The sequence below is a fragment of the Asinibacterium sp. OR53 genome (assembly GCF_000515315.1).
In the GTDB taxonomy this organism is placed as follows: Bacteria; Bacteroidota; Bacteroidia; order Chitinophagales; family Chitinophagaceae; genus Sediminibacterium.
Map to the genome: position 1 here is coordinate 2401543 of NZ_KI911562.1, position 56166 is coordinate 2457708.

Consider the following 56166-nt stretch of genomic DNA (forward strand, 5'->3'; position numbering starts at 1 on the left):
GCGTATTTTTTGTTCAGCAATTCGATAGCATGAGGGAACGTACAATATTTGCCATTTTCATAAATCTTCAGATACCAAATGATTGCCGCCAGCAGGATAATTGGACTTTCTACAAAGAAATCCCCTTGCTTGGTAATCCACGACTTGTTAAGGTTTAGCATGATGGTATAAGCGGCTTCGTAAGCATCCGATATATCCGTCATAAAAACGGGATTGAGCGGGTTGCATCGGTGGCTCCGGCGTGGGTCGTCAAAGTTGATGACGTAAAATTGCGGCTTTACTTTATACTTATCGGTGTGCTTCAATAAATGGTTATAGGCAATCGTGGAAAGGTCGTCAAACTTGAAATCGTAGATGTACATACTAAAACCTTTCTCAATGTGCTGCTTGATGTAATTATTTACGATGGCATACGATTTTCCACTGCCCGGAGTACCCAGCACGATTGAGGCACGAAAAGGATTGACAACGTTAATCCAACCGTTGTTCCATTTCCCCTTGTAGTAAAATTTTGTGGGAAGGTTTACCGAATATTCATTTTCGATGCACTTTGTTTCCTGCTGGAAACTTTCGTTCTCATTATTGAAAACATCGTCCATCAGGTTGTTGCGCAGCAAACGGCTCATCCATACACCCGCCATCATTAAAGCGATATAGCCCAGCGAGGTGGTGAGGATATAAAATGAAGTAGCCATACCTGCGGACAGTTTTAAAAGCGGTGTGTTCAGGAAGAACAGGACAAAGCCGATAGCTAAGGCAATGTAAATCTTACGCCATGTTATCTTTTCATTCTTTACGCCCTTAGTTCCGAGGCAACTTAACGCTAACAGTATTAAAGCAAAAATCTTGGTGTACAGTGTGTTTGAAAACAGTCCTGCGGTGCGGTTGAAATTGGTGAGTATCTTAGCGATAATTTCGAGTGTCCAGCCACGTTGGGCAAAGAACCCGAAACAGAACCAATAGAAGTGCATCAACACCATAATGATGCTTACTGCCCTCATAAATGCCATTATTTTGGCAAGCCCTCTTAAATCGTCTTCTCCTTGCATAGTTCAAAAATTTGTTTTGATGCAAGTGTAGCCGCTATGGGTATGCGCTTATGGAAAGCGGTGTAAGATGGCTTTTAGTGGCAGTATTTGGCAGAGTAAAACATAAATGTGTCGTAGCGTTTTTAAATGGGTGCATTCAATTTTGCCTTGCTTTATTGGGTAACAAAAGATATGAAAATGGAACTAACACAAAGATGGCAGACGAAATATAAATACTGACATAACTTAAAGGAATGCTTGCTACAAAAATTAATGTAGATGCCCAATTCATTTTGCGATTAGTGTCGTTGTATTTGTGTTGGGATATTTTATAAACCCGCTCTTCCAATAAGGAATAGAAGAATAACACAACAGCTAAAACGCTTCCGAAAAAAACGTGACTTTTTGTATCAAAAAAGTTTTCGTCGATGGTTATAGTTGCAAGCGGGATTAAAGAAGTGCTGAACAGCAGCCAAAAGTTTACCCAAATCGTCTTATTGTCCACCAGTTCAATATGTCGAAACATATTGTGATGGTTGAGCCATAGAATACCGATGTATGTAAAACTCACCACATAGATAACTATTTGTGCAATAAAATGATGAATATTCGATGTTGTCAGTTCACCTATTTTAATTTCCAACACCATTAATGTTGAAATAATAGCCAATATTGCATCTGTGATTGCTTCAAACCTTTCTTTTTTCATTGTATGCTTGTTTTAATAGAAAGCTGGTTTATCTCCGTAAACGCCCGGTTTATTGACCCCAACGCTTGCTTTTATATCTTTGTGCGGATTTTCGATAAGGTCGGTTATGTACGCCGCTACTGCTTTTCTTGCCACTTCCGTACCTCTGAACGGTTCTCCTTTTTGCGTGGTTTCATAATCTGTTTCATCATTGTTTGATAGCCAAGAGGGACGAACAACTGTATAGTCTAAATCTGACTTTTCGATTACATCAGCCGCTTTACGATAAGGAATTAAATCAGAACCAATCATCATTTCGTTCCATTCTCCAAATTTGCCTGCCACCTCTTTGTAAATACCTAATGAGGTTACGAATATCAAACGCGTCACATTATTTGCCTGCATTGTAGATACAATTTTATTTGCCATCTTATCTACAGCACCCGAAAGGTTGGCATAAACAATATCCTGTCCTTTGATGGCTTCGTTCAAATCGTTTGTGTTTAACACATCTCCTTCAATGATTTTTGCGGATGCTTCAAACTGTTTTATATGGTCGGCGTTTCTTGCAAACAATGTCAGTTCGATTTCTTTATTTTCTGATAGGAAATTTATGACGTGTTGTGCAATCGCTCCGTTTGCACCCAATACCAATACTTTTGTTGCTTTCATCTTTTTAAAATTTAAAACACCAATGCCTACTGTTCTCCGGTAAGCATTGGCGTTATTGCATTATTAAAGGTTCTCTTTAAAGAAAGGAATAGCTTTTTCCAATGCCTGTTTCACAGGCTCCGGCTGGTCATACAGATCGTAGTGGGAGAAACCGTTCACCACCAAAAGCTCTTTTTTAGCTGAAGCAGCACGGCGGACAATTTCATATCCGTCCCTGAATGCTCCGAAGCCTCCCGGTTTGTCACCGATGACCACAAGGATAGGCTGTGTCAGTAACGTTTCAGACAGGTAGAACGCATCCCAGCCCATCCCCACAGCCATACGGGAATACACGGCACTTGTCACTCCGCCTTTGGTCTGACCACGGGAAGTCTTGTAATAATCGGTAGCTTCCAGCACATCTATATCTTCAATACCGGCTGCTTTTCCCGCTGCTACGCTATCAGGCAGCATATTGATGGTCAATACATCCCCACCCTTTGCTTCCAAAGAACGTTGGGCTGCCACATTGTTCAATACTTCCATCGGGCTTCCACCTGCAAAACCGTCACGGAGCAAACGACCAAAGTTAACCCCCGTAATGGATACAACGGCCTTGATACGGCGTTCGGTCATCGCAATGTTGAGTGAATAAGCACCACCACCGCATACGCCAAGAATACCGATTTTATCGGCATCTACATAAGGGAGAGTTTCTAAATAATCAATAGCGTATCGAACATCATCGGTACGCTGGTACGGGTTTTCAAGGTATCTCGGCGTTCCGCCACTTTCTCCCTGAAAAGACGCATCAAATGCCAATACCACAAAGCCTGCATCTGCCAGTGCCTTACCATAAACATTACCTGCTGTCTGTTCTTTGCAGCTTCCTATGGGGTGCATGGTTACAATAGCTGCATATTTTTTGTTTGCGTCAAAGTCAGCGGGGAAATGCAAAATCCCTGCATTATCCCAAGCTACATTCTTAAATTTTATTGCTTCTGTACTCATTGTTCTATTCTTTTAAAATTAAAAAAGCCGGAGGGTGCTTTCAAACCCCGCCCGGCTTTTTATTAAAGATTATGCTTGATTAGGCAAGGTTTTTCTTGAAGAAGGGAGCCAATTGTCCAACTGCTTCATTCACTTCTTTTTCACGGTCGTACAGGGTCATGTGATTAGCACCTTCCACTATATATTTTGTTTTGTCTGCCGAAGCTGCACGGCTAATCAGGTCATCACTCATCCATGCGCTACCTGCGCTGCTTCCTACTACTGCCAATAAAGGTTGTGTAAAGAAAGCTTCCGCTTTGTTGTACGCATCATAAGAGATGATTTGCATAAGGCTTCTCAATGTAGTCCATCCCGGAGCCGTTGGATATTGGCAACGGTTGGTATGGTAATACTCCCAAGCCTCTCTTAATTCTTCGTTCGGTGCATCCTCTTCCTTCATCGGGGCAAGCGGCATCGTTGGGTTTTCTCCTTTTGCTTCTGCTGTTCTTGCATTTGACCCAGCCAACAAGTACGGCAAAGCATCTGCATCTTTAACAGTGTTTTCCCAACCGTTACGGAACATTTGGCCAATGTTTACGGCACTCACTATTCCTACGGCTTTAATTCTGTGGTCATTGATGGCTGCATTGGCCGTATAACCTGCTCCTGCACAAATTCCCATTGCGCCAATGTTCTCCTGGTCTACATAAGGTAATGTCGTCAGGTAATCGATTACCGCACTTACATCTTCTGTACGGATATATGGGTTTTCCAATTGACGTGGTTCCCCGGTACTTTCGCCCTGATAAGATGCATCATAAGCAATTGTTAAAAAGCCCTGTTCTGCCAGTTTCTTAGCATACAGTCCTGATGCCTGTTCCTTAACACCACCACCGGGATGTGAAACAACTACAGTTGGATATTTTTGACTTTCATTAAATCCTTCAGGGAAATTGATAACGGCTGCCATTGTAATGTTTCCGTTATTACTGTTTTTGAAATTGACTTTTTGCTGTGACATAATATTTGATTTTTATGTTTACTTATTTTGATAAAGCAAATTTACGATGACAGGGAGGGGGCAAACGAAAACATATCACTCTAAGACTGAAACATTTTACTGATTTTTGAATTGGCATACCCAGCAAAAAAAGAAGCAACCGAAATGGCTGCTTCTAAGTAATCTATGGTGAATGAAAAGTTAGTGTTAATGGAAAACCGTTCCTACCCATTTTTCGACTTCATTCTTTGCACCTTTGATATTGCTGTCCCTAACCGAAAAAGCATCTGCGACCTTTGCATTGGGAGCGAACTCTTTAATCTCGCTGACACTTTTACCTGTACCATAACCTGCGTGGGTATTGAACGGCAATATCGTTTTTCCACTGAAATCATTGTCCCGTAAGAATGTCCTTACCACTGGTGGAAGCCGCATATCCCAAACCGGATAACCAAAGAATATCGTATCGTAGTCCTGAATGTTCACATCTACTTTTTTAAACGGTGGTAATATTTTCCCTTTATTCTGTCTTGACATTTCGTCAATGGTTTCCTGATAACCTGACGGGTAAGGCACTTCCGGCTCTATACGGATAATACCTGCATTGGTTTTGCTCTGTATCCACTCCGCTAATTGTTTGGTATTGTTGGAGTGAGAAAAGTAAATGATAAGCATTTCACTGTTGTTCATGGTCTGTGCGTTGGTATTGAATAGCTGAAGTAGAAACAGGCAGATTAAACTAAGGGACTTCATTATTGGTTCCTGAATACTTTAGGGGATATTCCTGTTTTCTGACGAAAGAACCTTGTGAAGTAAGTAGGATAGTCAAACCCCAAACTGTAAGCAATTTCACTTACAGACAATTTTGTTTGTCGCAGCTTATTTTTAGCTATCTGTATAATTCCTTCATGGATATGGTCAATAGGTGAAGTGCCTGTGAAATGTTTAATCAAATCCCCGAAATAATTGGTGGACAGGTTTGCCCTTTCTGCAAAATAAGTTACGGATGGTAGTGCTGACAGCCCATTTGGAGTATTTAAACAAGCATCCAACTGCTGGTAAAAATCGGCAACTACTTTATTATATACTTTACTTCGGGCTTCAAACTGGCGTTCATAATAGATTTGCGTGTAAGAAATAATGAGCGAAGTATAAGAAATCAATACTTCTTTGGAGAAATTTTCTTTTTGATATTCCTTATAAGATTTTGAAAACAAATCATACAAGGTCTCTTTTTCTTCTGGGGTTAAAAATAAGGCTTCATGTCGGTCATAATTGGCAAAAGAAATATCTTTGACCGTTTTATCCAATAGCTTTTTATTGATAAATATGGCATAACCGGAAAAAGGACTTTTCAAATCCCACTCGATTACGTTTCCCGGTTTATCAAGATACAGGTAACTGTCTGACATACTATCAATGGGTGACTGTACTTCAATTTTATCTTTTAGTGCCAATAAATAAAAGTCAATTTCTACAGGGAGTGATTTCAGTAAAATATCAGGATTTTCATCGTAATGAATAACCTGTATCATATCACTGTTATTGCCTTTTACATTGATATATTTTAGAAGGGACGGTATGTTGTATATTTTGTTCATCGAAAATGCTATCTGTCATTAAACAATTTACAAAATTAGAATATACTATTTTTAAGTCCCGAAACATTTAACGGTAAAAATGAAACATTTTACAGGTTCTGATTTTATTTATTGTCCTCTACCTTTTTGTTTCTTCTTTTTCTTCATACGGTTAGCAAATGTCTGTTCCTCGTAATCTTCGCCCTGCGCTTCGGGCAACAAACCGCCCAATCCATCTATCAATCCAAAATCATCAGTCGGTTGCTCTTTATTAAGGAAATCGAAAAGCCCGTGTGGTTCTTCTTTTTCATCAGCATTATGTTTTCCTGTTGCGGGTAAATCTGCGGTGCTGGTCTGCTCCGTGTTTTGGCGTTGGACAATAGCTTCCTCTTTCCACCACTCATTAAAGACATTCGCAGATAGTTTTTTATCCAAAGCTGAACCGTTCCAAACGCTGCGGCTTTCATGGTCTATAAAAGTCATACCGTAAATGCGCCCTTCGTCATTGCGGCGCACAACAGTATTGATGCCTTGCTCCATCAGTTGCTTTTTAAAATCCGTTTCATTAGTAGCGGTGTGCATGGCTGCTTCAATGGTGTTTTTGAGGATGGCTCTTGCAGGACTGGTTTTCATTTTTTCCTTAGCTTCTGCAAAGTGCTTTTGCAGTTTGTCCAATCCTGCGTGTTTGCCAAAGCGGGAAGCCTTAAAAGGATTGCTGGCTTTTTCTCCCTGTTCGTTCAGGGCGAAATACACCAGCCCGTTTTTGGGTTGCCCGTGCAGTTCACCTTTTACTTCCTCCGCCGTAATATTGAATAAGGAAAGCAAAGCGTTGTAAGCCCCGATGCTTTGGTATTGGTAATACTTTGGCAGGTATCTCACCACGGATGCGATTTGGCTCTTAATATCTCCGGCTCTGTAATCCACCGGACGAAATGCTTGCTCATCGCCAGTGCGCTGTTTTTCTGTGGCGGGCGTTAGATTATATTGCTGCTCTAAATCCCTGCAAATTGCCATTGATTGCGGATGGTCGTAGCTATCGCTTATCTTCTTGCCGTCTATGCCTACACAGACCGTTACGATATGGATATGGCTGCGTTCAATATCGGTATGCTTAAAAACAATATAGGGCTGTTTACCATATCCCATACGTTCCATGTACTCCTGTGCCATTTCCATAAACTGGGCATCGCTGACCTTATCCGCAGGATCTGGGTTCAGTGATATATGCCGAACAGGTTTTTCTGTTCTGATATTGGCAGACAAATAAGGTTCAAAACACTGGTGCAGATAATTAGCTGAATAGATATTATCCAGTGTTTCGGGTATCTTGTTCAATAACAAAACCTGCCCGTTTTCGCTGTCAATCTTTTTCTGATTGTAAGAAATTGCACCGTACAAATTCTCACCTTTACCAATTTTCGCTATCATGTTATCTGTCTTTTTGCAGGTGTTCTTTTTCAAACGCTGCTGTTAATTCAATCACTTTGCGACACAGGGCAGCCATTTCTGCGGTCTGTTTTTCCAACTTAAAGAGATAAGCCGATGCTTTTTTCTCCGAGAAATTGCGGTATAATATTTTCACGATTTGATTATAGTTCACACCAACGGCTCTGAATTGGCTGTAAAAATTGGTAAGTCTTGTATGAAAATCCACAGCATCCATATCAATTTTTACGGTCTTTATCGTCTTCTGAAAGATGCAGGCGGTAATAAAATGTGCCATTACTTTCATACCCGATTGCTCAAACAACGTCAGGAATTGTGCGTTTTCCGTGTCGTTCAGACTAATTGAATAACGGTGTGTCGCCGGGTCATTTTTAGGCTTGCGACCCACCTTACTTATTTGATTTCTTTTACTGTCTTCCATATCTCAATCCATTATAATTATCATAAACCACGACTTCGGAGTGCGTTTTCCAGCCCCCTGCTAAGGGCAAGTTGTTTTTAGCTGCGGAAAGTATTTCGAGCAGCTAAAAACATAACTTGCTCCTTTCTGGTGAAAGGAAAATCCGCCCTTCGGGACGGATTAGATAAAGCAGAAAAAAACGGCTTGTAGCCGTTCCACCTGTTGCCTTTTATCTGAAATGATTTCTCCATTCACTCTTTGTATTGAAGCCGATACAAAATAAGCGCAGCTTTCCCGAAGCATTGCAGTGTAGTACACTGCCAAACACTGCCATAGAACGCCAATACAGGACAGGTTTAATAAAGCAGGGATATACCTGCATTTCTTTGTGTAGGCATTTGCGATTGCCTGTGTAAGTATGTAACAACATAGCTGCGTAGCTACGCAAATACACAGGCAGGCAATCAGGTAAATAATGTTGTATGCAAGTGGGCAAGCCTGTATTGAATGCAGTAAGCAGTTATGCAGATACACAAGTAAAAAAGCGCAGTTGCATTTATCGCAATACAGTTAAAAATATCCGCATACAACAACCTGCAAATAATAATGTGCGAATGTGCTTTTGCACCATTGCACATAAATGAATAAACAGCTATACAGGTATATCGATGTATAAATAGATAAGTAGATAATTAAAAACAGTTATGCACATGGACACAAAGAAACAACCATTGTTTATCGCCTTTTCCTCTCAAAAAGGTGGTGTAGGAAAAAGCACTTTTACCACGCTGGTAGCAAGTCTTCTTCATTATCGGCTGGGCTATAATGTTGCCGTCTTCGACTGCGACTTTCCGCAACACAGCCTTATGCAGATGAGGTCAAGGGATATGAGCAGCATTATGGGCAATGAGGTGTACAAAAAACTCGCTCATAAGCAGTTTACAAGTATCAACAAAAAAGCCTATCCCGTTATGCAGCATCGGGCAGACGGTGTACTGGATAAAGTAGAGCAATTTCTGCAAACCACTACCGTTGCTTTGGACGTGGTTTTCTTCGACCTGCCCGGTACGGTTAATTCCGCAGGAATATTGAAAACGCTGGCTGGAATGCACCACATCTTTACACCAATCATAGCCGACCGTGTAGTGATGGAAAGCACATTGATTTTTACGCAAGTCCTCAACGATGTGGTAAGAAAGCAGGGCGCAACTTCTATTCAAAGCATTAATCTGTTTTGGAACCAAGTGGACGGAAGGGAAAGAACCGCATTGTACGGCGTTTATGAGGACTTAATCAACAGCTTAGGCATTCACCTTATGCGCACCCGTATCACGGATAGCAAGCGTTTTCGCAAAGAGGGCGAAGCCGATGCAAAAACAGTCTTCCGTTCCACCTTGCTGCCTGCCGATGAACGATTGATGAACGCCTGCCGACTGGACTTGTTTATGGATGAGTTTTTAAGAACTGTGAAACTGTAAGCCCTATGGAAAATAAGAAGAAAAACCAGCCGGAGATAGACGAAGAATTTTTGATGAACATTATCGCCGATGGTGTAAAAAAAGAGGGTTTGAATGTAACGCCTGAACCACCCCAAAAACAGGAACAGGAGAAAGAGCCGGACAAGCCCGTGAGCAAGGAAAAGAGCCGTTCTAAAAAAGCCAGCGAAGCAGATTATGAAAAGCTGTTTTTCAAAAGAGCGGAAACCAACGCCCGCTACGGAAAGTCGGTGTACATACGTCCCGATTTCCACGAAAAGCTGACCCGTATTGTACAAGTCATTGGTGAGGATAAGATAACGATATACGCCTATCTCGATAACCTGCTGGAATACCATTTTCAGGAATTTGGCGAAGACATCACCAAGAGTTTTAACGAAAAGTATAAACCCATTTTATAGTCATGGAAATTGTAATTGTTATCTGTTTGCTCATTGTTATTGTGCTGCTGGCAAAAGACAAAATCATCATTAAAAAAGTGGTGAAAAACAAACAGCAGCAACCTGTGACCAATCTGGATTTGCCGGAAATAATGGGCAAGCCAAAGCCTGTTGAACGCCATGGAGTGCCAACTGCTGCCACTCAACGCCAAAAAGAAAAAAAGGAAGATATACCTGATAATTTTGAAACAGAAACCCATGAAACAGGTTTTGCGAGGGAAATTCCGCCGGAGGAATTGGATGATGTTTTTGGGAGTGCGCCTGTTTCCGATTTTGAGAATGAGGACGAGGAATGGGAAGAACAGGGAATGCCGAACAGCGACAATGGGTTTGCCACAGGGGTTACCTACGAGGAACTGACAACCGTGGGGGCATTGCTTCAGCAGGATGTACTGGAAGCTGCCTCTCAACAAAAAGCGGTCGATATAGTTCAGCGAATGCAGGGAACCGAATTGTTTAGTCTGCTCGAAAACTCCATAGCAGGGGCTTCACGAAAGATTGCGGAGTTGTTGGATAGAAGCCTCCCTGCCGGAACGGATTTCGGTTCTTCCGATGAGCGGAAAAGTAGTGTAGAGGGTTTCGACATTGGGGAGTTTGTGTAAGCAAACTCCCTTTTGTTTTATATAGCTTTATCAAGCCTTTTATGAATGTAGGATATGGTGTTCAAAACATCCAAAGCCTCGTCTTCGGTAATTTCAAATTTGATTTTAGGCTCATGCGCCGTTGAATTTCTGATTAAGCCGAACATTCCTTTAATTAGGTTACATAATCCTAAATGCTCGCTTCTGTCCGTATCTGTTTTTAAGTGATTAATTTTAACCAATGGGTTACTGGTAGAAAATGAAGTTTCTGCTAAAGCATTGCCATCTGCATAAAGCCCGGTCATTGCCCTTAATCGGTCTGCAATACTTTTAGTAGCCTCAAAAACTGAATGAAAGTAGTTTTCAACCAATAATTCTGCCTTACAATATTCAAATATTGTAGCATGAACATTTCTGTTTTCCAACTTATGTTTTAAACGACTGGCACGTTGTTCAGCTTCTGCAATTGTTGTGGCTTTTTCGACCAATCTAAATTTGCCTTGCTCTGTAAGTTCCGTGCCTATAAAAGCTAAGCGTTTATTGACTTCTAACCTGCGGCTATGAAAAGTTTCTTCTTTTCCGATATACCTCACTGGTTGCAAAGCATCTTGAATAAATTTTAATATATGGTTTGAGCATTGGTGCTTATTCTGCCAATCTGCAAATGCTGAATATAATCTTCTCCATTTTGTGTTTTGAGGGTCAATATCTGGGATGTTAGCGTTTAAAAGGATTTGCCCTATCTCCGTGCCTGTCAAACCATCTGAAGTATCTCCAATAGTTCTACATAATCCTTCCAATACGTGCGCTTCAAACATTGGGCGTTTAATACTTGTCATTACTATTTTCTCTTTTAATTTTATTGGAAACTACTATTTAATAAGACTGATAAATTCGGAAGCATATTTCTCTGCTAACTCACGGCTATTTTCAACACTTGCTGTTTCTCTGTTCCAGTTTGCTTTTGATGTCCAATTATATGACCCATGAATAACTGTCTTTAAATCAATTACACAAAACTTATGGTGCATTATATTCTCATACTGCCCACTTTTAGGAACTCTTTTCGTTTCAAAAAACTTCTCATACTCAAAACCGTACTTTGTATTAATCTCATCATCCAAAACAACAACACGAACGTTAATCCCTTCTTGCTTTCGATTATATAACTCTCTCATTAATGTCTTGTTTGTAAACCATGCAACCGCTACCCAAATTGAAAATCTCGCGGCTCGAATTTGTTCAACAATCTGTGCCTCTATATCTTCAAAATGAACTTCTACTTCAATATTTTCCGGCAAGTCCGCACCAATAATTTTATACTTTCCCTCGAAGTCTTCAAGCCTATAGCCATCCTGTTGTAAGAGCGGGTTAATTTGTTCTACCGCTACCTTTATATCCTTTGAAGCATCTTGGGCGAAATGTCTTGGGTCGAAAACTATCTGCAACAGTTGAACCATCTCTTTTCGACCATTTATTTCATATAGTTTTTCTAAAACATACGCATTTCTGCTAAGGCTGTTTGGCATCCCTCCGTCACCATATTTATAAACGTCTTTGAACCCCACATGATTAAACAGTTTCAAAATTTTTTCACCTGTCAAACGTGGCGTTAGTTGATTATCACCTGATATAAATTCCTTTATGCTTTCTATTGTTAAGTCCGAAAGTTTCATGTTCAATTAGAGTAAATATTATTACTGCTAAAATAACATAAACTAATTTGATAGAGAAGATAAACCATTCTGTGACATGATTTAGACAGTAGTAGTAGTTCGTTCAAAACGCCACTCACTGCCAAGTAATTCCACTGAAAGACACATCGTTATTGTGCCTTGTTTTTCCTGACACTTTTGTCCCGAAAGCCCGCAAGTGGCGGGAAAGTGTAACAAAATAATTCATTCAAATTATGGAAAAACAAAGCAAAAAAGTATTGCTGACAGGCATTGCGCTGCTGTCGGCATTTGGTGTGTTTGCACAAGGAAACGGCTCGGCTGGTATTCAGGAAGCCACGCAAATGGTAACGTCTTATTTCGACCCCGCAACCAAATTAATTTATGCGATTGGGGCTGTGGTCGGGCTAATCGGAGGTGTGAAAGTTTACAACAAATTCAGCAGTGGCGACCCGGACACCTCGAAGACCGCAGCGAGCTGGTTCGGTGCGTGTATCTTCTTGATTGTAGCTGCTACCATTCTTCGTTCATTCTTCCTGTAAACCGATGCCCATGAGTAATCACAACATTAACAAAGGTATCGGCAGGACAGTTGAGTTCAAAGGTTTGAAAGCACAGTACCTGTTCATTTTCGCAGGCGGCTTGCTGGGTGTACTCATCCTCGTGATGATTATGTACATGGCAGGTGCAAACTCATACCTGTGCCTGTTCATCGGTGCAGGCGGTGCATCGCTCATTGTGTGGCAAACATTCGCATTAAACGGTAAGTACGGTGAACACGGATTGATGAAGCTGGGTGCAAAGAAAAGGCATCCGAAATATATCATCTGCCGCAAGGCTGTACACCGCTATGTAAAGTTCACCCGTAAATCCGATGCCCTATGAGAAATACAGCAAAAGCCACAACGCTGGAAAGCAAGTTTCCCTTATTGTCGGTGGAACAGAACTGCATCATCAGTAAAGATGCGGACATTACTGCCTGCTTTCGGGTACACCTGCCGGAACTGTTCACGGTAGCATCACCGGAGTATGACGCTATCCATTCAGCATGGCACAAGGCTATCAAGACCTTGCCGGATTACTCCATTATCCACAAACAGGATTGGTTTATTAAAGAAAGCTACGCACCTGATATTGCACAGGATGGATTGAGCTTTTTAGCGAAGTCCTATCAGCAGCATTTCAACGAACGTCCTTTTCTTAATCATTACTGTTACCTGTTCCTTACCAAGACCACCAAAGACCGGATGCGTATGCAAAGCAATTTCTCATCGCTTTGCAAAGGTGTACTTATCCCGAAAGAAATAAGGGATAAAGAAACCGTTCGCAGGTTCATGGAAGCGGTGGCGCAGTTTGAGCGTATTATGAACGATAGCGGGTTTGTGAAGCTGGAACGACTTACAGAAGATGACATCATCGGTACGGACAACACGCAGGGTTTGTTAGAGCAATATTTTACCCTGTCAAGGGAAGCCGCAACACCCATGCAGGACATCGCTTTGGGAAGTGAGGATGTACGCATCGGTAACAAAAGGCTGTGCCTGCATACACTTTCAGACACGGACGATTTGCCCGGAACGGTATCGGCAAACACAAGGTATGAAAAGCTATCTACTGATAGAAGCGATTGCTTGTTGTCTTTTGCTGCTCCCGTGGGCTTGCTACTTAGCTGCAACCACATTTACAACCAGTATTTGTTTTTAGACAACAGCGATGAGAACCTGCGCAAGTTTGAAAAGTCTGCCCGCAATATGCACTCACTGGCAAGGTACAGCAGGGCTAATCAAATTAACAAAGAGTGGATTGAAAAGTACCTGAACGAAGCACACAGCTTCGGGCTTTCTTCTATTCGTGCGCACTTCAACATCATGGCATGGTCAGACGAGCCGAACGAACTCAAACAGCTAAAGAACGATACAGGTAGCGCACTGGCTTTGATGGAATGCAAGCCACGCCACAATACTGTGGACGTTGCCACGCTGTATTGGGCGGCTATGCCGGGCAATGCGGGCGACTTTCCGAGCGAAGAAAGTTTTTACACGTTCATAGAACCTGCACTGTGCTTCTTCACCGAAGAAACCAATTACCAAAGTTCGCCATCACCCTTTGGTATCAAGATGGCAGACAGGCTTACGGGCAAACCTATCCATTTGGATATTTCCGATTTGCCCATGAAAAAAGGCATCATCACGAACCGCAACAAATTCATTTTGGGGCCATCAGGTTCGGGTAAGTCTTTTTTCACCAACCACATGGTACGTCAATATTACGAACAGGGCGCACACGTCCTGCTGGTAGATACAGGTAACTCGTATCAGGGGTTGTGTGAACTGATTAAGGGAAAGACCAGAGGCGAAGACGGCGTTTATTTCACTTACACAGAAGACAACCCGATTGCGTTCAATCCCTTTTATACCGATGACGGCGTGTTTGATATAGAAAAAAGGGAAAGTATCAAAACGCTTATCCTAACGCTTTGGAAACGGGACGATGAGCCGCCCAAACGTTCTGAAGAAGTAGCATTGTCCAATGCTGTTTCGGGTTACATCGAACACATCAAACAGGATGATGCTTATCCCTCGTTCAACGGTTTTTATGAGTATGTGAAAGGCGACTACCGCAAGGTTCTCGAAGAAAAGCAGGTAAGGGAAAAAGACTTTGACCTCGCCAACTTCCTGAACGTGCTGGAACCCTATTACAAAGGCGGGGAATATGATTACTTGCTGAACTCCGACAAGCAATTAGACCTGCTTTCCAAACGCTTTATCGTGTTTGAAATTGATGCGATAAAAGACCACAAGATACTGTTTCCCATTGTCACCATCATTATCATGGAGGTTTTCATCAACAAGATGCGCAGGCTAAAAGGTGTGCGTAAGCTGATACTGATTGAAGAAGCGTGGAAGGCGATAGCGAAAGAGGGTATGGCAGAATACATCAAGTATTTGTTCAAAACTGTCCGCAAGTTTTTTGGTGAGGCGATAGTCGTAACGCAGGAAGTGGACGACATCATCCAGTCGCCCATTGTGAAAGAAAGTATCATCAATAACTCCGACTGTAAAATCCTGCTTGACCAGCGCAAGTACATGAACAAGTTTGATGACATCCAAGCGATGCTGGGGCTTACGGATAAAGAGAAAGGACAGGTACTTTCTATCAACATGAACAATGACCCAAGCCGCCTTTACAAAGAGGTTTGGATTGGGTTAGGTGGTACGCACTCCGCCGTATATGCCACAGAGGTATCGCTCGAAGAATATCTCGCATACACCACCGAAGAAACCGAAAAACTGGAAGTTATGCAGCTCGCTCATGAGCTGGGCGGCAATGTGGAGCAAGCCATTAAGCGCATTGCACTTCAAAGACGTGAAAAAGCAAACAATTTCTAATCATTTAAAAAGCAAGACAAGTGGAAAAGGAGAAAATCACATTACCTATTGGCAGCAACAAGGCTTTGGTATTTGAAGCCGACCCCGCTAACAAAGAGGAACAGGACTTTGCAAAACTATGTAAGGAAGTATCGGCAACCCAGCCTCAAAGTTTGCAGGACTTTTTTACACGGCTTAACGACCTGCAACAGAAAAAAACGCCTGAACCCATTAAGAAAATGGGGCGCAAAATGTAAGACAGCCCATTGAATATGGGAAAGAGAAAATCAAGCAATTATTAATTTTTAAAAATCAGAAACAATGAAAAAAGCAATGTTACTGGTGTGTACGGCAATCATGCTTGCCGCTGCACCATCCGCTAAAGCGCAGTTTGTAGTAACTGACCCCGGAAACCTTATTTCCGGCATCCTCAACAGTGCAAACGAAATCGTGCAAACGTCCTCCACTGTGAGCAACGTGGTTAAGAATTTCAACGAGGTGAAAAAAGTGTATGACCAAGGCAAAGAGTATTACGACAAACTGAAAGCGGTCAACAACCTGGTTAAAGATGCCCGCAAGGTACAGCAAACTGTTTTGCTGGTGGGCGATGTGTCCGAAATGTATGTGAAGAATTTCGGCAAAATGATGAACGACCCCAATTTCACCCCGCAGGAACTGACGGCAATAGCCAACGGTTATTCCACGCTCCTGAATGAAAGCACCGAGTTGTTGAAAGAGCTGAAACAGATTGTTTCCAACACCGGGCTATCCTTAAATGATAAGGAGCGTATGGACGTAATAGACAAGGTGTACAAAGAGGTTAAGGACTACCACAGCCTTGTACGCTACTATACCAATAAAAATATTTCTGTAAGCATTTTGAGGGCGAAGAAACAGAACAACACCAAACGGGTGCTGGAACTGTACGGAACCGCAGAACAAAAATATTGGTAAGCTATGGAATGGAATAATCTTCACGAAATGCTGCGCAGCCTGTATGATGAAATGATGCCTTTAACGGCAGACATGGCTGCAATAGCAAAAGGCATCGCCGGATTGGGCGCACTCTTTTATGTCGCCCTCAAAGTCTGGCAGGCATTGAGCCGTGCGGAACCGATAGACGTATTCCCTTTGCTCCGTCCGTTCGCCATAGGGCTTTGTATTATGTTTTTCCCCACGATGGTTTTGGGGACTATCAATGCGGTAATGTCGCCCGTTGTGAAAGGCACGCACTCCATGCTCGAAGGTCAGGTGCTTGACCTGAACAAGTTGCAACAGCAGAAAGACCAGTTGGAAAGGGAGGCAATGCTTCGCAATCCCGAAACCGCTTACCTCGTGAGCGATGAGGAATTTGATAAGAAGCTGGATGAATTGGGTTGGTCGCCCTCCGATTTGGCAACCATGACGGGAATGTATCTCGACAGGCAAGCCTATAAAATGGAAAAAGCCATTAAGGAGTGGTTTCGTGACCTGCTGGAAATACTCTTTCAGGCGGCGGCATTGGTCATAGATACGATACGAACGTTCTTCCTCATCGTGCTGTCCATATTGGGGCCGATAGCCTTTGCGATAAGCGTATGGGACGGTTTTCAGTCCACGCTTACGCAATGGCTGACCCGATATATCAGTGTGTACCTGTGGTTGCCCATATCCGATATGTTCAGTTCCATACTGGCGAAAATACAATCGCTGATACTGGAACGAGACATTGCAATGTTAGCAGACCCCACTTATATCCCCGATACCTCCAATACCGTGTATATCATTTTCATGCTGATTGGCATAGTGGGCTATTTCACTATTCCAACGGTAGCGGGCTGGGTAATTCAGGCGGGTGGCGCAGGAAACTTCATGCGCAATGTAAACTCTACGGCTGCGAAAACAGGAAACCTTGCCGGAGCTGGAACAGGAGCCGCAGTAGGCAATATCGGCGGCAGGTTATTGAACAAATAATTAATCATCATAAAAATGGAATTTAAAACATTAAGAAACATCGAAAACAGTTTTAGACAGATAAGACTGTATGCTATTGTTTTTGCCATTCTCTGCATCAGCGTAGTAGGATATGCCGTTTGGCAGTCCTACCGCTTTGCGGAGTTACAACGGCAAAAGATTTATGTACTGGATAATGGTAAATCATTGATGCTCGCTTTATCACAGGATGCAAGCATTAACCGACCAGTAGAAGCCCGTGAACACGTAAGACGTTTCCATGAATTATTCTTTACACTCGCACCGGATAAGAATGCCATCGAAAGCAATATGAAACGGGCATTCAACCTCGCTGACAAAAGTGCCTTTGATTATTACAAAGACCTTTCGGAAAAGGGCTATTACAATCGTATCATTTCGGGCAACGTACAGCAACGTATTGAAGTGGACAGTGTGGTCTGCAACTTCGACAGCTATCCTTATGCCGTGCGTACTTACGCAAAACAATTCATCATCCGTTCGAGCAATGTTACCAAACGCAGCCTTGTGACCTCTTGCTACCTCGTGAACTCCGTCCGTTCGGACAACAACCCGCAGGGCTTCAACATCGAAAAATTTGCCGTGCTGGAAAACAAAGACATGGAGGTCATCGAACGCTAAAATCAATTCTATGGAAGTATTATCAGATTTAAACACGTTTGCCAAAATCCTTACCGACAAAGGATATAACGGCTATTTCCATACGCAGGGTGCGTATCCCGGAAAGCTAAAAGACAGCATAGGCGAATACCTCGAAAACTGCCGTAATGGTACGGAGGGAACACCTAAGCCTGTACTACTTATTACGGGCTACCTGCAATGGGCTGGCGAAAACAAACCCCATGTTGAATGCAGTATGTGGGTGAAACACCTGAACGGAAAATTCTTCCTCAATAAAATGGAGGTTAAAAGAAAAGACCAGTACGGGCATTTATTAAAGCAATCGGAACTCACCAACCTGTCTGTGGTCAATGCTCCCAAAATAAAGGAGGCAATTGCTTTGGTCAGTGATGCGCCCCAACAAAAGGCTGTTCCCAAAAGCAGGGGTTTCAGGCACTAAAAACGGAAAATAGTTAAGGCATGAAAAAGTTAAGAACAAAAATCAGAAAATGGTTTGAGAGGCTCGATGACAAATGGCGTGAGCTGCCAGTAAAAAAGCAGCACCGCTATACACTATTGCTCTTTGCGGGCTATCTGTTATTGTCCGTTATCGTCATAGCGAAAGTGTGCTATGATGTTGGCGCAAGCGATAGCAAACTGAAAATAGAGCATATCGAAAACCCGCTTATCAAACAAAAAAAGTCCCCGGTATCTCCGCAGGACAGTATTTCAAAAATTCTAAAAAATCAGTTGTATGAAAGATAATGAAAACAAAAGGGTGAGTATTCTGGTCGAAGATGACGACCCGAATAATCAAAAGGAAACACCGAAAGACGGTGCGCAGCACAAAGCTGAAAAGCTAAAGAAGCCAATCATCTTTATGCTTATGGCTCTGGTATTTCTCGGCTGTATGTACCTAATCTTCAAACCGTCTTCCGACAAGAAAAAAGTTCAGGATATAGGGTTGAACGATGCCGTGCCGCAGGCTACGGATGCAGGCTTACAAGCTGACAAGCAAAAAGCCTATGAGCAGGAAATGCTGGAACAGAAAGAGCAAGAAAAGCGCAATGCGCTTACCTCCCTGTCCGATTACTGGAACGCAGACAGTACCACCGACAAGAAAGCAATTGCTCCGGATGAGGGTAACGAAGACGGATCTGCTTTCGGAGGTGGTACACAGCGGGGCGGCAATCCGGCTTTAAACAGTTACCGAAATGCCCAAAGTACGTTAGGCTCGTTTTACGACAATAACGATTATCAAACGCAGGAACTCCGTAGGCAGGTGGATGAATTGAAGGAAAAACTGGCGGCAAAAGACGTACCGCCTACCACCACCGTGCAAGACCAAATGGCTTTGATGGAGAAGTCTTATCAGATGGCGGCGAAATATCTGCCATCCAATACTACCTCACAACCGGGTAAGGTTGATACGACTGTTCCCGCAAAAGGTGCTACGCAAAAAGAACATTTTGTGGCGTTCTCGCCAGCAAGGAAAAATGCCGTATCTGCTTTGTACCGTGAACCTACGGACAGTGCATTTTTGGCAAACTGGAACGAAGCCCGTAACAGGGGATTTTATACCGCCGGAACCAATGAGCAGGTTATACAGCCCAAAAACAGTATCAAAGCGGTAGTTCAGGAAACACAAACCGTAACGGATGAAAGTGGTGTACGCCTGCGTTTGATGGAAACTGCAAAAACACCCAGCCGTACCATTCCAGCCGGAACAGTATTAACGGCAAACGCCAAGTTTGCAGGCGGCAGGTTACAGTTAAAAGTAACCTCTATCGAATACGAAGGCAATATTATCCCTGTGGAAATAACGGTGTACGATTTGGACGGACAGCAAGGCTTGTACGTGCCTTATTCGCCTGAAGTAAATGCCCTAACGGAAATTGCCTCTAACATGAGCCAAACCTCCGGCACGTCCATTATGATGACCCGCTCCGCAGGACAACAAGCAGCAGGCGACCTTTCCCGTGGCGTGGTGCAAGGTATATCGGGTTATTTCGCCAAAAAGGTAAGAACGCCGAAAGTCACCGTTAAAGCCGGTCATCAGTTATTCCTCGTTTCCAAAAACTAATGTTCAACACTAAAAATCAGAAATAAAATGAAAGCAATATTTAAAAGTCTTTTGGCAATGGTTTGTTTGATAGCCTTTAATGCCACTACGAATGCACAGCAGGTTGCATCCAATACAAGCAAATTAAGCATGGGCAAGGTGGAACCTTACGAAATGCAGGTAACGTACAATAAGACCTCACATTTAATATTTCCGGCAGCTATCCGATACGTGGATTTGGGCAGTGAATATCTTATTGCAGGCAAGGCAGAAGATGCCGAAAACGTGCTGCGTATAAAAGCCACCGTTAAGGGTTTTACTGAAGAAACCAACTTTTCAGTGATTACCGATGATGGGCGTTTCTACAACTTCAATGTTTATTACAGTCCGTATCCTACAACGCTCAATTACGATTTACTGACCATGCAAAAAGCATCGGACAGGGAAAACGGAAATGATGTGTTGTTTGAGGAATTGGGAAGCAATTCGCCATCGCTGGCCGGGTTGCTTATGGAAACGATTTACAAAAAAGATAAAAGGATTGTAAAGCACATCGCTTCTAAAAGCTACGGTATTCAATTCTTATTGAAAGGTATCTATGTCCATAACGGTAAATTCTATTTCCATACGGAACTGCGCAATTCAAGCAATGTACCGTTTAACATTGATTTTGTGAGTTTCAAAGTCGTGGATAAGAAAGTGGCAAAGCGTACCGTAGTGCAGGAAAAGCCGATAGCACCATTGCGTATGTATAAGCCACTCACGGAAATTGCGGGCAATACTACTGAACAAAATGTATTCCTGCTCGACCAGTTCACCATCACCGATGATAAGGTGCTGGTGATTGAAATCTTTGAAAAGAACGGCGGCAGGCAACAAACCTTACAGGTTGAAAATTCCGACCTCGTACACGCAAAGCTGGTAAACGCCATGCACCTAAAGATTAATTAACCAAAACGTAAAAGAGCAATGATAAAATACATTTTTGCAGTGATGCTTGCGGTGTTGAGCATTACAGCTACACAGGCACAAAGAATGACACCCGGACAAAAGGGACTGGAAGTAAACGCCGGATTGTTATCCAAAGAAGTAAAGGATAATTATTATCTGAATTTGACCATGACGGTAAACAGCAAGGGCGGGAATTACTGGATATGGGGCGCAGAATATACCCACCAACTCACTGATTACAGGACTGTACAGATACCCCTTGAAACCTACACGGGCGAAATGGGTTTCGCTCTCCAGCTTTTAGGCGATGCGAGAAAGACAATAACGCTAAATACGGGGCTTACTGCTGTTGCGGGGTATGAAACCATTAACCGGAGCAAAGAAGTACTGTATGACGGCTCAAAAATCCTTGACAAAGACCATTTTGTTTACGGAGCCGGGGGGCGTTTGTCCTTTGAAACCTATTTGTCTGACAGGTTTGTGCTGCTCCTGCAAGGTCGTACCAAAGTTTTATGGGGTACGGATTTAAAACAGTTCCGTCCATCAGCAGGTATTGGACTAAGGTTTAACTTTTAAAAAAAGAACAACAATGAAACGATTTTTGAATAGAAACAATTTTTTGTGGCTACTTCTCCTGGTCATTACCAGTTGTACCATATTATCATCCTGCAATAAGGATGAACTCGATATACAGCAGAACTATCCGTTTGAGGTAAAAGTAATGCCCGTTCCGGGAGATATATCGAACGGACAGACCGTTGAAATAAGGGTTACGGTTGAGCGGAGCGGAAATTTCAAAGATGCTAAATACTTTATCCGCTATTTCCAATATGACGGGCAAGGCACATTGAGGTATTACAACGAACCGCCATATATGCCGAATGATTTGTACCAGCTTCCCGCTACACAGTTCCGGCTGTACTACACTTCACAGTCTGCCGTATCGCAGTCGTTTGATATTTGGATAAGCGACAATTTCGGGAATGAAAAGAAAGTAAGTTTTCAGTTTAACAATAAAGATTAGTAAGCGATTGTATCAATCGAAAAATAGAAGTCGTCCGACCCAAAAAAGTCGGGCGACTTTTTTTGCGTTTAACAAAACAGGTTATTTATACGTTCGTAAGTAAATTGCTATATTTTATTTTGGTAAATTTGCGAATAACACTAATAGCGAATAAAAAAAGTATGAAAATAAGAGAAGCCTTAATCAGTGATATTGCCCAAATACAAATTGTTAGAAATGCTGTGAAGGAGAATATGCTTTCTAACCCAGACCTTGTAACAGACAAAGATTGCGAAGAATTTTTAACAATAAGAGGAAAAGGATGGGTTTGCGAGATTGACAACATCGTTGTTGGTTTTTCAATTGTTGATTTGAAAGAAAATAATATTTGGGCGTTATTTGTCCATCCTGATTTTGATAGGCAAGGATTAGGGAGGCAACTGCATAATGTAATGTTAGGCTGGTATTTTATGCAAACTAATGAAACCGTTTGGCTTGGCACGGCTCCCAATACGAGAGCAGACACTTTTTACAGAAAAGCTGGTTGGACTGAAATTGGAACACATGGGAAGAATGAAATTAAATTTGAAATGACTGCTGCTAATTGGAAGGTAAAATATATCCAATAGCAATTTATAGGTATTTAATTTAAGAAGGGAAAATGGGGTTCTTTCTTAAATTAATCAAAAGCAAAGCGCATAAGTATTATGACTGCTTTATAAAATACGCCCTTGCTATTCCACTAATTCCCAAACTGAAATATCTTCCGTTCTCGGCTAATGCTTTTACAGCAGTTACAATCTCATCAGGGTCGGCGTATTTCAGAGCATAACCCGAAACACCAGCCTTCAGTGTATCCGTGACGCTTGCTTCGTGATCGTCCGTACTCGAAAATAATACTTTCAAATTTGGGTGCTTTTCGAGCAACAATTTAACTATTCCAAAGTCTCCCTCTACGATACAAACATCGGGCAGTCTTCCGTCTTCTTCAATTTTTTTAAGTGCATTCTGCCCGTTGTTTACCTGAAACTGTACGATATAGCCAGAGGTTTCAAGTTGGTTGACCGAGATATACCGAAGCTGCTCATTATCATCTATGACAGCTACTTGAATTATTTTGTTACTCATAATTGCTACTATATTTTTTATTTCTTAAAAAATCCTTTCCAGCCTTTACCTGACTTGATAACGGACGGCTCCTCTTTTTTAGTTTCTTTCTTTTGTATATCCCTTACATTGTGGGAAATAAGCCAGTGATAAAAATCACCCACATTATCGGGTGTGAAATGTATGATTTTGCCGTTTTTGAGGGAAATAATAAAGCAGTCGATGGTAACTGCAAACGCCGATAGCTCGGAAGCAGGAAATTCTAAGGCGGGATAGGTATTGCTTGCAGTGTCCATAATATCCGTTTTTTGTAGTGGATGCCTGCAAACAAAAAAGCGCAGGCAACTACACTTACCGACATTAAGGCACTGGTACGCCTCTCTCCGAATAAGCGAGCGCCCACGCCATAGCATGAGCGTTCTTAACTTATTGTCTCGGAGATATAAAAATTACCAGTTTCTAATGTCGAGACTTAAAGCAAAAACACTTTAAGATTTTTCTATATTTTCATAGCAAAGATAACAATGTTAGCTGTTTTACACAATCAATCATTTACCTTTCTACGTGCTTATGATTTGTTAATGTAATTGCGCTCCAATATTTCTAATATATCAGACTGCCTGAATATGATTTTACCGCCAATCTGTACATAAGGCAGTATATTGTCATCCCTATACTGCTGTAAGGTGCGTTTGCTGATGTGTAACAGCTTGCACAGGTCTTCCCCCGACAGGTAAATTTCTCCGTTCATTACAGGGCGGTAATTGTTTAGTATCAGTTCCAAACGGCTTCGGAGTTCCTCAAATTTGCTCTTGTAATAGGCTATTTCCTCCGCATCGTTATCAAAAAGTTCCATACTCATTTGCTTGGGTTTGTACATTGGGAGCAAGCAAACGCTGTACATCCGACAATTTGTAATAATTTTTGCGGTTCAATTTTGAGAAAGGCAAAAGCCCTTTGTCTTTGTATGATTGTAGGGTGCGTTTGGTAATGCCCAGCATGAGGCACACCTCTTGATTATCGAGCCACCGTTCCCCGTTAAAAATTCCTACATACGCTTTGCTTGCATCGGTGGCAAGCTGTAGCAGTTCGTCCAGCTCTGTGGTCAGTTCTTTAAGAACAGACTTCGGTATTGCTATTACTTCCATAATCCTTTCCTCTCATTTTCACGTCAGAAATGAAAATTAGGAAAGGTTGTAAAGCGTATTCTAAATGCGGGTGTGTTTGGCTTTGAGTGGTACGGTTTGGCGCAAAAGAAAACGGCACAAGCCTGTAAAGACCTGTACCGTTATAAGATTGTGGGGGTTATTTATCGGGGCTTTTGCACCTCTATATTTTGGGATGTCTTTTCCTTTTTCTCTCTTGAATATACCCATAACGATAGCAACCCGAAAATAATCAAAGCATAGGCTATCCATTTACCTACACGTTCGATAAATTTAATAGCAACTGATTTTTCATAGCTGGAAAACCCTTCCGCTCCGGTAGGGCTTCTTCTGTAAAACTTCCTGCGGTTAATCCAATAACGCAATGCCAAGCCCGCTACCAAAAATATTATTCCTATGACTAATGATGATACCATAATTCTACTATTTAATTTAACAAAAACTATCCAACCCGTTATAAACAAAAATACAAAATATAAACGTGGGTGATTGTATGAAACGACCTAAGTATTACAGGACTGTTTCGCTTTTAACGATAACAGTTTCTCATGTATGTCAGCCCAATAAGCCTGTCGTTCTTTGTCGCTTTCTGTTGGCGGGTCGTGCTGATATTCTTTATACCAGCCTGCCTGCTGAATGGCTTTTTTGAGGTCTGTAACTTCAATCCATTCTCCTTTTTTATCTCTTATTTTCATTGTCTTTGATTTTAAAAAGGCAACCGCCATAACAAGCGGTCGCCTGTGGTTATTATTACCAATCTTCCCTTATTGGGTTTGGATTGGGCTGTATTAACTCCATATTGTCCCATACATGGTTAAAAATTTCCTTTATGTCCTTGTCGGAAAGTTTACGGAGTAGAATTGCGTGTCGGTAATCATCGTATATCTCTATTTCACGATTTGGAAAACTGCCTGTTGCAATTTTGCACGCACTTCGTCCGCTTCTTATACATAGATGCAGTGTGCTATCGCTCCAACCCTCATAACCGAGTATAAGCGTTTCATCTAAAGGAACTGCACCGGGCAAAGCCCTGTTAACGGTGAGGTCTGTGAATGTCAATTTTGCAAGACGATTGCAATGTGGCATACCTTCATGTTCTGCCATTTTGTTGGCAAACAATACCTGCTCAATAGCACCTTTGGGGTTCTCTATACCAAATAGCAGGGTTTCAATGCTGTATGAGATTTTATTTTTCATCGCTTATTTATTTGAGGTGATTTGTAATAGTTTTTCATTTCCGAAAAGCAGATGTATTGCCTGTTTTAAATTGGGGTTACAGTCTTCGGTGTCTGCATACTCAATCAGACAGTGTACAGCAAAAAGTGAATTGTGTCCGTCAAAAAGATGGTCGGCAAACCAGCTTGGGCGTTTCCATAATTGGCGGTCGTTTTTTCCGACTGACTTGTGTACATTCTCCACAAGCCTGTACCAAAATTCTGCTGTAAAAAATCCCTTTTGATGCCAGCCCTCACGAAAGGCGATTTCATTTTGCAGAAAGTAGTCACATTGCTTTTCTATTGCGTTTTGAATGTTCTGTAATTCTTCGGGAAACAGTTTGCTAAGTAGTGTTCCTTTATCCAAATTGTCCATTTTGTTTAATGCTTTCATTGTATTTATTTTTTTTGATTTATTCGGTATGGTGGGGAGGTGCTGTTTCGTTTCTGTACCATTTCCAATGCTTTTAATTTTTATGTCTGACATTTTTTTTATTCGTCTAAGGAGCCGGAGTATGCTATGTTTCGTTTCACGAGCATAAAAGGTTAGTGTTTAGGCGACACAAGGTTTTGGGAAAAAATACTACCCAAAGGGTGGAGATTTTTTTTCAAACTTGCATGACCTTTTGTCGCCGTTAAGAACACGGTCATACCTTTGCTCTTGAAACGTAAACAATAAGCATACAGGCTTCTTGGATAAAAAAACATGGGTGGAAGCAATGAAAATTGCATTGGCAAATGGTTCTAAATGGGATAGAAATTTTACTTTCAACTCACTGAATTTCTAAAAATCATTTTTGATGTTTGTGGCTGCGTAAGCCACATAAAGGATATTGGAAAATGATTGTAAAGGATGTGGACGGACATTTTTCAATAGTCTTTATCAGCAGAACCCGACAAAGCTCTTTTAAGGGAAAGGATGTGCGCTGAGGACATTAAATGTGCTTTGGGGTTAAGTAGGGAAACAAAAAAGCAGGACGATTAAATCCTGCTCTATAATTCGGAAAGAAGAATAGCTATTATATAGCAAGTTCCAATTCTTCGGCATCCATAACGATTACCACATCGGAAGCAATTTCTGTCTGTAAAGAAATATCTGTTTGCATGGCACTAAATGAAACTTCCATTGCCCGTAAGTTCCGTGCAACAATATCCATATCCATGCCCACTTTCTCATTAAGTATCTTGGCATAGATTTGAGTGGTGGTAATGTTTGTATGCCCCATCATTTTTTGTACGCTTTCAAGTGATGCACCTGCCGTTAATATCATAGTAGCAAACGTATGGCGGGCTGTGTGGAATGTTACTTTTTGTTCCGTTACAACGCCTGCGGCTTCCATAATCTTAGTTACATGAGCATTGCAAGTGCTATTGGAGGGAATAGGGAAAACAAATTCGTTCTTTGTTGTACCTAAATACTTTTCAATGATTTTCTTTGGTATTTCCAACAACCTGACATTGGATGAAACATCGGTTTTCTTTCTCCGGCTGATAATCCATTGATGCCCGTCAAAGAAATTTTGAATATTGCTCCGTTTCAGCTTTTTAATGTCGGCATAAGAAAGCCCGGTAAAACAACTGAAAATAAAAAGGTCACGCACAAGTTCATACTTTGGCTTCGGAAGGCTGCAAAGCATAATCTTTTCCACGTCTTCCTTTAGTAAGAAACCCCTGTCAGTTTCTTTCATGGTGATTTCGTAATCCTCGAAAGGATTATTGCGTATCATACCCTTTTTCATTGCCAGCTCTACCATTCGCAACACAGGCATCGTGTACACCCAAACCGTGTTATGGGTACATTCTTTGTCTATACGCAGGTAAAAATCAAACTCACGGATAAAGTCGGAGGTCAGTTCTTTGAAAGCCATATCCGTTCTTAAATACCGTAGCTGGATAAATTCGGCGAGGTGGTTGTAAACTGTTTTGTATTTGTTGTAAGTGCTTTCGGAACGTTCCTTTTTAGCAACCATCTTGGCAAAATCATCATTGTGGGCTTGGAATACCTTTAGTATGGCATCTTCCATAACGCCCACGCCCAAAAATGCCAGTTTCAATTTCTGTGCAGTAGCAAAGCCATCGTATTTGAGCAATTCCTCGTAATGCTTATCAATACGCAGGCGTACTTCATCTAACTTTTTATTGACGCTTAGTGCTTGGGTGCTTTTACCCAATACACGACCGTGTTTCAAATCCCAATTATCTGGGTGAATTTCCAGCTTGGTGCTGAATGATGCAGGCTTACCATCAATGGTAATACGTCCCATGATAGCAACTGCTCCGTTCTTCTTAGGCTCGTTTTTCTTTAAGTAGAAAAGCAGCTTAAACGTTGACCTTTTCGACTGTTCCATAACTCAATTGTTTAATGTTTAAAATTAAATTTCAATGAGTTACAAGGAAAGATGAAAAGGAGTGCAAAAGACTGAAATATAGACAGTTATATTGTAGTTGGTCAGGTAGTAACCAGTAACGATTTAGTAACCTAACCCTGTCTTTTTAAGCCCAAAAACTAAAGTACAGTGACTTCCAACTTTAGCCCCACGTTTCATAAACTACTGTGTTTGAACGGACTTCGCCGTTTTGCTTACTTTTGCTTTTATCTAAGTTTTTTTGCTGAAAAAACTAAAACGAATAAGGGCTGGCGTTATAAAAAAAGCGGGTTTGTACGGCAGCCCGTTTTTTCAAAAAAAAGTAAAAATTTTCAAAAAAAATTTTCCACAAAGCTGTGGAAAGCCCGAAAAATGGGCTTTGGGGAGAAAAAGAAGGGGCACCATGCAAGATGATGCCCCCTTTTTTGCCTGTCATTTATCTCAAAAAATGTGGCCGTTTGTAAAGGCGGAATGATTAATCCTGCACATGATAAGCAGAGCTGCCGTGCTCAAACAAATCAAGACCAGGGCCTGTTTCCGCTTCAGGCTCTACACGTAATTTCCATGGATAAGGTAGCTTATTGACGATCAGCATGAGTACGATGGCTACTAAAAATGTAGCGATGGTTATGACTGCGCTTCCGATCAATTGCGCTTTGAATACATCCCATCCGCCGCCATAGAACAATCCTTTTACAGGAGCAGAATTATCGGCTCCTGTAGGTCCGGTTGCACCATATTTACCACAGGCAAACAAGCCCAGTGATAGAGTACCCCAGATACCGGCAATGCCATGCACCGGAACAGCGCCAACAGGATCATCGATACGAAGGTGTTCCAGTAAAAGGGTTCCGTAATAAACTACTGCGCCTGCAATAAGACCGATAAAAATGGCGCCGAGGGGTGATACCCAATAACAGGGGCAGGTAATGGCAACAAGACCAGCGAGCAAACCATTGATGGTGAAAGGGAGATCGTATTTGCCTTTATTGGGACCAAAGTACAGCGGCAGCAGCATGGCTGTTAAGGAACCTGCGCAAGCCGCAAGGGTGGTATTGGTTGCAATGCGACCGATACCATCGGCATCCATACCAGATAAAGTACTGCCGGGGTTGAAACCATACCAGCCGAACCAAAGGATGAATGCACCCACGGCAGCTAACGGCAGGCTGTGGGCAGGAGGCAGGCCTCCTTTTTCTTTGTCGTCTCTTTTAAAGATGCGACCGATACGCGGACCCAATACCAGTGCACCAGCCAATGAGATCACACCACCGATGGTATGCACTACGGTTGAGCCTGCAAAATCGCGGAATCCCTGACCCAGTGAGGGCAAGAAATTACCGGTGCTGCCCATCATTGCCAGCCAGCCATCGGGGCCCCATGCCCAGTGACCAATGATGGGATAAATGAAACCGGTTACGCCAATGCTGTAGAGGATATCGCCCCGGAAGCTGGTACGGCCGATCATCGCGCCTGAAGTAATGGTAGAAGTGGTATCGGCGAATGCAAACTGGAATATCCAGTGTGCGAGGATGGGTACGCCTGTGGTTTCATAAGTAGCCGGAACGCCTGAGAGGAAGAACCAGTCCTTTCCGATAAAACCATTACCATGACTGAACATGAAAGCATAACCAATGGCCCAGAAGAGGATACCGCAGATAGCAGTATCAAAAATACATTCGAGCAGCACATTGACGGTTTCTTTGGTTCTTGCGAAACCGGCTTCGAGCATTACGAAACCAGCCTGCATACCAAATACCAGGAATGCCGCCACCAGTGTCCACACGGTGTTGATCGAATTCATGATAGAGGTTTCGTGGGCCGAATAAGTTTCCGCTGCTTTGGCAGGTGTTGCCAGCATGCCCGGTAAAACTTTCATAACGGCGAGCACCACCAATAAGCCGAGGATCTTTCCGGCGAAAAGGGTAATTCCAATTCTCCATCGATCGGCTTTTGAAAGTGTGAGTGTGGCGGGGGAAGCATTAGGTTTCCTTTTGCCCAGTTGCTTTAGCGTAGATAATGTGCTTGAAAACATGGCGTAGGGGTTTGAAGATGATGAATATTACAAACTCAGCAGGATAGGGTATTATAAAAGCAGTTAGAATTTATAAACAGCAGCCAGAATGAAACTGGCATCGGTTTTGGTTGCGGCCCCGGAACCTTTAAAAAAGGTATTGTCCTTCGCATTGTCGAGCCTGAATTCAGGGATGATGGTCAGGTTGTCTAAATGGATATTGCCTGAGAGGGTTGTTTGAAAAATGCTGGTGCCCACTCCCGCAACCGCTTTTTTATCGTCGAAATATTCGCCGCGTAATGTGAGGCCGAACTTGCTGGTGGGGTCGTAATTGAAATAGAGCGCATTGCTGGACCAGCTTTTATTGGTGCCCGCTATTTTAACTGTCTTAATAGTACCGTCGTAGTTGATACCGAACTTTGAACTGACTACACCATTCAATACCAGGTCGAACTGACTGAAACCATCGCCACCCTGGAAATTGAGGAAAGCCTTGAGTTTGTCATCCTTTGTACCTGTGCTGAACTGTGCCAGTGCTACTTTGGAAGGAGAAGTTGTAGTGGAATTATCAGTTGGGTTTGCCACGCCAATCATGATGGCGCTTTTTCCACCGAGGGAGATATCGGCTTTAAGACCGGTATGGAAGAACGGGCCGTAAGAGAATCCATAGCTCATGCTGTAGTTACGGTTGGCATAAGCATCGAGCAACTCATAACCCACATGGGTAGCCCATTTGCCGATGGTGAACTTGACAGCAGAAGAAGGTGCATAACTGAGGTATGCCTGTTTGATGACAGCCAGTGTGAGGAAACCATTTTTGCTGGGTGACTGTCCGTCATTGTACGAAAATTCTTCCGCTCTTCTGCCAAACCCAAGGTCGGCAGTAGCTGCAATCTTGCCGAAAGAATGATCTGCTCTAACGGAAGCCATCCCCAATTCGAAAGAGTTTTTTGAATTGGTAAAACTCGTGAGGTTGTTGGTGGGATTGGCTACCGAAGCAGGTGCATCATTAAAGTCGTACCGGTAATAGGCATCCACTGAATAGGTGAGAGTGGTTGCCGGAACAGCTTTTTTGGTAGTGTCAGTTTGCGCATGTAGCGCAGCCATGCTTAAAAATCCGCATCCGAGTGTCGAAATTTTCTTTAACATTGTCTTGGTTTTATGATTAACAAAGGGTACAGCCGTTCAACTTGGTCAGAAGTTCAACGTAAGGCTGTACCTTTTTTATGGTACACCATTCAAAAGCAATCAAAGAAAAGGAAACGAAGTTGTGCCACATCCGGTCAGAGATGGGCACAACAATATATTAGAACTGTTCATCCAGCAGGGTTTCTTTGATGTTCCCATTTTCATGGACCAACAAAGTTCCTTGCAGGTATTTTTCATCGTGCTGGGTAGCGTCCAGTCCCAGTTGTTCTTCCACAGTGCTTACCCTCAACGGCAGGATGAAATTGATGAATTTGAAAAGAAGAAAGGAAACGGTGAAGCTATATGTAACAACAATCAGCAATGCTTTCACTTGTGTGAAAAAGAATGCAGCGTTCCCGTAAAAAAGACCGTCGTTACCACCGCTGTTCACGGTTTTGGTAGCAAAGATCCCGGTCAGGAGCATACCTACCATACCGCCCAGTCCATGACAGGGGAATACATCGAGGGTATCGTCCAGACTTGATTTGCTTTTATAATAAACTGCAAGATTGGAAATCAGTGCAGCAACAAAGCCGATGAAAATACTCTGTGGGATGGCTACAAAGCCCGCAGCGGGCGTAATGGCTACCAACCCTACTACTGCGCCGATACAGAATCCGAGTACAGAAGGCTTTTTGCCACGCACTACATCAAAGAACATCCAGGCCAGTCCGGCGGAAGCCGCTGCTGTATTGGTAGTGGCAAATGCAGATACGGCGAGTGCATTGGCTGCTCCTGCAGATCCGGCATTGAACCCGAACCATCCGAACCAGAGCAAACCGGTTCCGATGAGCACATAAGGGATATTGGCAGGAGGAATTTCTTTGTGTTCAATATGCACCTGGCGACGTTTCAATACGAGTGCACCAGCCAGTGCTGCACATCCGGCAGAGATATGCACTACGGTACCACCTGCGAAATCCAGTGCGCCCATCTTAAAGAGGAACCCGTCAGGGTGCCATGTCCAGTGTGCGATCGGTGCATATACCAAGAGGCTGAACAGCACAATGAACAAAGTATAAGAAGTGAAACGGATACGCTCTGCTACCGCGCCTACTACCAATCCGGGTGTAATGATGGCGAACATCAATTGAAACAATGCAAACAAGGTGAGCGGAATGGTAGGTGTAAGACTCCAGGGGGCACCTGATGCTACACCTTTGAAGAAAAGGTGTGTCATGGGATTACCGATGAAGCCGCCGATCGACTGGCCAAAACAAAGACTATAGCCAACCACTACCCAAATAATACTTACCACACCTGCAGCTACCACGCTCTTGATCATGGTTGACAGTACATTTTTCCTGTGTACCATACCACCGTAAAAGAACGCAAGGGCAGGTGTCATTAAGAATACCAGGGCCGTTGCCACGATAATCCAGGTAATGTCGGCCGCGTTGTATTTACCGGTACCATCGAACAAGTTAAACGATGGCACAAAGATGGCCCCCAAGGCTACTAGCGCCAATATTGCGAAGGGCGCGATTTGTTGTAAAGGAATTTTTTTCATGGTTGAGATAAATGACATTAAGAAAAAAATCAATAAATGATTATAAAGCTAAATTATGAAGTTTTTCTTATTTTTTTATATTTATTGTTAACATTTAATATTATTTAATGTATATGCCCGTTTAATTGAAAAATGTTTAAATTGGAAACGGTAATTAAATTATTTGATAAAAGGGGAAATTAAAAACACAAAAAAGCCCGTTTGATTTCTCAAACAGGCTTAGCGAGGGTTAACTATACATATATACTAAACACTAATAAGGCAGCTTTCATCCTTCTTTTCGAGCATAGAAAATCCCATAATGTATTCATCTACTTTACGGGCGCATTCCCGGCCTTCACTGATGGCCCATACCACAAGCGATTGACCGCGACGCATATCCCCGGCGGTGAAAATCTTGGGAATATTGGTCTGGAAGGCTTTTTCACTGGCTTTTACATTGCCTCTTTCATCCAACTCTACACCCAGTTCCTCTACCAGGCCCTCATGCTGCGGGTGTACAAAGCCCATGGCCAGAAGGGCAAGCTGACAGGGTATCTCCCTTTCGCTTCCGGCTACTTCCACGAATTTAGCCGGGCGGCCATCTTCCGAAAACTTCCATTCCAGGTCTACGATCTGCAATGATTTCAACTGGTCCTTTTCATCGCCGATAAAGGCTTTGGTAGCAATGGCCCACTGGCGGTTAGCGCCTTCTTCATGTGAAGAAGAGGTTTTCAGCGTCATAGGATAAGTAGGCCAGGGCATGAAATCTGTTCTGGATTCGGGCGGCTTGGGCAGCAATTCAAACTGGGTTACAGAAACGGCCCCATGCCTGTTGGAAGTGCCCACACAGTCACTGCCGGTATCGCCACCGCCAATGACTACCACATGCTTCTTACCTGCCAGTATATCGTCGCCTTCAACAGGAAGCTTGCTTACTCTTTTATTCTGTTGTTTCAGGAATTCCATGGCAAAGTGTACACCTTTCAGTTCCCTGCCTGGGATAGGAAGGTTCCTGGGAATGGTAGACCCGCCTGCCAGTACAATAGCATGGTATTCCCTCAGCAGGTCGTTGATGCTGATGTTCACACCCACATTAGCATTGCATTTGAACACCACACCTTCTTCTTCCATAAGTTTTACCCTTCTCTCCACTACCCATTTTTCGAGTTTGAAATCCGGTATACCATAACGCAGCAGTCCGCCTGGCGCATCATCTCTTTCAAAAACGGTCACGGAATGCCCTGCATAGTTCAGTTGCGCTGCAGCAGCCAGTCCGGCCGGGCCAGAACCAACTACCGCTACTTTCTTCCCTGTTCTCAGGTTGGGTTTGCGTGATTTTACAAAACCTTTATCAAAAGCAATTTCAATGATATGCTTTTCAATCTCTTCGATGGTAACAGGTGGTTGGTTGATGCCCAGCACACAAGCGCTTTCGCAGGGAGCCGGACAAATGCGTCCTGTGAATTCGGGGAAGTTGTTGGTAGAGATCAGTATCTCATAAGCTTCTTCCCAGTTCTTCCTGTATACGGCGTCGTTGAATTCAGGTATGATATTACCCAGCGGACATCCGCTGTGGCAAAAAGGAACACCGCAGTTCATACATCTTGCTGCCTGCTGGTTGAGTTTCTGTTCGGGCAGGCGGTCAACAAACTCGTTATAATCGCCCAGCCTTTCGCGCACACTGCGCTTGGTTGGCAGCTCTCTTGTAAATTCCAAAAATCCGGTTGGTTTACCCATACATTCTATTTTGCGTTCGCTACAACCCTTACGGGTATTGCGACAAGGTTCTTAAAGTTGTTGTGTGGCTGTTTCCTGTTTCAGTTGCAGCGCTTTCTTGTAATCTCTGGGGAATACCTTGATGAAATTCTTCAACTGGTTTTCAAAATCATCCAGGATGAATCGCGCCACGGTACTGCCCGTATGCGCATAATGCCTGGTGATCATGTCGTTGAGGAAGCCGATATCGTTGATGCTTACCGGATCGAGGTCTACCATCTCCTTGTTGCAGAGTTCGGCAAAATTGCCCTGTACATCGTATACGTAAGCAATACCGCCACTCATGCCCGCTGCAAAATTGCGGCCTGTATTACCCAGGATAACAGCATGTCCGCCCGTCATGTATTCACAACCGTGGTCACCCACACCTTCCACCACCACATTGGCGCCGGAATTCCTTACGGCAAAACGTTCTCCCGCTTTTCCGCGGATGAAAGCTTCACCTGATGTAGCGCCGTAGAAGGCAACATTACCAATGATGATGTTTTCTTCCGGTACGAATGAAGCGCTCTTATGCGGATACACCACCAGTCTCGCTCCACTCAGCCCTTTACCGAAATAGTCGTTCGCATCGCCTTCCAACTCGAGGGTCACCCCTTTGGTATTGAAGGCGCCGAAACTTTGTCCGGCTGTACCGGTGAAGTTGAAATGGATGGTATCATCCGGCAAACCTTCTGCCTTGTATTTTTTGGTGATCTCGTTCGAAAGAATGGTACCGGCCGTACGGTCTGTATTCTTAATAGGGAAAGAAGCTACCACTGTTTGTCCGTTGTCTATGGCTGGCTTGGCCGCTTTGAGTAGTTTCCAGTCGAGCACTTCGGTTAAACCATGATCCTGTGCTTCCTGCTGATACAATCCGGTGTACAAAGAAGTAGGTTCTTTGTAGAGAACAGGAGAAAGATCCAGTTTGCTGTATTTCCAGTGTTTGATATCATCCCTTACTTCGAGGTCATCTACCTGGCCGATCATTTCATTCACAGTCCTGTAACCCAGTTCAGCCATGAGCTCCCTCAATTCCTGTGTGATGAATCTGAAGAAGTTTACCACATGATCGGGATCGCCGGTGAAGCGCTTACGCAGTTCGGCGTCTTGTGTGGCTACGCCAACGGGACAGGTATTCATGTGGCACTTGCGCATCATGATACATCCTTCCACCACCAATGCGGCAGTGGCCACGCCCCATTCTTCAGCGCCGAGCAAAGCGGCGATCGCAATATCGCGACCGGTTTTCATTTGTCCGTCTGCCTGCACTACGATCCTGCTGCGCAATTTATTTTTCACCAATGTCTGGTGTGTTTCGGCCAGTCCTAATTCCCAGGGCAGTCCCGCATGTTTGATAGAACTGATGGGAGAGGCGCCGGTACCGCCGTCGAAACCGGAGATCAATACCACATCGGCCTTTGCTTTGGCTACGCCTGCCGCAATGGTACCAACGCCGGCTTTGGATACCAGCTTCACATTGATGCGTGCTGCACGGTTGGAATTTTTCAGGTCGAAGATCAACTGTGCCAGGTCTTCAATAGAATAAATATCGTGGTGCGGCGGGGGAGAGATCAATCCCACACCCGGTGTTGCATGCCTTGTTCTGCCGATCCAATCGTCTACTTTATGACCAGGTAACTGTCCGCCTTCACCCGGCTTCGCACCCTGCGCCATTTTGATCTGCAATTCATCTGCCTCGGTAAGGTAGTAACTGGTTACACCAAACCTGGCCGATGCCACCTGCTTGATCGCAGAACGCATAGAGTCGCCGTTGGCCAGTTGCTGGTAACGGATATCATCTTCTCCACCCTCACCGGTATTGCTTTTGCCGCCTAAACGGTTCATGGCAATGGCCAGCGTGGTATGTGCTTCCCAGGAGATAGAACCGAATGACATAGCGCCCGTTGCGAAACGTTTGTAAATGTTTTCTGCCGGTTCTACTTCTTCAATCGAAATAGAAGGACGGTTACGCCTGAAACGGAACTGGCTGCGCAACGTGCAGGCTTTCTCGCCCTGGTCGTTCACCAGCTTGGAATATTTTTTGAACGTATTGTAATCGTTCATCTTGGTTGCATACTGCAAGAGGTGTATCGTCTGCGGATTGAACAGGTGAAACTCTCCCTTGCGTTTCCACTGGTACACACCACCAACAGACAACCGGTTTACAGCGCTGTCGGTCTTGCTGAAAGCGAATTGATGTTTGGCCAGTGTTTCTTTTGCAATTTCATCGAGTCCCATGCCTTCTATGCGTGAAGTGGCGCCGCTGAAATAAGTGTCCACCACTTTTTTATTGAGACCGATGATCTCGAATATCTGCGCGCCCTGGTAAGATTGCAGCGTGGAAATACCCATTTTAGAAAACACTTTCAGTAATCCTTCGTTCACTGCTTTGATGTAGTTCTTTTTGAGGTGTTCTACATCCAGTTCCGTATCCAACTGGCCATTCAATTTCATATCGCGGATAGAAGAAAGCGCGAGGTATGGATTGATGGCTGTGGCGCCGAATCCAATGAGGCAAGCGAAATGGTGTACTTCCCATACATCGCCTGCTTCTACTATAATACCAACCTGTGTGCGGTAACCTTTTCTGATGAGGTGGTGATGCACAGCGGCAGTAGCCAGTAAGGAAGGAATAGGTGCGTGGTCAGAATCGATGGCCCTGTCGGTAAGGATAATCACTTCAAAACCATCTTCCACTGCATCCACTGCATAACGGCAGAGACGGTCAAGTCCCGCTTTCAGCGATCCCGGCTTGCCATCGGCCCTGAAATAAGTTTGCAGGGTCTTTGCCTGGAAGATACCTGTATCGATACTCCTGATCTTTTCGAGTTCGTGGTTGTTGAGTATGGGTTGTTTGAGTTCCACACTGTGACAAGCCAATGGATCTTCATTCAGCAGGCTTCCGGTACTTCCTGCGAAAGTGGCCAGCGACATTACCATCTTTTCACGGATGGGGTCGATGGGCGGGTTGGTTACCTGTGCAAACAATTGTTTGAAATAACTGCTCAGGTGTTGCGGTTGATCGCTCAGTACTGCCAGCGGCGTATCGGTTCCCATTGAGCCAATGGGTTCTTTACCGTCGATGCACATAGGTGCAATGATGGTATCGAGGTCTTCGGTAGAATAACCGAATGCTTTATGGTATTTAAATATCTGGTCGTGCTCGAGGTGTGTGAACATCACCCTTGGCTCGGGCAGTTCTTCCAAACGTATTTTGTATTTGTTGAGCCATTCTGCATAAGGCTTTTGCGAGCAGATGGTCTGTTTCAATTCTTCATCGCTGATGATGCGGCCCTGTTCCATGTCTACCAGGAACATACGGCCGGGCTGCAGGCGTCCTTTTTCTATGATGATGGAAGGATCTACCGGCAACACGCCTGTTTCAGAAGCCATGATCACCCTGTCGTCCGATGTAACGCAATAGCGCGAAGGACGCAAGCCGTTCCTGTCGAGCGTGGCGCCGATGGTCTTGCCATCGGTGAATGAAATGGAAGCAGGTCCATCCCAGGGTTCCATCATGCAGGCATGGTATTCATAGAATGCTTTTTTCACCGGGTCCATCTGGTCGTTGCCATCCCATGCTTCGGGTATGAGCATCATCATTACATGTGGTAATGAGCGGCCGGTGAGGGTGAGCAATTCGATCATGTTGTCGAGACAGGCTGAATCTGATTGTCCGCCCGTTACGATGGGCAACAACATATCCATTTCTTCCTGCGAGAAATAAGGGCTGGTGAATCCTTTCTCACTCGCGCGAAGCCAGTTGAGGTTGCCCTGCAATGTATTGATCTCTCCGTTGTGTGCGATGTAACGGAAGGGTTGCGCCAGTTTCCAGGAAGGAAAAGTGTTGGTGGCAAAACGGGAGTGAACCAGGCCAAAAGCAGATACCACGCGTTTGTCGCTCAGGTCGGGGAAATAACCGCGCACCTGTGTGCTGGTGAGCTGGCCTTTGTAAACGATCGTTTTATGAGAAAGTGATGCCAGGTAGAAACCGATCTCGTCTTTTCTGACTGTATTGAAGATGGTATGGCTTGCATAATTACGCAGCACAAACAATTTGCGTTCAAAATCATCGGGGTTGATGATGTTGTGCGGACAAGCAATGAATACTTGTTCCATTACCGGTTCAACAGAAAGGGCAGAGCTGCCAATGTCTTTCTGGTTCACCGGAACCTTGCGGTAGGTAAGGATTTCGAGTCCGAGTTTCTCTGCTGCGCGATTGAAAATATCGCGGCACTCTTCACGAAGCTGCAGGTCTTGCGGAAAGAAAATAACGCCCACACCATACTTGCCAAAAGCAGGCAGGTGAACGCCCAGTTTTAAGCATTCATCGAAAAAAAATTCATGTGGAACCTGGATCATGATACCAGCGCCGTCGCCCGTATTGCTCTCGCAACCACAGGCACCGCGGTGCTCCATGTTTTCCAGTACGGTCAAAGCATCTGAAATATGCTGGTGGGATTTGCGGCCTTTAATGTTCGCTACAAAACCAATACCACAGGCATCGTGCTCAAAGGTAGGGCTATAAAGTCCCTGGCTGTTTGCTGAAACAAGCATGTACAATCGAATTAAGGATCAGGAATAATATGGCAAGCAACCGAATCGGTTGGTAAATTACAAAAGAATTGCTAAATATTATCCAGCATTTCTAATAAATTTTGAAAGAAGTGTATAATATTTAATAAAATTGGCAAATTGTTGAATAATTTCTATTCAAAAAACTAACAATTGTTCTTAAAGCGGGGAAATTTCTTTTATACTGTGATGTTGTTCAATGGAAGGTTCAAGATGCCGGTTGGCTGGAAAAATGCCAAAAAGGGTACTGCCGCTCCCTGTCATGGAAGCGTAAAGGGCGCCGCTTTGGTAGAGTTGTTCTTTGATTTGTCCGATTTCAGGGAATTGTTTGATAACGGGCGCTTCAAAATCGTTCAAGAGGATATCCTTCCATTGCTCAATGGGTTTTCGGATGGCTTCGGATACCGGTATAGCCGCAGGTTGTGGCTTCAGTTGTGCGAAAGCCCAGGCAGTAGATACATGAATGGCCGGATTGATCAATACCATGCGGTAAGCACTCAGGTCCAACGCCAACGGTTGCATATCCTCGCCTCGTCCGGTTGCAATGCAGGGTGTATTGCGGATGAAAAAAGGACAATCGCTTCCCAGTTGCAGCGCGTAATCCATCAATTGTGGGGTATCAAGACCGAGCGACAGTTTTTCGTTGAGCATTTTCAATAGGAAAGCCCCATTGGAGCTGCCTCCGCCCAAACCGGCTCCCATAGGGATGGCTTTATGGAGATGTACACGCACAGCAGGCAGTTGCGGAAAATCTTTTGTCAGCAGTTGATAAGCTTTGATGCATAGATTGGAATCCGGATCGCCTGCGATGGGCAGGCCAGTGGCGTTGAACTGTATATTGGGGTGAGGGGTTTCCGGAGAGGTCACTAATTCCAGCGCATCATTCCATGCAACGGGATAAAATACGGTTTCCAGATTGTGGTAACCATCTTTTCTTTTCTCAATGATGTTGAGCCCCAGGTTGATCTTACAGTTGGGAAAAAGAACCATTATTTTCTTTTATTGATCTCATCCCGGATGGCTATAGCGCGGATATAATCTTCGTGTTCCAATACTTCATTGAGCAGGTTTTGCAAATCTTCGAGGGGCATGGAACTGAGGTCTTCCCGGCTGCCGCTGGCTGCTTCGGAACCTACCGATTCTCCTTTGGGTTTTTTTTCGGGATTTTCCTCCATCAGGATACCGGCGTTCTCGAGGATGTGTTCGTAGGTATAGATAGGGCAACCAAAACGAACGGCCAATGCCAGCGCATCGCTGGTACGGCTGTCGATCTCAATGGTATCGTGTTCGGTATAACAAACAAGCTTCGAATAAAAAATGCCTTCCTGTAGGTCGCTGATGATGATCTCCTGTAATTCCACATTGAAAGCATTCATGAAATTCTTCATCAAATCGTGTGTAAGGGGGCGGCTGGGTTGCATGTGTTCCAATGCCACTGCAATTGCCTGGGCTTCAAAACCACCGATGACGATGGGCAGCCTGCGCAATCCACTGATCTCGCCCAATACCACTGCATAAGAATGGGTTTGCGTAATGCTGTGGGAAAGGGCCACTATCTCCAATTCTATCTTTTTCATAGCTGACACGAAAATAACTTAATTTGTTTAATACTGGATGCCGGAAACCTATAGCTGCCCATATCTTAACACCATATCGTAATTTGCAGCATGAACCTCGATCTTACCAATAAAACTGCCCTGGTCTGCGGCGCCTCGCAAGGATTGGGAGCAGCCGTAGCAGCCGAGCTGGCATTGCTGGGTGCGCATGTGGTGGTACTCGCCAGGAATGAAGAAAAACTCAGGCGGGTTGTACAGTCACTCGATATTTCGCTTCGGCAACAACACAGCTATATAGTGGCAGATACTGCACATCCCGATCAGCTGGCTGCACAAATAGCATCCTTGCTTACTAAAACAAAGCAAGTACATATTTTGGTAAATAATACCGGCGGACCGCCAGCAGGCCCGTTATTGAATACAAGTGCAGATGAACTGGAAACTGCGTTCCGTTCACAACTCAGCGCTGCGCATACACTTGTACAACTATTGGTTCCTGGTATGAAAGAAGCTGGTTATGGCCGGATCGTGAACATCACTTCGACTTCGGTGAAACAACCCATCGGCGGATTGGGTATCTCCAATACGGTTCGCGCCGCAGTGGCCAATTGGGCCAAAACACTGGCGAATGAATTGGGAGCATTCGGGATCACGGTGAACAATGTATTGCCGGGCTCTACGCGTACCGACAGATTGGATTATTTATTTGAAAAGCAGGCTGCCTCCGCAAATAGTACAGCAGATATGATCATGCAGCAAGCAGTTGCACAAATTCCTGCGGGCCGTTTGGGAGAGCCGGAAGAACTGGCGGCTGCCGTAGCTTTTTTATGTTCTCCGGCAGCCGCTTATATCAATGGTATCAATCTGCCGGTAGATGGCGGCAAACTGAGTGGATTATGATGCTTTCATTTTGCGGATCTCTTCGGTGAGTTTGGGCACCACTTCAAACAGATCACCTACAATACCGTAATCAGCCGCTTTGAAGAAAGGCGCTTCAGGATCTTTGTTGATCACTACGATCACTTTACTCCTGTTCACACCTGCCAGGTGCTGTATGGCTCCGGAAATACCCAGCGCAATGTATAGATTGGGTGCTATCTGGATACCGGTTTGTCCTACGTGCTCATGATGTGGTCTCCAGTGTGCATCTCCAACCGGACGGCTACAAGCGGTTGCTGCTCCCAGTTCTTTGGCCAGGTCTAACAAGATGCCCCAGTTTTCAGGACCCTTCATGCCGCGTCCGCCGCTTACTACAATGTCGGCTTCTGTTAAAGGGATTTCACCCGTTACTTTATTGACCGCAGTTACTTTTACTTTAGGAGCATCTACTGCAATGTTCAGTTGGTTCACTTCAGCAACACCTGCTCCAACGGTAGTAGTATAGCTGTTCGGACTCAGCGAAATAACCTTGATAGGAGAAAGAATATTCACATGCGCAAAAGCCTTTCCGGAGAAAACGGTTTTGCGAACCACAAATCCGTTCGAGGTATCGGGCAGGGAAGAAGCGCCGGTAACAATACCTGCTTTCAAACGCGCCGCTACCCTCGATGATACGGCTTTGCCCGTTTGGTTATGCGAAAAGATCACCACATTGGCGTTTGTTGCAGTTACGGCTTCTGCAATGACTTTGGCATATACCTGCGCATCGAGGTGGTTCAATGTATCATTGTTTACCTGGTGCACTTTTTTGATCCCGTATTTTCCCAGTGCAGCCAGGTCATCGTTTACCTGACCCAGTACCAGGCCTTCGGCAACAGTACCCAGTTGTTCAGCTACTTTGGCGCCATAGCTCATGGCTTCGAAAGAAGCTTTTTTGATATGACCTTCGCTTTGATCTATATATATCAGTACCATGATGTGTGTGCTTCGTTTTTGTTGAAAGATTTAGATCACTTTGGCTTCTTCGTGCAGGAGACGTACCAGTTCGGCTACATTATCCGGACTTACCAGTTTCACTCCCGCTTTTGCTGGTGGTAATTCAAAACCAGTAATAGCGGTAAGCGTATCTGCTGCTACAGGTTCCACTACTTTCAAAGGCTTGGTCCTGGCTGCCATGATGCCGCGCATATTGGGAATGCGTTGTTCCGCTACTCCTTTCTGGCAACTTACTACTACGGGTAATGTTACTTCGGCCACTTCTTCACCACCTTCTATCTCACGTGTAATGGTAGCGGTGGTTCCTTCGAGGTTGAATTGGGTAGCCAGCGAGAGATAAGGTACATCGATCAGTTCAGCGACCATGCCGCCAATGGAAGATCCGTTGTAATCAATGGTTTCCTTTCCGGTTAAAATGAGATCGTAACCACCATCTTTGATCACTGCTGCTATTTGAGAGGCGATGTAATAGCTGTCGCTGCTGCTGGCATTGACACGAATGGCTTCATCGCCGCCCAGTGCCAGCGCCTTGCGGATGATGGGCTCTGTATCGGCGCCACCCACAGTTACGAGGTGCAGTACTGCGGAAGGATCTTTTTCTTTCAGTTCAATAGCTCTTACGAGGGCATACCACTCGTCATACGGATTGATGATCCATTGCACACCGGCTTCATCAAATTTGGTATTGCCGTCGGAGAAGGCAATCTTGGAAGTGGTATCCGGTGTTTTGCTTACGCACACTAAAATTTTCATAATCAATGCAGATTTAATTCATCCCGGAATTAATGGTTGTTTATGCAACTATTGACAAATATAAGGAGGATTTCAACGCGGCAAAGGTTGGGATAAAATTTAATCTGCAAAAACTTTATTGGCCGGCCTAACTTTACGGGATGACAGACCGCATTTCCAAGCTCAGGGAATTCCTGAAAGCCAACCCACAGGATAATTTCCTCCGCCATGCGCTGGCCCTGGAATACATCAAGCAGGAGCAGGACCAGGAAGCCCGCATTTTATTTGAAACCATCCTTACCCAATCGCCCGATTATATTGGTTCTTATTATCACCTGGCCAAACTGCTCGAAAAGATGCAGGAAAAGCAACTGGCCATCGAATGGTACGAGAAAGGCATGCAAGCAGCTAAACAAGCGGGCGATCAGCACGCTTACAACGAATTGCAGGCAGCTTATGAGGACCTGGTTTATTGATGTAACTGGCGCCGCTTTGTTTTCTTACTTAGATTTGGAATAGAAACCTGTTCATGCATCGTTATTGCCCTATTGTTATCCTGATTTTTTTTGCTCATCCGGGAAAAGCGCAGACCCTCGGAGGCAATGCCGTTTTTCAGTTCCTGCAACAACCCAATACGGCAACCTTATCTGCACTGGGTGGTGTGAATGTATCTGCTATTGGTCAGGATGTAGGTACAGCATTTCAGAACCCAGCCCTGTTGCGTCCTGATATGCATTTGAAAACGGATCTTTCGTTCAATGCTTTTTTGGCAGGCATCAGTAATTACAGTCTCACTTCTGCAATGCACCTGCGCAATGAACAAACAACCGTTGGGGTAGGCGTGAACTATTTCAACTACGGAACCATGCCACAGACCGATGCTTCCGGCAATGTGTGGGGTAGTTTTTCGCCGCGCGATTATGTGGTGCAGGCCATGATCTCTCAGCCGTATAAAGAAAGATGGTGGTATGGGATGAGTCTGAAATTCATGCATTCCGGATATGGTATGTATCGTTCATCCGGACTGGCCGTTGACGCAGGAATTGCTTATTACGACGAAGAAGGTCAATGGCAGGCCAGCCTGGTAGCCAAAAACATGGGAACACAACTCAATACCTATGATGGCAGCGCGAGGAAAGAAGAATTGCCTTTTGATGTGGAAGCGGGCATATCCAAACGCCTGGCCCATGCGCCTTTTCAGTTCTCACTCACTTTACATCATTTACACCGGTTCAATATTTACTATAACGATACCAGTTTCCGTGCTTCGGAAGGTGATATCAATTACAAGAACAGTCCGGTGATGCAAAAAATATTTTCGCATATCGTGTTGGGTACGCAATTATACCTCAGCGAAAAATGCACCATCCAGGCAGGTTATAATTTTCAGCGCGGATATGATTTAAATGCGTACAATTTTACGAGCGGATTCAATGGCTTCAGCTTCGGTGCCAGCTTGTTGTTGAAAAAATTGCATGTGCATTATGCAACAGGCTTCTATCAACAAAGTTTGTTCCATCACTTTTCCATCACACTATAGTCGTTCACTTATTTAATCACTGATTTTTCTTCGGCATAACCGCTTTGGGATCTTGTCCGGGTTTATTAGCGGAAGGAGGTGGATTGATGGGTTTAACCGGCGTTTTGGATTTGTTATTGTTGTCGTCCAGTTTGATCTGTGATTCCGGCGCTATGTCTTCCGGTTTGATGTTTTTGGGTACTTCATAATCTTTCGATTGACCGGTACCCATGTCTTCTCCTTCTCCACCCAGTACCGGCGTATTGCCATTTATGTAATCGATGATGAGATCATTGCTCATTACATCCGGTTTCACAAAGGTCTGTTTTGGATCCAGTCCGCAATTAGGGTCTTTGGCAGCTTTGCTGTAGAAATAGGCCCAGATGGGCATTGCAGCACGGCTACCTTGTCCGTTCAGGTTGTCTTTATCAAAATGGATGAACCGGTCATCACAACCAACCCATGCGCCGGCCATCAGTTGAGGTGTGTACCCCATGAACCATGCATCGCTGTTTTCATTCGTGGTGCCTGTTTTGCCGGCCACTTCCATACTGGGTAAATCGTATTGCCAGATACCGCGACCGGTACCAATGGTCATTGTTCCTTCCATCATTTTGATAATGGAATAAGCCGTTACATCGCTGATCACCTCTTTTCGCTGGGGAATAAAAGTGGCCAGCACATTCCCGTTCCGGTCTTCGATGCGGGTAATATACATGGGCTTTACGTTGAACCCCCTGCCGGGGAACATGCTGTAAGCCTGCATCATTTCATACAAAGAGATTTCACAGGCGCCCAGGGCAATGGAAGGGTAGGGCTCTATCTTGGTTTTGAGATCGCATTTTTTGAGGAAATCAACAAAACGTCTTGCGCCATTATTGCCTTCATTGTCGAGTTGCTTCATGATATAGGCCGAAGCGCAGTTCCGCGAAAAGGCCAGTGCATTGGCCATCGGTATGGCTCCTCCTTTACAGGATTTGCTGGTGGCAGGCACCAATCCATATTGACCAAAACTCTGCTGTTCATCATATACTGTTGTATTCGGTGTGAATCCTGCTTCTTCAATGGCAAGGCTATACAACAATGGTTTCATGGTAGAACCAACCTGACGCCTGGTGTTTGGGTTTGCATGATCGAATTTGAAAGTTTTGAAATCGATGCCGCCCACCCAGGCCCTTACTTCTCCGCTAACGGGTTCCATTACCATGAATCCCGCCTGCAACATCTGCCGATGGTATTTGAGTGAATCATAGGGTGTCATCACCGTGTCTTTACCACGTGAGTTATTCCAGGCAAAAATGTGCATGGGCGTTTTGACGAAGAAAGTTTTGCGTATCTCATCATCACCCATACCATCTTTCTTGAAGTTGCGCCAACGGTCGCTTTGCTTCATGGCTGCTTCCAGCACATTCTCATAACCTTTCCATACAGAACCCTTTTTGATGTTCTCCTGCGTGTTCAGCAACTTCTGCATATAACTCATGTGACGCGCTACTGCTTCTTCTGCATACAATTGCATGCGTGGATTGATGGTGGTATAAATCTTCAATCCATCACGGTAAAGATTGTAGCTATCGCCATTGTTTTTCTTGTGTTCTTTACACCAGGTCTTCATGTATTCACCCAACACCATCCTGAAATAGGGGCCCAACCCGTTGTTCTCGTCGAGTTTTTTGTAATTGAGTTCAATGGGTTTTGTCTTTAATTTTTCTGCTTCTTCGGCGCTCAGGTAATTACTGCTTACCATGCGGTTCAATACCAGGTTCCTCCTGTCGAGCGCCTGCTTGGGATTGCGGCGAGGGTTATATAAAGAGGGAGCGTTCAACATGCCTATCAGTACGGCGGCTTCTTCCACACTCAAACGGTCGGGCTCTTTCTGGAAGAAAGTACGCGAAGCATTCCGGATACCATATACATTATCGCCATAAGCTACTGTATTGAGATAGAGTGTTGCGATCTCTTCTTTGGTGAAGTTTCTTTCCAGCTTAACAGCAATGATCGATTCTTTGACTTTTTGGAGCATGCGCAACAGGAAATTCCTGGTATCCCAGTTATCGGTGAAAAGATTTTTAGCTGTTTGCATGGTAATGGTGCTGGCACCGCCTTCGCCACCCAGGTGGGCAACAGCGCGGGCTAGCGACCATGGGTCGATACCACTGTGAACATAGAAGCGTTTGTCTTCGGTGGCTACCAATGCATTGATTACGTATTTGCTGATGTCTTTGTAATCTGCATTCACCCGGTCTTCAATATAATATTTACCCATGGGTGTTCCGTCCTGGGCAAAAACCTGGCTCGCGAGCGACGCTGTTGGGTTTTCGATATCTTCCAGGTCGGGCATGGCCCCCAGCCAACCCCAGTTGATCATCAGCAACAACAGGATGAAGCCTGCAAAGCCCCAGAAAAAAATGCGCCAGAAAATTCTCACCGGTTTAGACATGGTAAATCTATTCTATGATTGTTTCGCAATGGTACGTAAAACTAAACAACAGTTCGCCAAAGATCCTTATCTCTCCGTTAAAATTACTCGGGAAGCAATTTTTGCATAAAAGCCCTGAACTCATTGATGTCTTTGTTGTTAAGTAAAATGGCCAGGTTAGCCGGACTGATGATGCTGAAACTGTATTTATCCGCCGGTAGCCAGGGAACGATATTTGTTTTTGAAAGGGGCTTTACCGCATCGATATAAGAAGCGGCTGTAGCAGCGTTCATGAATGGTCCGAGTAATAAAAGCTGCACATCGCTTGTGAGCCGCGTGCTGCTGCTGGCGATCTTCAGCCGTGCATAACGTTCCCTGTTGAAAATATTGAATGCGTTACGGCTTTCACTTGCATAAACAGGATCCACTTTATTCATGATGATGACTACATACTGCGAGTCTGCTGGTACGAACCGGTACACATCGTTGCTGATGGTCACAGGTTCTTTTTCCTGTTTTAATTCTTTGGCAACGATTGCTGTGGGTGGCGGCGCCAGTTTGCTGCTGTCTTTTCTCTTTTCGGCCGTAATGGTAGTAAGCGGCGATTGCAGGTCAACCCGGCGCGAAACGGATTCATCTCCTCTTTCGATGTTCAGGTTGGCCAGGTGAGCTTCTATTTCATTCCTTCTTTTCAATACATCGATCATGGTAGCGGCTTTCGCGGCCATGGGTGATTGTCCGAATTGTTGGATGATCGCCTGCAAGCGGTTAATGGCAATACTGTCCTGCCGCTCCCGCACATAGCTGATGGACTCAATGAACAACAACTGGGGCGTCCAATGCGAATGACCGAACTGTTGATCGGCTTTCAACTTGACAAGGCGTGCTTCATTGAAACGTCCTTCAATAAAGAGGCGGTAAACCGATTCGTATGCTTGCGTTGGTGCATCGGGCTGGTTGGCCGATTGCGCCTTACGTAATAAAGCGGTATAGGAGCCGGCCGGATAAGATTTGTTCAACACGGTCCGTATTGAATCGGCTTTGGCAACGGCATCGCTCTCCTGGTAGCAAAGCGATAAGTTGAACAGCACCTGCTCTATGGAAGCGCTTTCCGGGAAACGTTTCAGGAAAGCTTCATAAGTGGCAATGGCCGAAGGGTAGTCACGCAATTGATTTTGGAAAGCAAGTGCACTCGAAAGCAATGATTGGCTGATCAATTTATTGGATACATCCAACTGTGCTTCGGTAAGCGGTATCTCTGCGAGCAAAGTTTCGAGACTGAGTGCTTTTTCTTTTGGTTCCGGGCTGGCTTCGGACTGTGTTTTCTGTGTGTTGACTGCCTGCGAATTGGCGGTGCTGAAAGATTTGTCTACCGCAGCCTGTCTGCGCCAGTTATCAACATTGGGCCTGTTACCCCAGCGGGTCTTGAATTCAGCTGCGCCTCTTGTTTTCAACGATGCATTCTGGAAATAGAAACCGGCGTTATTGCTATTGAATAAGTCTATGGTAGCTGTGTTACCGGAAGCTCCGCCTGTTTCTGTTGTTTCAGTTTCTTTCAATCCTTTTTCCTTTCGCAACCGGCGGATCATTTTTTTTGCGGCAGTGAGCCTTTCACCGGCCGGCAGCGCCGCCAGGCTTTGCAAGCTATCCTGGTGGCGGACAACAGACTCATTTGCTGCAATGAGTTGCAGGGCAGGTTTGAGATTGGCGATCTTTTGCTTTGCCGCTTCGTCTACTAATGAAGTCTCCACACTATCGTAAAACCTGTATGCATTGGCATAGGCTTTACGGTTATAGTTGAGGTCTCCGAGCAGCAGGAAACTTTGTTGTTTTAGTGTAGCATTGCCGGTATTGTATTGGATGCTTTTCAGCAGCAATTGTTGTGCAGCCGAATCGCGATGGCGTTGCAGTTCCAGTTGAGCGGCTGTATGGTAGATGATGTCACGATAGGTGGTATACTTGTCGCGACGCGCCATTTTCAGCAGTTCATTCAGGTTCTCCTGCAAGGCATTGTCTTTTTTTCCGCTAGCCAGGGAGGCAATATTCAAGCGTGCATATACTTCCATCACAGGGTCGATCGTGTGGCGGATGGCGCGCTGGAACATTTCCATTGCCTGATTATCTTTTTTGGCCAATTGATAGAGTTGGCCGGCGAGGTATTCCCCTCTTGCCCGTGCAGCGCCTGAAGCAGGCAGGGATTTGGAAAGCTGGGATGCAGCGCTGTCGTACATTTCCTGTTTGTAAAACCAATAAGCGCTGAGTTCATGTAAAGATGGTTGGAGCCTCGCAGGGAAATGCGGGTCCTGCCGCAGGATCTCAAGTAAGCCTGCCGCATCGCCCATTTTCTGTTGCTCGAGATAAGTGCGTACCTGCCATGTCAATGCCTCATTCCTGCTGGGCAGTGTGGTGAAGATTTTTTTCAGCAGGGTTCTTTTTTCGTAGGTGGCAACGGTGAATACGCCCCCGGTATTGCTGGCGTTGCTTCCCAGCGGAATGTCATAGCCATCGTCTTTGGGAGCATACACATAATTGATGTATTGAAAGACCGCAGTGGCTGAATCAAAATTTTTGCGGAGCAGGTAAGCTTTTCCCATCAGCACATACAGGTTATCTACCCAGTCGCTCCGCAGGTCGTGCAGCAGTATGCCTGCATTGCATTTATAAATAACGGTATCGATCAGGTCTTTGGCTGTTACATCCAGGCTGTAATCATAGAATGACAGCAGTTGTCCGTAATCGTCTTTGTGCTGTTGTCTTGCCCTGTTGATGATGTCATTGACCAGGTTATTGGCATTGAAATAATAATTGAACCGGGTAGTGGCATTGGTAAAGATGCGGCGGGGGATGGTGAATTTCTTGTTGCCCGTTTTTTCGGCGGGCAGGCTTCTTTCGGTGTACGGCTTTGGTTTTGCGAGTTCAATAGTGGTATTGGGTTGTGCATGCACTACCTGGACTGAATAGCATATCGCCAATACAAAACTAATAAATGTGACCCACTTGGGGAATTTCGACATCGGATACATAAAACTGCTTAAAAATACAGCTATTTATGGATACCTTTATCCTGATTTAACAGCATAGTGAAACCGGAAAACAACAATAGCCTCAAGCGCCTGCGCAACAGTTACCGACTGGTAGTGATGAACGACGACACCTACGAAGAAGTGGTAACGTTCAGGCTGTCGCGCCTGAGCGTGTATGTAGGGTTGAGTACTGCTTTTGTTTTGCTGGTGGGGCTGACCATCGCTCTGATCTCATTTTCCCCGCTCAAATATTATATACCCGGTTACGGCACCCGTGAAAGCCGGAGCGCGCTGCAGGCTTTGAAAATCCGCACCGATTCACTGGAACAGGCGCTTCAATACAAAGAGCAGTACATCGATGGTGTAAAGAAAGTGCTCACAGGTAATACACCTTCCCAACTCGATACCATACCGGCTGTGATTCCCAGAACCGAGACCACGAACGAATAAATATGGGGCAAAAAAAAGCTGACATCCTGGTGCGTTATGCAGGATTGGCAACTGAATTGATAGCCGGACTGGTTATTGGCGTGTACCTGGGCGGATGGCTGGATAAAAAAATGGGTCTTGTAAAACCCGTTTGGCTTTGGCTGTTACCTTTGCTGGTATTGATGGTTTTGTTGATAAAACTGATTAGGGATACTTCAAATCGAAAAGATGACCAAAGAAAATAAACCGGCGGCGGCCTCTATTATTTTATTATTCCTTTTTGTAAATGGGATAGTGTTTTTTTTCAAATCCAACCTGGATGGATGGGGCATTGATAGTAAAGTGATCATCGGCTCCAATGTATTGCTAGGTATTATTGGGGTGTTCAGCGTATTGGCGCAGGAACGTTCTTTGCGCAGTAATAACCCCAATGCATGGATACGGATGGTGATGGTATCCACTTTTATCAAATTGATCGTATTAGGAATTGCTGCGGTTGTCTATATGACAAAAGCAGGTGTTCACAAGAACAAATACGCCATTTTCATATCTATGGGGTTATATGTTTTGTATACCTGGATAGAAGTCCGCACCAGTCTGAAGCTGAATAAAAAATCCAATGCCGGTAACTGAGCATCCCATGCAGGCGCTGGCAGCCTATTTGCCGGAAGGCAGTTTTGAACAAGTGGTGGAATACCTTCATCATTACAAAGTACACCTCACCGTTACCAAACAACGCAAATCGGTGCTGGGCGATTATCGTCACGCGGGAATGGGGCGCAACCATCGTATCAGTATCAACGGCAACCTCAACAAATTCGAATTCCTCATTACTTTATTGCACGAACTGGCACACCTGCTTACATTTGAACAGTATGGCAATAAGGTAGAGTCGCACGGGAGGGAATGGAAGCATTTGTACAGCCACCTGCTCGTGACCTTCATACAGCATAAAATATTTCCTGCCGATATAGAAAAAGCCTTGCAGGCTTCTGTGATGAACCCTGCGGCTACTGCAAACGGAGAGACAGCTTTATTGCTGGTGCTCAGGAAATACAACCCTGTACAAAAAGAAGATCATGTGCACCTGGCCGATCTGCCGGAAGGAGCATTGTTCATGATGGATAACGGTAAAATATTCCGGAAGGGACCCATCCGTCGCAAAAGATTTGATTGCGAAGAAATAAAAACCGGACTGCACTATTCTGTGAGTCCGGTTATAGAAGTTAAAATGATGAAAGAAGTGTGATTAAGCCACTGCCTTTTTCACGAGCGATGCAGCTTCACTGAGTTCGATGGCTGACTGCACTTTGAGTCCGCTTTCATCGATCAGTTTTTTTGCTTCCACCGCATTGGTTCCCTGCAAGCGTACAATGATAGGGATCGTAATATTACCCAGCTTTTTGTATGCTTCGATTACACCGGCAGCTACCCGGTCGCAACGAACGATACCTCCGAATATATTGATGAGAATGGCTTTTACATTGGGGTCTTTCATGATGATGCGGAAGCCGGCTTCAACGGTTTGTGCATTAGCGGTACCACCTACATCGAGGAAGTTGGCTGGTTCACCGCCGCTGAGCTTGATCATATCCATGGTAGCCATGGCCAGACCGGCGCCGTTTACCATGCAACCGACGTTGCCGTCGAGCTTCACAAAGTTGAGGTTGTACTGACCTGCTTCTACTTCGGTAGGATCTTCTTCCGTGATGTCTCTCAGGGCAGCTGTATCGGGATGACGCATCAGGGCATTATCATCGATGTTCATTTTACAATCCACTGCGATGATCTTGTCGTCGCTGGTTTTGAAGAGCGGGTTGATCTCGAGCATACCGCAGTCGAGTCCCACATAAGCATTGTATAAATTGGTAACGAACTTCACGCAGCTCTTGAAAGCTTCGCCGCTCAGGCCCAGGTTGAATGCAATTTTACGTGCCTGGAATCCCTGCAGTCCGCCGCCGGGATATACCCATTCTTTGAAAATTTTGTCTGGCGTATTATGCGCTACTTCTTCAATGTCCATACCACCTTCGGTACTGTACATGATCACGTTCATGCCTTTGGCACGATCGAGCAGGATAGACAGGTAGAATTCTTTAACAGGCTGGGGACCGGGATAATATACATCCTGTGCTACCAGTATTTTACTTACTTTTTTACCGGCGGGACCGGTCTGGATGGTAACCAGGGTACCACCTAAGATATTTTTGGCAATAGTGGCTACGTCTTCCACGGTTTTGGCAACAGCCACTCCACGTTGCTCGGTACCGGCAACCTTACCCTTACCACGGCCTCCGGCATGTATCTGCGCTTTGATAACGGCAAAGCTGTTGCCTGTTTGGGTCTTGATCTGACGGTAAGCTTCTTCTGCAGCCATTACTGTATCAACCGCAATGCCTTCCTGCACAGGTACATTGTACTTTTTCAGTAATTCCTTGGCCTGATATTCGTGGAGGTTCATGTGTGGGAAAATTTTCGCGAAGATAAGTGAATCGGGCATTCATACCATTCGTATTAATTATTTATTGTTCTAACTTTAATTGCCTTATTTTTAGGAGTAACGCTTTTATAAACCAAACCGTGAGAACGTATATGAAAAAAACAATTTTTGCATTGCTGGGTACTGCGTTGTTAGCAGGTATCTATTCTTTCATCCCCCATACCGCTAAAAAAGAGGTAGCTACGTACAGCGTAAGCGCTGAGAAAAGCCGTATCGACTGGGTGGCGGCTAAAAAAACCGCCTATCATACAGGTTTTTTCCCTTTGAAAAGCGGGGAGGTACAGCTCGATGGTAATAAACTGAAGGGCGGCAAATTCGTGATCGATCTGGCCAATCTGAAAGTGACCGATGCCGGTGGTGGTGACAGGCTCACAGGACATTTGAAAACCCCTGACTTCTTTGATGTGGCCAAATTTGGAGAAGCCACTTACGAGATCACAGGAGTGAATTATACATCGGATAATACGGCAGATATCAATGGTACACTTACTTTGAAAGGAGCGAGCTTCCCCGTTAAACTAACGGCTAATATCCGTGGAGTAGATGAGAAGAATTTCTTTGCACAGGCTTTCTTCAGTCTGGACAGGACCACTATAGGTATCAATTTCAACGGACCTGCCAAAGATGTGCAGTTAGCTGTTCACCTTTTTGCCAGCAAATAAGTTTTACTGCCGGCTATTGATACAACATGAGAAAAAGCCCCATGCATTGCGTGGGGCTTTTTTATGGATCAGAGATACCGTTCTTCAACAATGTTTTGATGGTGCTTCAGGTGGCCGAAGATAATGAAGGCAAGTGCATTGGCCGTTGTGCGGTGATTGCTGGAAATGCCGGCAGAAGATAGTTGCTCTTCCGTTAAAGATTGCAGGAGCAGGTTGGTGGACTTCCGCAAGGCCAGGAATTCTTCTTTCAGTGACTGGAAACTTCTTTTGTCGGCCATAGCATTGGCGGCAAAACTGTTTTCATCAAAGGAAGCGTTGGGTGTAGCATCTTTACGGGCAGCACGCAGCAAACGATACACCATGACCCTTTCTGTATCTATCAGGTGCTGCAGGAGATCCTTCAGCGTCCATTTGCCTTCTGCATACCGGTGGTCGGCTTTTGCTTCAGGAAGGTTCAGGTAAAAAGTTTCGATGGGAGCAGCTTCCTGTTCAAGGATGGTCTTTACATCGTTGCTCTTTACTTTGCTGATGTAGGTTTCAAAATAAGGGCCATAATCATTTGCAAGTGGACGTGGCATTATCTGTTGGCTTTGGTGGTATTTTTTTTAATATCGGTCATGACTTTGTATTGTTCTGCCAGCTTCACTGCATTGTATGCGTTGACGATACCGCCGCTTTTGGAAAGATCACTGAAAGATACAACAGATTTTTTATCGCCCGGCTTAAAACTGGGTACCGATGCATCGGGTACCAATACCGATTGCTCGATGATCTTTTTCACTTGTACGGCGCTGAGTTCAGGATAATAAGAGCGGATCAGCGCGGCGAGGCCGGAAACAACCGGTGCCGACATGCTGGTGCCCTGCTGGTTGCCATAGGTATGGGTACCGGGGAGGGTAGAATACATTTTTACACCCGGTGCAAACACGTCTACATGTGTTTTGCCATAATTACTGAAATCAGCCGCAATGCTGCCATTGATCCTGGGATCGCTGCTGGCGCCTACCGTAATAAAATTACCGGCATTGGTGTTCCATTCTTTGAGCCAGGGATTGGGATAGCCTACGGTTGTATCGAGGTTGTAGGATTCATTACCAGATGAGTGCACGATGAGCACATCTTTCATTTCTGCATAATGCACAGCGCTGTCTACCCACATTTTCTCGGGTGAATAATATTTGCCAAAACTCATGTTAATGACTTTGGCACCATTGTCTACCGCATAACGGATAGCCAGTGCTACATCTTTATCGTATTCATCTCCATCCGGTACCACCCTTATCATCATCAGTTTCACGTTATCTGCCACGCCATCGATGCCAATATGGTTGCCGCGTTGGGCGCCGATGAGTCCGCATACATGGGTGCCATGCATAGGCGAAGGACCCATCACATCATTGTTGCCATAGAAGCGGTCGGTAAGACTGTTATAATTATCCTGCACAATCTCTGCCCGGTTATCTTTCACAGACTCTTTCGATTCAAAAGCGGCTTTTTTGCCTTCTACATATTCTTCCAGTTGGCCCAATATGCTCACATTGGTTTCACTGTTCCTTTCTTCATCCGGTATGCCAATCATTTTCATGCTGGTGAGATAAGCCAGTTTGGCTTCTTTGCCGAGCCGGGAAACGGGTTCGAACTTTTCAAGTTTGTCGCAGGTATATTCTTCGCAACCCATTTCATGCCGCAATACTTTATCGTGCCGTTTCAGGGCTTTGCAGGTGATGTCGAGGATCATCAGCTCCATCTGTTCGTCGGGAGAGAAATTCAATTCATTCACAGCTTTGGTCCAGGCCTGGTAATGGTCTTTATCGACTGGAGAAAATGCGCTGGTATCGGGTTTGCCTTCGAACCGGCTTTTCCATTTGTGGAAGATGCGGGCGCGTTCATCGGGCGCTCGTTTGAGATTGCGGCCGTCTTTACCGCCGAGAAAATTCCACCCGTACACATCATCCACATAACCGTTGCCGTCGTCGTCGATACCGTTGCCCGGAATTTCTTTCGGGTTATGCCACAGCATATTTTTCAGGTCTTCATGCGTGGTATCCACGCCGGAATCCAGCACGGCAACCACAACGGGGGTGGACTTCTTCTTTTTGTCTTTCAGGAAATCATAGGCTCTATTCAGGCTGATACCATAAAAGGAATCCTGTGAATGGTCCATCTGGTACCAGTTCCTCGGTATATTATTCTGGGCCTGGCCGCAAACGAAGAAGAGTGGCAACGCCACAACACTTAAAACAATCCCACGATGCATCATCAGTGTAAATTACTTATCCCCGCAAATTTGCAGAATGATAATGATAATATAATGCAACAGGGGCAGTTTTAGGAAAATCTTATCAGAAGACCGGGTTTACACCCACATAATTGGAGGGGGTGATGGATTTTAATTCTTTTTTCAGCGTACTGCTGATTTTCAACGTACTAATGAACTGGTGAATGGCTTTTTTGTCGATGGTATTATTGCCCCTGGTAAGGTCTTTCAGCGCCTCGTAAGGGTTGGGATAATTTTCGCGGCGCAGAATGGTTTGTATGGCTTCGGCCACTACAGCCCAGTTGTTCTCCAGGTCTTCTTTGATTTTGGCCTCGTTCAGCACCAGCTTGCTAAGGCCTTTTTCCAGCGATTTAAGTGCAATGATC

The 56166-nt window shown here is 44.6% G+C and carries 61 protein-coding genes (2 of these 61 cut by a window edge); 26 read left to right on the forward strand and 35 right to left on the reverse strand.

The features are described from left to right. The 9 genes from mobC to mobA form a co-directional block, all read right to left on the reverse strand. Window positions 1–1049: the 5' portion of a conjugal transfer protein MobC gene (gene mobC, locus SEDOR53_RS0110645; protein WP_026769712.1), read on the reverse strand. It extends 955 nt beyond the left edge of the window; only the first 1049 of its 2004 coding nucleotides appear in the window; it begins with the start codon at window positions 1047–1049; its stop codon lies beyond the left edge, outside the window. A gap of 136 nt (window positions 1050–1185) precedes the next feature. Then, window positions 1186–1737 carry a TMEM175 family protein gene (locus tag SEDOR53_RS18585; RefSeq protein ID WP_051416600.1) on the reverse strand — a complete coding sequence of 184 codons (552 nt, stop codon included), beginning with the start codon at window positions 1735–1737 and terminating at the stop codon, window positions 1186–1188. 12 nt (window positions 1738–1749) lie between these two features. Continuing rightward, entirely contained in the window at window positions 1750–2388 is a 639-nt protein-coding gene (locus tag SEDOR53_RS0110655) for an SDR family oxidoreductase (protein WP_026769713.1), read from the reverse strand. Window positions 2389–2451: 63 nt separating this feature from the next. Continuing rightward, entirely contained in the window at window positions 2452–3378 is a 927-nt protein-coding gene (locus SEDOR53_RS0110660) for an alpha/beta hydrolase (RefSeq protein ID WP_026769714.1), read from the reverse strand. A gap of 79 nt (window positions 3379–3457) precedes the next feature. Further along, complete coding sequence (locus SEDOR53_RS0110665; RefSeq protein ID WP_026769715.1) at window positions 3458–4378, reverse strand: alpha/beta hydrolase; 921 nt, start codon at window positions 4376–4378, stop codon at window positions 3458–3460. 186 nt (window positions 4379–4564) lie between these two features. Beyond that, a complete protein-coding gene (locus tag SEDOR53_RS17745) occupies window positions 4565–5047 on the reverse strand; it encodes a flavodoxin (protein WP_198018893.1) in 483 nt (160 codons plus the stop codon). A 62-nt stretch (window positions 5048–5109) separates the two neighbouring features. Further along, window positions 5110–5892 (reverse strand): AraC family transcriptional regulator, encoded by a 783-nt coding sequence (locus tag SEDOR53_RS0110675; protein ID WP_198018895.1) that lies wholly within the window; start codon window positions 5890–5892, stop codon window positions 5110–5112. A gap of 174 nt (window positions 5893–6066) precedes the next feature. Further along, window positions 6067–7398, reverse strand: a complete 1332-nt coding sequence (gene mobB, locus SEDOR53_RS0110680) for a conjugal transfer protein MobB (protein WP_232214762.1) — start codon at window positions 7396–7398, stop codon at window positions 6067–6069. Continuing rightward, entirely contained in the window at window positions 7367–7804 is a 438-nt protein-coding gene (mobA, locus tag SEDOR53_RS0110685) for a conjugal transfer protein MobA (RefSeq protein ID WP_026769718.1), read from the reverse strand. The genes mobB and mobA overlap by 32 nt, the downstream gene beginning before the upstream one ends. A gap of 689 nt (window positions 7805–8493) precedes the next feature. On the opposite strand from mobA, the gene SEDOR53_RS0110695 reads away from it, so the two are divergent. From SEDOR53_RS0110695 to SEDOR53_RS0110705, 3 genes are read left to right on the forward strand one after another with little or no spacing between them, the layout of a single operon-like run. Next, window positions 8494–9261, forward strand: coding sequence for a ParA family protein (locus SEDOR53_RS0110695; protein ID WP_026769719.1), 768 nt, complete (start codon window positions 8494–8496; stop codon window positions 9259–9261). A gap of 5 nt (window positions 9262–9266) precedes the next feature. Beyond that, window positions 9267–9680: a DUF3408 domain-containing protein gene (locus SEDOR53_RS0110700; RefSeq protein WP_026769720.1), complete on the forward strand. Its 414-nt coding sequence runs from the start codon at window positions 9267–9269 to the stop codon at window positions 9678–9680. 2 nt (window positions 9681–9682) lie between these two features. Beyond that, window positions 9683–10321 carry a hypothetical protein gene (locus SEDOR53_RS0110705; RefSeq protein WP_026769721.1) on the forward strand — a complete coding sequence of 213 codons (639 nt, stop codon included), beginning with the start codon at window positions 9683–9685 and terminating at the stop codon, window positions 10319–10321. Between the two features lie 17 nt (window positions 10322–10338). On the opposite strand, the gene SEDOR53_RS0110710 is transcribed toward SEDOR53_RS0110705, so the two are convergent. Next, on the reverse strand, window positions 10339–11139 hold the full coding sequence (locus SEDOR53_RS0110710) for a TIGR02391 family protein (RefSeq protein ID WP_026769722.1): 801 nt from the start codon (window positions 11137–11139) through the stop codon (window positions 10339–10341). A 33-nt stretch (window positions 11140–11172) separates the two neighbouring features. Beyond that, window positions 11173–11976: a phospholipase D-like domain-containing protein gene (locus tag SEDOR53_RS0110715; protein ID WP_026769723.1), complete on the reverse strand. Its 804-nt coding sequence runs from the start codon at window positions 11974–11976 to the stop codon at window positions 11173–11175. Between the two features lie 233 nt (window positions 11977–12209). Here SEDOR53_RS0110715 and SEDOR53_RS0110720 point away from each other — a divergent pair, with 233 nt between their 5' ends. The 14 genes from SEDOR53_RS0110720 (at window position 12210) to SEDOR53_RS0110785 (ending at window position 22557) form a co-directional block, all read left to right on the forward strand. Next, window positions 12210–12515, forward strand: coding sequence for a DUF4134 domain-containing protein (locus SEDOR53_RS0110720; protein ID WP_026769724.1), 306 nt, complete (start codon window positions 12210–12212; stop codon window positions 12513–12515). 10 nt (window positions 12516–12525) lie between these two features. Then, window positions 12526–12858 (forward strand): DUF4133 domain-containing protein, encoded by a 333-nt coding sequence (locus tag SEDOR53_RS0110725; RefSeq protein ID WP_026769725.1) that lies wholly within the window; start codon window positions 12526–12528, stop codon window positions 12856–12858. Further along, entirely contained in the window at window positions 12855–15362 is a 2508-nt protein-coding gene (locus SEDOR53_RS0110730) for a TraG family conjugative transposon ATPase (protein WP_026769726.1), read from the forward strand. The genes SEDOR53_RS0110725 and SEDOR53_RS0110730 overlap by 4 nt, the downstream gene beginning before the upstream one ends. A gap of 20 nt (window positions 15363–15382) precedes the next feature. Further along, window positions 15383–15598 carry a hypothetical protein gene (locus SEDOR53_RS0110735; RefSeq protein WP_026769727.1) on the forward strand — a complete coding sequence of 72 codons (216 nt, stop codon included), beginning with the start codon at window positions 15383–15385 and terminating at the stop codon, window positions 15596–15598. A 64-nt stretch (window positions 15599–15662) separates the two neighbouring features. Then, window positions 15663–16295: a DUF4141 domain-containing protein gene (locus SEDOR53_RS0110740; RefSeq protein WP_026769728.1), complete on the forward strand. Its 633-nt coding sequence runs from the start codon at window positions 15663–15665 to the stop codon at window positions 16293–16295. A gap of 3 nt (window positions 16296–16298) precedes the next feature. Further along, window positions 16299–17294 carry a conjugative transposon protein TraJ gene (gene traJ / locus SEDOR53_RS0110745; protein ID WP_026769729.1) on the forward strand — a complete coding sequence of 332 codons (996 nt, stop codon included), beginning with the start codon at window positions 16299–16301 and terminating at the stop codon, window positions 17292–17294. A gap of 15 nt (window positions 17295–17309) precedes the next feature. After that, window positions 17310–17933 carry a conjugative transposon protein TraK gene (traK, locus tag SEDOR53_RS0110750; protein WP_026769730.1) on the forward strand — a complete coding sequence of 208 codons (624 nt, stop codon included), beginning with the start codon at window positions 17310–17312 and terminating at the stop codon, window positions 17931–17933. Between the two features lie 10 nt (window positions 17934–17943). Beyond that, window positions 17944–18372 carry a hypothetical protein gene (locus SEDOR53_RS0110755; RefSeq protein ID WP_026769731.1) on the forward strand — a complete coding sequence of 143 codons (429 nt, stop codon included), beginning with the start codon at window positions 17944–17946 and terminating at the stop codon, window positions 18370–18372. Window positions 18373–18392: 20 nt separating this feature from the next. After that, complete coding sequence (locus SEDOR53_RS0110760; protein ID WP_026769732.1) at window positions 18393–18677, forward strand: nitrogen regulatory IIA protein; 285 nt, start codon at window positions 18393–18395, stop codon at window positions 18675–18677. Continuing rightward, on the forward strand, window positions 18667–19995 hold the full coding sequence (gene traM / locus SEDOR53_RS0110765; protein ID WP_026769733.1) for a conjugative transposon protein TraM: 1329 nt from the start codon (window positions 18667–18669) through the stop codon (window positions 19993–19995). The genes SEDOR53_RS0110760 and traM overlap by 11 nt, the downstream gene beginning before the upstream one ends. Before the next feature lie 27 nt (window positions 19996–20022). Further along, entirely contained in the window at window positions 20023–20925 is a 903-nt protein-coding gene (traN, locus tag SEDOR53_RS0110770) for a conjugative transposon protein TraN (RefSeq protein WP_026769734.1), read from the forward strand. 18 nt (window positions 20926–20943) lie between these two features. After that, window positions 20944–21501 carry a conjugal transfer protein TraO gene (locus SEDOR53_RS0110775; RefSeq protein ID WP_026769735.1) on the forward strand — a complete coding sequence of 186 codons (558 nt, stop codon included), beginning with the start codon at window positions 20944–20946 and terminating at the stop codon, window positions 21499–21501. A 13-nt stretch (window positions 21502–21514) separates the two neighbouring features. Continuing rightward, window positions 21515–21949: a DUF3872 domain-containing protein gene (locus SEDOR53_RS0110780; protein WP_026769736.1), complete on the forward strand. Its 435-nt coding sequence runs from the start codon at window positions 21515–21517 to the stop codon at window positions 21947–21949. Window positions 21950–22110: 161 nt separating this feature from the next. After that, the gene (locus SEDOR53_RS0110785) at window positions 22111–22557 is read left to right on the forward strand and encodes a GNAT family N-acetyltransferase (RefSeq protein WP_026769737.1); all 447 of its coding nucleotides are present in this window, start codon (window positions 22111–22113) and stop codon (window positions 22555–22557) included. 76 nt (window positions 22558–22633) lie between these two features. Here the strand turns inward: SEDOR53_RS0110785 and SEDOR53_RS0110790 are convergent, their stop codons facing one another. From SEDOR53_RS0110790 to SEDOR53_RS17750, 9 genes are all read right to left on the reverse strand, one after another. Next, window positions 22634–23056: a response regulator gene (locus SEDOR53_RS0110790; RefSeq protein WP_037361070.1), complete on the reverse strand. Its 423-nt coding sequence runs from the start codon at window positions 23054–23056 to the stop codon at window positions 22634–22636. A gap of 17 nt (window positions 23057–23073) precedes the next feature. Continuing rightward, on the reverse strand, window positions 23074–23331 hold the full coding sequence (locus tag SEDOR53_RS0110795; RefSeq protein WP_026769739.1) for a hypothetical protein: 258 nt from the start codon (window positions 23329–23331) through the stop codon (window positions 23074–23076). A 272-nt stretch (window positions 23332–23603) separates the two neighbouring features. Continuing rightward, window positions 23604–23897 carry a helix-turn-helix domain-containing protein gene (locus SEDOR53_RS0110800; RefSeq protein ID WP_232214763.1) on the reverse strand — a complete coding sequence of 98 codons (294 nt, stop codon included), beginning with the start codon at window positions 23895–23897 and terminating at the stop codon, window positions 23604–23606. Further along, complete coding sequence (locus SEDOR53_RS0110805) at window positions 23878–24183, reverse strand: helix-turn-helix domain-containing protein (protein ID WP_026769741.1); 306 nt, start codon at window positions 24181–24183, stop codon at window positions 23878–23880. Before SEDOR53_RS0110805 ends, SEDOR53_RS0110800 begins: the two co-directional genes overlap by 20 nt. A 161-nt stretch (window positions 24184–24344) precedes the next feature. Then, complete coding sequence (locus SEDOR53_RS0110810; RefSeq protein ID WP_026769742.1) at window positions 24345–24617, reverse strand: hypothetical protein; 273 nt, start codon at window positions 24615–24617, stop codon at window positions 24345–24347. An 87-nt stretch (window positions 24618–24704) separates the two neighbouring features. Then, on the reverse strand, window positions 24705–24896 hold the full coding sequence (locus tag SEDOR53_RS0110815) for a hypothetical protein (protein ID WP_026769743.1): 192 nt from the start codon (window positions 24894–24896) through the stop codon (window positions 24705–24707). A 55-nt stretch (window positions 24897–24951) separates the two neighbouring features. Then, window positions 24952–25398: a hypothetical protein gene (locus tag SEDOR53_RS0110820; RefSeq protein WP_026769744.1), complete on the reverse strand. Its 447-nt coding sequence runs from the start codon at window positions 25396–25398 to the stop codon at window positions 24952–24954. A gap of 3 nt (window positions 25399–25401) precedes the next feature. Further along, entirely contained in the window at window positions 25402–25809 is a 408-nt protein-coding gene (locus SEDOR53_RS0110825; protein ID WP_026769745.1) for a hypothetical protein, read from the reverse strand. 625 nt (window positions 25810–26434) lie between these two features. After that, the gene (locus SEDOR53_RS17750; RefSeq protein WP_084220411.1) at window positions 26435–27763 is read right to left on the reverse strand and encodes a site-specific integrase; all 1329 of its coding nucleotides are present in this window, start codon (window positions 27761–27763) and stop codon (window positions 26435–26437) included. A 259-nt stretch (window positions 27764–28022) separates the two neighbouring features. Between SEDOR53_RS17750 and SEDOR53_RS19105 the strand changes: the two genes are divergently transcribed. Then, window positions 28023–28256: a hypothetical protein gene (locus SEDOR53_RS19105; RefSeq protein WP_026769746.1), complete on the forward strand. Its 234-nt coding sequence runs from the start codon at window positions 28023–28025 to the stop codon at window positions 28254–28256. On the opposite strand, the gene SEDOR53_RS17760 is transcribed toward SEDOR53_RS19105, so the two are convergent. The 7 genes from SEDOR53_RS17760 to SEDOR53_RS0110880 form a co-directional block, all read right to left on the reverse strand. Beyond that, window positions 28257–29816, reverse strand: a complete 1560-nt coding sequence (locus SEDOR53_RS17760; RefSeq protein WP_051416602.1) for an ammonium transporter — start codon at window positions 29814–29816, stop codon at window positions 28257–28259. A 63-nt stretch (window positions 29817–29879) separates the two neighbouring features. After that, window positions 29880–30944, reverse strand: coding sequence for an outer membrane beta-barrel protein (locus SEDOR53_RS0110855; protein WP_026769747.1), 1065 nt, complete (start codon window positions 30942–30944; stop codon window positions 29880–29882). Between the two features lie 157 nt (window positions 30945–31101). Further along, window positions 31102–32493, reverse strand: a complete 1392-nt coding sequence (locus SEDOR53_RS17765; protein WP_037361924.1) for an ammonium transporter — start codon at window positions 32491–32493, stop codon at window positions 31102–31104. Between the two features lie 246 nt (window positions 32494–32739). Continuing rightward, on the reverse strand, window positions 32740–34212 hold the full coding sequence (locus SEDOR53_RS0110865) for a glutamate synthase subunit beta (protein ID WP_026769748.1): 1473 nt from the start codon (window positions 34210–34212) through the stop codon (window positions 32740–32742). Between the two features lie 51 nt (window positions 34213–34263). Beyond that, the gene (gene gltB, locus SEDOR53_RS0110870) at window positions 34264–38790 is read right to left on the reverse strand and encodes a glutamate synthase large subunit (protein WP_026769749.1); all 4527 of its coding nucleotides are present in this window, start codon (window positions 38788–38790) and stop codon (window positions 34264–34266) included. A 177-nt stretch (window positions 38791–38967) separates the two neighbouring features. Then, on the reverse strand, window positions 38968–39798 hold the full coding sequence (ispE, locus tag SEDOR53_RS0110875) for a 4-(cytidine 5'-diphospho)-2-C-methyl-D-erythritol kinase (protein ID WP_026769750.1): 831 nt from the start codon (window positions 39796–39798) through the stop codon (window positions 38968–38970). After that, window positions 39798–40385 (reverse strand): bifunctional nuclease family protein, encoded by a 588-nt coding sequence (locus SEDOR53_RS0110880; RefSeq protein ID WP_026769751.1) that lies wholly within the window; start codon window positions 40383–40385, stop codon window positions 39798–39800. The genes ispE and SEDOR53_RS0110880 overlap by 1 nt, the downstream gene beginning before the upstream one ends. 90 nt (window positions 40386–40475) lie before the next feature. On the opposite strand from SEDOR53_RS0110880, the gene SEDOR53_RS0110885 reads away from it, so the two are divergent. Beyond that, a complete protein-coding gene (locus tag SEDOR53_RS0110885; RefSeq protein ID WP_026769752.1) occupies window positions 40476–41264 on the forward strand; it encodes an SDR family oxidoreductase in 789 nt (262 codons plus the stop codon). Here SEDOR53_RS0110885 and SEDOR53_RS0110890 read toward each other — a convergent pair. Beyond that, the gene (locus SEDOR53_RS0110890; RefSeq protein ID WP_198018897.1) at window positions 41259–42218 is read right to left on the reverse strand and encodes an electron transfer flavoprotein subunit alpha/FixB family protein; all 960 of its coding nucleotides are present in this window, start codon (window positions 42216–42218) and stop codon (window positions 41259–41261) included. The two genes, SEDOR53_RS0110885 and SEDOR53_RS0110890, sit on opposite strands and share 6 nt — an antisense overlap. Window positions 42219–42248: 30 nt before the next feature. Then, window positions 42249–42992 carry an electron transfer flavoprotein subunit beta/FixA family protein gene (locus tag SEDOR53_RS0110895; protein WP_026769754.1) on the reverse strand — a complete coding sequence of 248 codons (744 nt, stop codon included), beginning with the start codon at window positions 42990–42992 and terminating at the stop codon, window positions 42249–42251. Between the two features lie 140 nt (window positions 42993–43132). On the opposite strand from SEDOR53_RS0110895, the gene SEDOR53_RS0110905 reads away from it, so the two are divergent. Continuing rightward, window positions 43133–43447 carry a hypothetical protein gene (locus tag SEDOR53_RS0110905; RefSeq protein WP_026769755.1) on the forward strand — a complete coding sequence of 105 codons (315 nt, stop codon included), beginning with the start codon at window positions 43133–43135 and terminating at the stop codon, window positions 43445–43447. A 53-nt stretch (window positions 43448–43500) separates the two neighbouring features. Further along, the gene (porQ, locus tag SEDOR53_RS0110910) at window positions 43501–44511 is read left to right on the forward strand and encodes a type IX secretion system protein PorQ (protein WP_026769756.1); all 1011 of its coding nucleotides are present in this window, start codon (window positions 43501–43503) and stop codon (window positions 44509–44511) included. Between the two features lie 16 nt (window positions 44512–44527). Here the strand turns inward: porQ and SEDOR53_RS17770 are convergent, their stop codons facing one another. Together SEDOR53_RS17770 and SEDOR53_RS0110920 are read right to left on the reverse strand one after the other, a co-directional pair. After that, window positions 44528–46930, reverse strand: a complete 2403-nt coding sequence (locus SEDOR53_RS17770) for a transglycosylase domain-containing protein (protein ID WP_070415562.1) — start codon at window positions 46928–46930, stop codon at window positions 44528–44530. 83 nt (window positions 46931–47013) lie between these two features. Continuing rightward, window positions 47014–49923, reverse strand: a complete 2910-nt coding sequence (locus SEDOR53_RS0110920) for a tetratricopeptide repeat protein (protein ID WP_037361075.1) — start codon at window positions 49921–49923, stop codon at window positions 47014–47016. 66 nt (window positions 49924–49989) lie between these two features. Between SEDOR53_RS0110920 and SEDOR53_RS0110925 the strand changes: the two genes are divergently transcribed. From SEDOR53_RS0110925 to SEDOR53_RS0110940, 4 genes are read left to right on the forward strand one after another with little or no spacing between them, the layout of a single operon-like run. Continuing rightward, window positions 49990–50382 (forward strand): hypothetical protein, encoded by a 393-nt coding sequence (locus tag SEDOR53_RS0110925; RefSeq protein ID WP_232214764.1) that lies wholly within the window; start codon window positions 49990–49992, stop codon window positions 50380–50382. A gap of 2 nt (window positions 50383–50384) precedes the next feature. Continuing rightward, window positions 50385–50606: an AtpZ/AtpI family protein gene (locus tag SEDOR53_RS0110930; protein ID WP_026769759.1), complete on the forward strand. Its 222-nt coding sequence runs from the start codon at window positions 50385–50387 to the stop codon at window positions 50604–50606. Beyond that, window positions 50590–50994 (forward strand): hypothetical protein, encoded by a 405-nt coding sequence (locus SEDOR53_RS0110935; protein WP_026769760.1) that lies wholly within the window; start codon window positions 50590–50592, stop codon window positions 50992–50994. Before SEDOR53_RS0110930 ends, SEDOR53_RS0110935 begins: the two co-directional genes overlap by 17 nt. Continuing rightward, window positions 50981–51610 (forward strand): SprT-like domain-containing protein, encoded by a 630-nt coding sequence (locus SEDOR53_RS0110940; RefSeq protein ID WP_026769761.1) that lies wholly within the window; start codon window positions 50981–50983, stop codon window positions 51608–51610. Before SEDOR53_RS0110935 ends, SEDOR53_RS0110940 begins: the two co-directional genes overlap by 14 nt. On the opposite strand, the gene sucC is transcribed toward SEDOR53_RS0110940, so the two are convergent. Then, window positions 51611–52822: an ADP-forming succinate--CoA ligase subunit beta gene (gene sucC / locus SEDOR53_RS0110945; RefSeq protein ID WP_026769762.1), complete on the reverse strand. Its 1212-nt coding sequence runs from the start codon at window positions 52820–52822 to the stop codon at window positions 51611–51613. A 131-nt stretch (window positions 52823–52953) separates the two neighbouring features. Between sucC and SEDOR53_RS17775 the strand changes: the two genes are divergently transcribed. Next, window positions 52954–53523, forward strand: coding sequence for a YceI family protein (locus SEDOR53_RS17775; protein WP_051416603.1), 570 nt, complete (start codon window positions 52954–52956; stop codon window positions 53521–53523). A 68-nt stretch (window positions 53524–53591) separates the two neighbouring features. Here SEDOR53_RS17775 and SEDOR53_RS0110955 read toward each other — a convergent pair whose 3' ends face one another. The 3 genes from SEDOR53_RS0110955 to purB all read right to left on the reverse strand — a co-directional run. Next, window positions 53592–54101 (reverse strand): DinB family protein, encoded by a 510-nt coding sequence (locus tag SEDOR53_RS0110955; RefSeq protein ID WP_026769763.1) that lies wholly within the window; start codon window positions 54099–54101, stop codon window positions 53592–53594. Further along, window positions 54101–55783, reverse strand: coding sequence for a S8 family peptidase (locus tag SEDOR53_RS0110960; RefSeq protein ID WP_084220412.1), 1683 nt, complete (start codon window positions 55781–55783; stop codon window positions 54101–54103). The genes SEDOR53_RS0110955 and SEDOR53_RS0110960 overlap by 1 nt, the downstream gene beginning before the upstream one ends. 82 nt (window positions 55784–55865) lie before the next feature. After that, window positions 55866–56166, reverse strand: partial view of an adenylosuccinate lyase gene (purB, locus tag SEDOR53_RS0110965; protein WP_026769765.1) — the end only. Its footprint extends 1046 nt past the window's final position; only the last 301 of its 1347 coding nucleotides appear in the window; its start codon lies beyond the right edge, outside the window; the stop codon is at window positions 55866–55868.

What these genes read in the sequence shown, in the direction of transcription:
- SEDOR53_RS18585 (WP_051416600.1), bottom strand. Translation starts at nt 1,737, where the DNA reads ATGAAAAAAGAAAGGTTTGAAGCAATCACAGATGCAATATTGGCTATT.
- SEDOR53_RS0110655 (WP_026769713.1), bottom strand. Translation starts at nt 2,388, where the DNA reads ATGAAAGCAACAAAAGTATTGGTATTGGGTGCAAACGGAGCGATTGCA.
- SEDOR53_RS0110660 (WP_026769714.1), bottom strand. Translation starts at nt 3,378, where the DNA reads ATGAGTACAGAAGCAATAAAATTTAAGAATGTAGCTTGGGATAATGCA.
- SEDOR53_RS0110665 (WP_026769715.1), bottom strand. Translation starts at nt 4,378, where the DNA reads ATGTCACAGCAAAAAGTCAATTTCAAAAACAGTAATAACGGAAACATT.
- SEDOR53_RS17745 (WP_198018893.1), bottom strand. Translation starts at nt 5,047, where the DNA reads ATGAACAACAGTGAAATGCTTATCATTTACTTTTCTCACTCCAACAAT.
- SEDOR53_RS0110675 (WP_198018895.1), bottom strand. Translation starts at nt 5,892, where the DNA reads ATGATACAGGTTATTCATTACGATGAAAATCCTGATATTTTACTGAAA.
- mobA (WP_026769718.1), bottom strand. Translation starts at nt 7,804, where the DNA reads ATGGAAGACAGTAAAAGAAATCAAATAAGTAAGGTGGGTCGCAAGCCT.
- SEDOR53_RS0110695 (WP_026769719.1), top strand. Translation starts at nt 8,494, where the DNA reads ATGGACACAAAGAAACAACCATTGTTTATCGCCTTTTCCTCTCAAAAA.
- SEDOR53_RS0110700 (WP_026769720.1), top strand. Translation starts at nt 9,267, where the DNA reads ATGGAAAATAAGAAGAAAAACCAGCCGGAGATAGACGAAGAATTTTTG.
- SEDOR53_RS0110705 (WP_026769721.1), top strand. Translation starts at nt 9,683, where the DNA reads ATGGAAATTGTAATTGTTATCTGTTTGCTCATTGTTATTGTGCTGCTG.
- SEDOR53_RS0110710 (WP_026769722.1), bottom strand. Translation starts at nt 11,139, where the DNA reads ATGACAAGTATTAAACGCCCAATGTTTGAAGCGCACGTATTGGAAGGA.
- SEDOR53_RS0110715 (WP_026769723.1), bottom strand. Translation starts at nt 11,976, where the DNA reads ATGAAACTTTCGGACTTAACAATAGAAAGCATAAAGGAATTTATATCA.
- SEDOR53_RS0110720 (WP_026769724.1), top strand. Translation starts at nt 12,210, where the DNA reads ATGGAAAAACAAAGCAAAAAAGTATTGCTGACAGGCATTGCGCTGCTG.
- SEDOR53_RS0110725 (WP_026769725.1), top strand. Translation starts at nt 12,526, where the DNA reads ATGAGTAATCACAACATTAACAAAGGTATCGGCAGGACAGTTGAGTTC.
- SEDOR53_RS0110730 (WP_026769726.1), top strand. Translation starts at nt 12,855, where the DNA reads ATGAGAAATACAGCAAAAGCCACAACGCTGGAAAGCAAGTTTCCCTTA.
- SEDOR53_RS0110740 (WP_026769728.1), top strand. Translation starts at nt 15,663, where the DNA reads ATGAAAAAAGCAATGTTACTGGTGTGTACGGCAATCATGCTTGCCGCT.
- traJ (WP_026769729.1), top strand. Translation starts at nt 16,299, where the DNA reads ATGGAATGGAATAATCTTCACGAAATGCTGCGCAGCCTGTATGATGAA.
- traK (WP_026769730.1), top strand. Translation starts at nt 17,310, where the DNA reads ATGGAATTTAAAACATTAAGAAACATCGAAAACAGTTTTAGACAGATA.
- SEDOR53_RS0110755 (WP_026769731.1), top strand. Translation starts at nt 17,944, where the DNA reads ATGGAAGTATTATCAGATTTAAACACGTTTGCCAAAATCCTTACCGAC.
- SEDOR53_RS0110760 (WP_026769732.1), top strand. Translation starts at nt 18,393, where the DNA reads ATGAAAAAGTTAAGAACAAAAATCAGAAAATGGTTTGAGAGGCTCGAT.
- traM (WP_026769733.1), top strand. Translation starts at nt 18,667, where the DNA reads ATGAAAGATAATGAAAACAAAAGGGTGAGTATTCTGGTCGAAGATGAC.
- traN (WP_026769734.1), top strand. Translation starts at nt 20,023, where the DNA reads ATGAAAGCAATATTTAAAAGTCTTTTGGCAATGGTTTGTTTGATAGCC.
- SEDOR53_RS0110775 (WP_026769735.1), top strand. Translation starts at nt 20,944, where the DNA reads ATGATAAAATACATTTTTGCAGTGATGCTTGCGGTGTTGAGCATTACA.
- SEDOR53_RS0110780 (WP_026769736.1), top strand. Translation starts at nt 21,515, where the DNA reads ATGAAACGATTTTTGAATAGAAACAATTTTTTGTGGCTACTTCTCCTG.
- SEDOR53_RS0110785 (WP_026769737.1), top strand. Translation starts at nt 22,111, where the DNA reads ATGAAAATAAGAGAAGCCTTAATCAGTGATATTGCCCAAATACAAATT.
- SEDOR53_RS0110790 (WP_037361070.1), bottom strand. Translation starts at nt 23,056, where the DNA reads ATGAGTAACAAAATAATTCAAGTAGCTGTCATAGATGATAATGAGCAG.
- SEDOR53_RS0110795 (WP_026769739.1), bottom strand. Translation starts at nt 23,331, where the DNA reads ATGGACACTGCAAGCAATACCTATCCCGCCTTAGAATTTCCTGCTTCC.
- SEDOR53_RS0110800 (WP_232214763.1), bottom strand. Translation starts at nt 23,897, where the DNA reads ATGAGTATGGAACTTTTTGATAACGATGCGGAGGAAATAGCCTATTAC.
- SEDOR53_RS0110805 (WP_026769741.1), bottom strand. Translation starts at nt 24,183, where the DNA reads ATGGAAGTAATAGCAATACCGAAGTCTGTTCTTAAAGAACTGACCACA.
- SEDOR53_RS0110810 (WP_026769742.1), bottom strand. Translation starts at nt 24,617, where the DNA reads ATGGTATCATCATTAGTCATAGGAATAATATTTTTGGTAGCGGGCTTG.
- SEDOR53_RS0110815 (WP_026769743.1), bottom strand. Translation starts at nt 24,896, where the DNA reads ATGAAAATAAGAGATAAAAAAGGAGAATGGATTGAAGTTACAGACCTC.
- SEDOR53_RS0110820 (WP_026769744.1), bottom strand. Translation starts at nt 25,398, where the DNA reads ATGAAAAATAAAATCTCATACAGCATTGAAACCCTGCTATTTGGTATA.
- SEDOR53_RS0110825 (WP_026769745.1), bottom strand. Translation starts at nt 25,809, where the DNA reads ATGAAAGCATTAAACAAAATGGACAATTTGGATAAAGGAACACTACTT.
- SEDOR53_RS17750 (WP_084220411.1), bottom strand. Translation starts at nt 27,763, where the DNA reads ATGGAACAGTCGAAAAGGTCAACGTTTAAGCTGCTTTTCTACTTAAAG.
- SEDOR53_RS17760 (WP_051416602.1), bottom strand. Translation starts at nt 29,816, where the DNA reads ATGTTTTCAAGCACATTATCTACGCTAAAGCAACTGGGCAAAAGGAAA.
- SEDOR53_RS0110855 (WP_026769747.1), bottom strand. Translation starts at nt 30,944, where the DNA reads ATGTTAAAGAAAATTTCGACACTCGGATGCGGATTTTTAAGCATGGCT.
- SEDOR53_RS17765 (WP_037361924.1), bottom strand. Translation starts at nt 32,493, where the DNA reads ATGAAAAAAATTCCTTTACAACAAATCGCGCCCTTCGCAATATTGGCG.
- SEDOR53_RS0110865 (WP_026769748.1), bottom strand. Translation starts at nt 34,212, where the DNA reads ATGGGTAAACCAACCGGATTTTTGGAATTTACAAGAGAGCTGCCAACC.
- gltB (WP_026769749.1), bottom strand. Translation starts at nt 38,790, where the DNA reads ATGCTTGTTTCAGCAAACAGCCAGGGACTTTATAGCCCTACCTTTGAG.
- ispE (WP_026769750.1), bottom strand. Translation starts at nt 39,798, where the DNA reads ATGGTTCTTTTTCCCAACTGTAAGATCAACCTGGGGCTCAACATCATT.
- SEDOR53_RS0110880 (WP_026769751.1), bottom strand. Translation starts at nt 40,385, where the DNA reads ATGAAAAAGATAGAATTGGAGATAGTGGCCCTTTCCCACAGCATTACG.
- SEDOR53_RS0110885 (WP_026769752.1), top strand. Translation starts at nt 40,476, where the DNA reads ATGAACCTCGATCTTACCAATAAAACTGCCCTGGTCTGCGGCGCCTCG.
- SEDOR53_RS0110890 (WP_198018897.1), bottom strand. Translation starts at nt 42,218, where the DNA reads ATGGTACTGATATATATAGATCAAAGCGAAGGTCATATCAAAAAAGCT.
- SEDOR53_RS0110895 (WP_026769754.1), bottom strand. Translation starts at nt 42,992, where the DNA reads ATGAAAATTTTAGTGTGCGTAAGCAAAACACCGGATACCACTTCCAAG.
- SEDOR53_RS0110905 (WP_026769755.1), top strand. Translation starts at nt 43,133, where the DNA reads ATGACAGACCGCATTTCCAAGCTCAGGGAATTCCTGAAAGCCAACCCA.
- porQ (WP_026769756.1), top strand. Translation starts at nt 43,501, where the DNA reads ATGCATCGTTATTGCCCTATTGTTATCCTGATTTTTTTTGCTCATCCG.
- SEDOR53_RS17770 (WP_070415562.1), bottom strand. Translation starts at nt 46,930, where the DNA reads ATGTCTAAACCGGTGAGAATTTTCTGGCGCATTTTTTTCTGGGGCTTT.
- SEDOR53_RS0110920 (WP_037361075.1), bottom strand. Translation starts at nt 49,923, where the DNA reads ATGTCGAAATTCCCCAAGTGGGTCACATTTATTAGTTTTGTATTGGCG.
- SEDOR53_RS0110930 (WP_026769759.1), top strand. Translation starts at nt 50,385, where the DNA reads ATGGGGCAAAAAAAAGCTGACATCCTGGTGCGTTATGCAGGATTGGCA.
- SEDOR53_RS0110935 (WP_026769760.1), top strand. Translation starts at nt 50,590, where the DNA reads ATGACCAAAGAAAATAAACCGGCGGCGGCCTCTATTATTTTATTATTC.
- SEDOR53_RS0110940 (WP_026769761.1), top strand. Translation starts at nt 50,981, where the DNA reads ATGCCGGTAACTGAGCATCCCATGCAGGCGCTGGCAGCCTATTTGCCG.
- sucC (WP_026769762.1), bottom strand. Translation starts at nt 52,822, where the DNA reads ATGAACCTCCACGAATATCAGGCCAAGGAATTACTGAAAAAGTACAAT.
- SEDOR53_RS17775 (WP_051416603.1), top strand. Translation starts at nt 52,954, where the DNA reads ATGAAAAAAACAATTTTTGCATTGCTGGGTACTGCGTTGTTAGCAGGT.
- SEDOR53_RS0110955 (WP_026769763.1), bottom strand. Translation starts at nt 54,101, where the DNA reads ATGCCACGTCCACTTGCAAATGATTATGGCCCTTATTTTGAAACCTAC.
- SEDOR53_RS0110960 (WP_084220412.1), bottom strand. Translation starts at nt 55,783, where the DNA reads ATGATGCATCGTGGGATTGTTTTAAGTGTTGTGGCGTTGCCACTCTTC.